Origin of the sequence: Bradyrhizobium japonicum USDA 6 (assembly GCF_000284375.1) — a bacterium.
GTDB classification, from domain to species: Bacteria; Pseudomonadota; Alphaproteobacteria; order Rhizobiales; family Xanthobacteraceae; genus Bradyrhizobium; species Bradyrhizobium japonicum.
On the sequence record NC_017249.1, the window covers coordinates 1925947 to 1980398 of the forward strand.

The window sequence follows — 54452 nt, forward strand, 5'->3', positions numbered from 1 at the left end:
GCTCGAGGTGACCGCGCCGAACGAGATGACGGCGACCGTGGTCTTCAAGGTCGGCCCGGTGAAGGCGACGTTCAGCGGCAAGGTGACGCTGTCCGATTTCGATCCGCCCAACAGTTACCGTATCTCAGGCGAGGGCTCCGGCGGCGTCGCCGGCTTCGCCAAGGGCGGCGCGGTGGTGCGGCTGGAATCCGAGAGTGCCGACGTGACGGTGTTGCATTACGAGGTCGATGCGCAGATCGGCGGCAAGCTCGCGCAGTTGGGAGCGCGGCTGATCAATTCGACCGCGACGAAGCTGGCGGGGGAGTTCTTCAAGTCATTTGCCGACGTGGTGAGCGCGAAGGCCGAGGCAAACTAGCTGCCGTAGGGTGGGCAAAGCGACTTGTCCGCCGTAGCTCGAAGAGCGAAGGCGGAAGCGTGCCCACCGTCTTCATCGCTACAACATAAGGTGGGTACGGCGCTTTGCGCCTTTGCCCCACCCTACGATAGTTGCGCAAGCCGCCATTACCCCAACGACACCCCCGCCTTGGCCCGGCTGATCCCCAGGGTCAGGATGCGTTGCAGGAGATCCGGATATTTGAGCCCGGCATGTTGGGCCGCCGTGGCGAACTCCTGGCTCTTGGCGATCTCGGGGTTGGGATTGGCTTCGATGAAATACGGCGTGCCGTCGGCGGCGAGACGAAAATCGATGCGCGCGTAGCCGTCGAGGCCGAGTGCCCGGTAGATGCGTTTCGCGGCGCGCTGGATGCGCGCGGTGACTTCCGGCGCGAGGTCCTTCGCCGGCCCGTCGACGATGCCGAGCTTCTCCTGATAGTCGGTGTCGTGCTTGGCCTTCTCCGTGGCGATGTGCCGTGATCTGCGCCCGCCCATACTGCCGAATTTCAGTTCCCAAACCGGCAGGACGCGCAGCCGGTTGTTGCCGAGCACGCCGACATAAAGCTCGCGCCCCTCGATGAACTGCTCGGCGATGGCGGCGGATTCGACCCGCTCGTGGATGAAGGCGACGCGTTCCGCGAGCTTCTCGTCGGTGTCGACGATCGAGGCCTGCGAGATGCCGAAGGACCCGTCCATGTTCAGGCTCTTGACGATCAGCGGCAGCGCAAGGCGCGTCGGGCGTTTCACCTTGCGGCGCATCGGGAAGACGGCGAAGGCCGGCGCCGCGATCCGGCGGTGATGCACCAGCGTCTTGGACAAATCCTTGCCGCGCGCCAGGATCAGGCCGCGCGGATTGCACCCGGTATAGGGGACCTTCATCAGCTCGAGGTAGCTGGCGATGTGCTGGTCGTAGGCGACGTTGTTGTGGAATTCCTCCAGCAACGTGAAGACCACGTGCGGCTTGAACTCCTCGATCGCCTCGCGCACCGGCTTGATTTCATCCTGCGCGCCGAGGGCGCGAACCTCGTGGCCGGCCGCGCGCAAGGTGCTCACCACGTCGTATTCCGTTTTCCACGCGTTGATTTCCTGCGCGGTGTATCCGTCGCTTGAGTCCGGAGGCATGAAGTCCGGATGCATCAGGACCAGAATGCGCGAGCGTCTCATAGCGCGATCCATTTGCGCCGAGACGGGCCAAACAGCGCGTGCATCGTCTTGGCGGTCACGAGGACGGTGAAATCGAGAACGAGCTTCTGTTCGGGGCCGACGGCGCGCAGGTCGAGCTCACGGCAGCGGGAGATCATGTCATCGAGCACGGCATCGAGCGTGAGCTGGTTCTCGCCCGTCCACCGCGCGACCAGTTGCCTGATCTGGGCGCGGTGGCGCCTGATCAGGGCCGAAGCCGGCTTTGAGCGGTGATGCCGTGGATCGGCTGAAAACAGCCTGGAGAGGTCGCGGTCGTAGGTCTTCGGCGGCGTGAAGGCGTAGAACTCCTGCTTCTTCTTGTAATGGTCTTCGAGCGTCTGGCTGAGCCGGCCCAGCGTATCGACACGCTCTCGGGTCGTGATCAGCGGCCGCTTTCCCGCGATCTCGCTCATCAGCTCGTCGACATATTCGAGCTTCTTCAGTGCGGGCCAGCCGGCGTATCGCGTCCGCCAGTTCGAGCGCGGCCGCAGCCACACCGCAAAGGTCTCGGCGAAATCTTCATCCGGATGGCTCTGCGCGTACCACAGCCGGAGATGCTGGACGTAGCGCCTGCTGGCAGGATTGGGCCGGTAGTAGCGCGGGTAGTGTTTCGACGACGGGCCGAACAGCTGCTGCCAGCGCCGGCGGCGCTGCAGCTGATAGCCGTGCTGCATGGCATGGCCGGCCTCGTGGCGGAGGATGGCCATGCACTCGCGCCAGGTCCCGCCCTCGACGTCGAACATCATCCTCTTCTCGAGCTTCATCAGACGGGGATGAGCGAGATAGAATGGAATGGCGATGCCCGGCACATCGCCCGGACTGAACCATTCGCTCGAGATCCATGTGTGCGGCCGCAGCCGGATGCCCCGCTCCTCGAGCTCCTCATGGAGCGTGCTGACGCAGTCCTCGAGCCAGGTGCCTTTGACCGTAACCCTCAGGCTGGAGAGGCGCTGCTTGAGCAACTCGTCATCCGACAGCTTCTCCCAGGCAAATTTCCGGCGCGGCATCAGGAATCCAGGGGGCAGAGATGGTTCGGTATCCGGATGATGTCATGGGCGGCAGCCGGCAACAACCCGTGGGGTCTGTGAGGCGTGCTGCGGCGCGTCAGGGCACAACGCCGTAGGGTGGGCAAAGCGGCTTGTCCGCCGTAGCTCGAAGAGCGAAGGCGGAAGCGTACCCACTACCTTCAATACAAGAAGAAAAGGTGGGCACGGCGCTCCGCGCCTTTGCCCACCCTACGAGACCTTCCGGGATCGAAAAGACTAGTCGAACAGGCTCGACACCGACTCTTCCGCCGCGGTGCGCGCGATGGCGTCCGAGATCAGGCTGGCGATCGGCAGCGTGCGGATGTTCGGAGCCTTGGTCACCGCGTCCGTCGGCAGGATCGAGTCGGTGATCACGAGCTCCTTCAGCTTCGAGCCCGCGATGCGGGCGGCCGCGCCGCCGGAGAGCACGCCGTGGGTGATGTAGGCGTAGACGTCCTTGGCCCCCTTGGCGATCAGCGCATCGGCCGCGTTCACCAGCGTGCCGCCGGAATCCACGATGTCGTCGATCAGGATGCAGGTGTAGCCGGCGACGTCGCCGATCACGTTCATGACCTCGGATTCGCCCGCCCTCTCGCGGCGCTTGTCGACGATCGCGAGCGGAGTGTTGATGCGCTTGGCAAGGCCACGTGCGCGCGCCACGCCGCCCACGTCGGGCGAGATCACCATCGTCTTGGAGAGGTCGAACTTGTCCTTGATGTCGCGCACCATCAGCGGTGCCGCGTAGAGGTTGTCGGTCGGGATGTCAAAGAAGCCCTGGATCTGGCCGGCATGCAGGTCGAGCGTCATGACGCGGTCGACGCCGGCCTGCGTGATCAGGTTGGCGACGAGCTTGGCCGAGATCGGCGTGCGCGAACCCGATTTGCGGTCCTGCCGGGCGTAGCCGAAATAGGGCAGCACCGCGGTGATGCGGCGTGCCGAGGAGCGGCGCAGCGCATCGGTGATGATCAGCAGTTCCATCAGATGGTCGTTGGCCGGGAACGAGGTCGACTGGATGACGAAGGCATCCGAGCCACGCACGTTCTCCTGGATCTCGACGAAGATCTCCATGTCGGCGAAGCGCCGTACCACCGCCTTGGTCAGCGGCAGGTCGAGGCCCTGCGCGATCGCCTGCGCGAGAGCCGGGTTTGAGTTGCCGGCGACAAGCTTGATGGAGCCGTTCTTGGCCGACATGGACGCTTCCTCCCGCGCTTTGCTGGATACGACGTTCAACATCAGAGAATACCCACTGGAAGCACGGTTACGACGGGCGAGGAAATATCAGGCCGGGGGCCGCAATGGCAACCCGGGATGCTACGTTTTCCCTCCGAAATCCTGAGTCGGGCCAACGGTTTGGCCGCAACTTGAGGCCGTGGTTTAGCGGGGGTTATCGCTCGGCATAGCCGAGCGCCGAGGCCGGCATCTCGGCCGCCGGAGCCTCCGGGATCACGCTGGCCACCGCCGGTCCCCGCAAGCTGGGAACAGTCCCCGGCGCGTCCGGCGTGCCGTTGATCATGTTGGAAAGTCCGCTGAATCCGGCCTGGGCGATCTTCCGCAGCACGAGGTCGTCGGCGGCGCCCCAGGGATCGCGGCCGCCCTTGGCGGCGGTCAGTTCCTCGCCGGAGAGGCGCAATGCGCGCTGCTGGTTGGCGTCGTAGACGTCCCAGACCCAGGCGATCACGGTCTTGCCGCGCACGATTTGGGCGGAGAGGTAACTGCGCACGCGATAGGCAGCCGTCCCCTCGCGGGAGACGACGGACAGGCTGCGCAGCTTGGATTCGCTGTCGAGCACGCCGACCATGCGGTCGAACACCTGCGGGGGCGGCCCGTCGATCGATTCGAAGGCCACCGTCGCCCCGGAGCCGGCGCTCGGCGCCATCGCATAGGAGTTGGCGGCACCGCCGCCGCCGGCGCAGCCGGCAAGCGCGGTCGCTACCGCCAGCAGCATGACCGCGAGCACGCGCGAACCCGCGCGGCCCAGGATGAATGACGCGTCCCTCATTATGGAGGGCAGCGATATCGTTAAAATCGATTAAGGTCTAGGGCAGGAATGCTACATCGGCCTTCTGGAGCGCATCGCGGCCGGGGCCGGTGGGCGACCCGGCCGCGATGTGCCTGCTCGCTCAGGCTGCCAGATGATGTCGCATCGCAGCCTGGATCCACACCCATTCCCGGTTTGGGCTGGCGTTTGGAGACTGCCCTCTCATGATGGCTACCAGTTCCCAATAGCGGTTCGCGCGAGCATCGTGCCGGACATATTTCGTGCGCATCCAGTTACGGAAGCCGGCGTCGGGCTTCTGGTTCATCAGGCGAGCCGAGATCTCCAGCCAATCCCGCGCCAGCTCATTGGCTTGCACGGATGACGGTTCAAGCCCCTGTTCGATGGCTTGCGTCGCCCTGAGCACGATGGCGTCGCTCGCTTCCTGACAGGCCTTCAAATCGATGACCTCGCGATCCCAGACATCACCGGCGTTGGCTCGCATATTGGCGATGAAGGAGGGATCGCTCAGGAGGGCTGCAAGCTCGATCCATGCGTCGCATTGCTCAGGCGTTGGCGCGTCGGGCAGTTCCGGGACGGTCGCTTCCACCATCTGGCGGACCCATTCCTGATCGATGTTGATGCCGTCGGACACTCTTTCAAAAAAGCGTTCAACCACGTTGCGTCGCTCCACGCGGGACAGTTGCGTCATGCTCCAAAATCTCCTCAGATCGGCCTCGGTGAGTTGCGGTGAACGCAACGCAGCCCGCAGCGCAGCGGCGACACGGCGCTGAGCGGCGATCTCCGCCTCCAGCGCTTCGAGCCGCAGCTTCAGAGCCTCGGCAAGCGACAGCTCCTGGCAGAGGACCTCCCGGATCGCATCCAGGCCAAGGCCGGCATCACGGAGACAGCGGATGAGCTCCAGTCGGACGAGTTCGCTATCCGTGAAGACGCGGTAGCCGCTCGCAGTTCGGTCTGCCGGCGGCAACAATCCCTCGTCCGAATAGAAGCGAAGCTTGCGGACCGAGATGCCGCAGAGCCGTGCCGCTTCGCCGATGCTGTAGGTACGTTGCTTCATTCCGCTTTTCTGCGGTTTCCAGCAGGTGGAGAGTCAAGGCCATTTTGAAACAAGAACGAAGCGACGGCCAGCTTACCCCTCGAGCGCGATCGCGTGAATGTGGCGGCCGTAATCCGGCTCCTTGCGATGCACCGAGCGGCGATAGCTGAAGAAGCGCTCGTCGGCGTAAGTATCCAGGCCAAGATCGTCGATCATCAGGATGCCGGCGGCTTCGAGCCGCTTCCGGATGAAGCCGGCGAGGTCGAACATCGCGTGTCCGGCGCGCACCGACGGGATGAAGAACACGGCGTTGTCCGCGTCCGCCTCGATGAAGCGCGCCACGAACTCGTTGCCGACCTCGTAGCTGTCCTGGCGGATCAAGGGGCCGATCGCGGCGATGATGCCGCCGCGCGTGGCGCCGAGCTTCTCCATCGCCGAGATCGTCTGTTCCAGCACGCCGGTCAGCGCGCCCTTCCAGCCGGCATGGGCGCCGCCGATCACGCGCGCGTTGGGATCGACGAACAGCACCGGCCCGCAATCGGCGGTGGAGACGCCGAGCGCAATGCCGGGTGTTTTCGTGACCAGCGCATCGCCCTTCGGCCGCGGTCCGCTCGGCCACGGCGCTTCGGCAACGAGGACATCGGGCGAATGGATCTGGTGCAGGCTGATGAAGCGCTCCGGGGCGACGCCGACATGCTCGGCCATGCGGCGGCGGTTCTCCGCGACATGCGCCGGATCGTCGTTGGAGCCGAGCCCGCCATTGAGCGCCGAATAAATCCCGCCCGAGACGCCGCCGTCGCGGGTGAAGAAGGCGTGGCGCAGGCCGGGCACGGCCGAGAGCAGCGACGAAGCAAGCGTCATGAGGCGCCTCCGGCTCGTTCGAGATCGCTGAGGCCGGCGATGCCGGTCAGCCGCGGTTCTGAGATGCCGAGCACCTTGAACATCGAGCCCATGCCGCTGCGCCCGGTATCGGTCAGGCGCTTGAGCGCCACCGAAATGTCGGTGGCGACGTCAGGCGTCGCCTTCTGCATCAGGGCGGCTGCGCGGGTCTCGATGCCGACGCGCTTGAGGAAATCGCCTTGCGTCACCGGGCCGTGCACACGGGCGCCGACATCCTCGGCCGCGCGCGCCAGCGCCTGGAAGTCGACGTGGGCGGTGACGTCGGCCTGGCCCGGCGCCTTCAGGGGATCGGTGAAGGTGTGGCGCGCGATCGCCTGGAAGGTGTCGCCGGCATCGCTGCGCAGATGGCCGTAGTCGATGATCAGCGCCGCGCCGTCCTGGTCGCGCACGCGCGTGGCGAGCTTCATGATCTCGCCGTCGGGCCGCCATTCGAACACGGCGCCGACGGGAGCGGCGCGCACCAGAGGCGGCAGCAGCACATCGAAGCGCGGCGTCGGGTCGGCCGCGGCGCCGAATTGAAGCTTGCCGTTGGGATCGATCTCGATCACGCGCTCGTGCCAGCCGTTCTCGCGCTTCACCATCTGGTGGATCGGCAGCACGTCGAAATATTCGTTGGCGAGGATGATGCTCGGGCCTTCCGGCACGTCGTCGATGCTGTCGTGCCAGGCGATGTTACGCACGCCCGCCAGCGTCGCACTCTGCCGCTCGCGCAGCACGGGATTGACCTCGACCATGTGGACCTGAAGCGCCTGGTACAGCGGCGGCAGCACGCGCAACGCGCGCAGCGCATCCGCCATCATGGTGCCGCGGCCGGGGCCGAGCTCGATCAGCCGCAGGAATTGCGGCGAGCCCATCTGCTTCCACACCGAGGCGGTCCACAGCCCCAGGAGCTCGCCGAACATCTGGCTGACCTCGGGCGCGGTGGTGAAGTCGCCTTCGCGCCCGAGCGGATCGCGCGAGACGTAATAGCCATAGCGCGGATGCATCAGGCACAGTTCCATGTACCGCCAGACCGGCATGGGCCCTGAGGATTTGATCAGCGCCCTGATCTCGTTGAGTAGCGGCTGTTCGGTCACGGTCTGTCTTCTCGAAAGGAATTAACTGATGGCCCCGGCGGGCTTCGGCGCGCCGCGCCTGATAGCCAATACAATAAGCATGAGGCCTACAATAAGCATCGGGATCGACAACAGCATGCCCATGGTTAATCCGCCCCAGAGGAAGCCGAGCTGGACGTCCGGCTCGCGAAAATGCTCGCCGGCGATGCGGGTCAGGCCATAGATCAGGATGAAGGCACCGAGGATCATGCCAGGCCGCTTCAGGGCGCCGAAACGGATCATCACCGCGAGCACGGTGAACAGCAGGATGCCCTCCATTCCGGCCTCATAGAGCTGGCTCGGATGGCGCGGCAGCTGCGTCGGATCGTTGGGGAAGATCATCGCCCAGGGCAGGCTGGGGTCGGTCGCGCGGCCCCACAATTCGCCATTGATGAAATTGGCAATGCGCCCGAGCAGCAGCCCGACCGGGGCGACTGCCGTGGTGATGTCGCCCAGCGACAGGATCGAGATGCGGTTGCGATAGGCAAACCACATCACCGCGACGACGCAGCCGAGGAAGCCGCCATGGAAGGACATGCCGCCCTCCCACAATTTGAAGATCGCGGCGGGGTGATCGATGAAGAAGGGCAGATTGTAGAACAGCACGTAGCCGGTGCGGCCGCCGAGAATGATGCCGAGCGTCACCCACAGGATGAAGTCGTCGATCTGCACCAGCGACATCGGCGCGGGGCCGCTCCACAGCCGCTCTTTCTTCAGCAGCGAGCGCGCATAGAGCCAGCCGAACACGATGCCGCAGATATAGGCCAGCGCATACCAGCGGATCGCGAACGGACCGATCTCGATCGCGATCGGCTTGAAGGCGGGAAAGTCGATGAGCAGAAAGGGCATCAGGCCTTCTAGACTTAAACGAGATTGCGGCGATAGAGCGCCAGCAGCCGCTCCCAATGCCGCTCGGCGGCGTCGCGGTCGTAGACCGGACGCTTGGGGAAGGCGAAGCCGTGATGCGTGCCGGGATAGATCTCGACCTCGGCTTTCGCGCCGCTCATGCCCTGCTTGACCTTCGCGATGACCTCGGCGGGCGCGTAGATGTCGGTCTCGGCGCAGGCGAAATAGAGCTCCGCCTTGGTCTTGCCGGCGGCGAGATGCGGGCTGTTGTCTTCGTCGGTCGCCAGATGCGTTCCGTAGATCGAGGCGGCGGCCTTGACGCGGTCGGCAAAGTGCGTGGCCGCGTTGACGGCGTAACGGCCGCTCATGCAGTAGCCGACGGTGCCGACGATTTTCGTATTTGCAGCCGCCTGGCCCTCGGCATAGGTGAGCAGGGCCCTGGTGTCCTCCATGATCATCGGAATGTTGAGCGAGGCCATGAGCTTGAACATGCGCTTGCGCTCGGGCGCGTTCGGATCGGCCGGCAGCGCGCCGAGCTCCATCACGCCGGAGCGGTAATAGAGGTTCGGCAGCATCACGTAATAGCCCGAGGTGGCGAGCCGGCGCGCCATGTCGCGCAGCTCCTCGCGGATCGCCGGCGCATCCATGTAGAACAGGATGACCGGAAACGGTCCGCCGCGTTCGGGATGGGTGATGAAGGTTGCGGTGTGGCCGTCCTTGGTGGGAATCGCGATCTGCTGATCGATCATCTCGTGCGCCTTCTGATTCTTGTTATGCAGGGACGTTGAATACGATTGCAAGGAAACCGGGGCATGACAAGGATACCGCCGACCGGCCCTTGAACCGTTTCGCCGGGATTGCCATTGTCTTTCCGCGCGTTCGCGCAAAGTTTATCTGAGGCCGCCAGGAGACCGACATGACCCAGACCAGTAACCGGTTTTTCGACGAGATCGGCCGCCTGATGAACGACGCCGCCGGTGCCGCCCAAGGCGTCAAGCGCGAGTTCGACACCGTGATGCGCACCCAGGCCGAGAAATTCCTGCGCGACATGGACCTGGTCAAGCGCGAGGAATTCGAGGCGGTCAAGGACATGGCCCGCCTCGCCCGCGAGGAGAACGAGGCCCTGAAGGCGCGGATTACAGCGCTGGAGGCGAAGCTGGGCGGGTAGGAGGAACCCTGCCGGGCGGGCCCATTCTCCTTGTCATTTCCGCGTCTTCCGGGTAAAAGCCCGCCACGTCCGCGGCCCCCGCACCCCTGGAGGCTTGCTGCGGCGTACACCATGGGCCGCCTTGCGGCCCATTAACTTTTGCAAAAACAAGGACTTAACGTTATGGCGACCGTCAAGGAATTGAAGGCGACCGCACGTCCGAAGAGCGGCAAGGGGGCCGCCCGGGCAGAGCGTCGCGCCGGGAGAGTGCCCGGAGTGATCTATGGCAACAACCAGCCCCCGGTAACGATCTCGATTGAAGATCGCGAACTGCGCCAGCGCATCCTTGCCGGCCGGTTCCTGACCACGCTGGTCGACATCGACCTCGAGGGCAAGAAGCACCGCGTGATTCCGCGCGACTACCACCTCGATCCGGTCAAGGATTTCCCGATCCACGTCGACTTCATGCGGCTCGGCGAAGGCGCCACCATCCGCATCAGCGTTCCCTTGCACGTCGTGAAGGCGGAATCGTCCCCGGGCGTGAAGCGCGGCGGCACCGTCAACATCGTCGCCCACGCGATCGAGCTCGAATGCGGCGTCGAGAGCATCCCGCAGTACATCGAGGCCGACGTCGGCACGCTTGAAATCGGTCACTCGCTCCATCTGTCGGACGTCAAGCTGCCGGCCGGCGTGAAGGCGCTGACCCGTGAGGACGCGACCCTCGTCACCATCGTGCCGCCGTCCGGCTACGCCGAAGAGCAGAAGGCCGCGGCTGCGGCTGCAGCTCCGGGCGCTGCTGCGGCTGCTCCGACGGCTGGCGCTGCGGCTCCGGCTGCGGGTGCTGCTGCTCCGGCTGCGGCTGCCAAGGCTCCCGCCGGCGGCGACAAGAAGAAGTAATCTCTCAAAGAGCTGGGCGCGCGGTCCTTGATCGCGCGCCGAGCGAGGGGCGCGCCGCGTCATGCGACTCTTTGTTGGGCTCGGCAATCCCGGCGCGAAATACGCACGTAACCGGCACAATATCGGCTTCATGGCCGTCGACGAGATCGCGCGGCGTCATGGTTTCTCGCCATGGCGCCGCAGGTTTCAGGGCGAGACCTCGGAAGGTGCGCTCGGCACTGAGCGCATCATCCTGCTCAAGCCGACCACCTACATGAATGACTCCGGCCGCAGCGTTCAGGAGGCGGCAAGCTTCTTCAAGATCGCGCCCGGCGACGTCACCGTGTTCCACGACGAGCTCGAACTGCCGCCGGGCAAGGTGCGGGTGAAGATCGGCGGCGGCATCGCCGGCCACAACGGCCTGCGCTCGATCTCCGCGCACATCGGCAACGACTATCGCCGGGTCCGGCTCGGCATCGGTCATCCCGGCGTCAAGGAACTGGTGCACGGCCACGTGCTGTCGGATTTCGCCAAGGCCGACAACGACTGGGTAGCGACGTTGTGCGAGGCGGTGGCCGAGCACGCGGCACTGGTTGCCAAGGGCACGGACGCGACCTTCGCCAACAGGGTGCATCTCGCCATGCAGGCGAAGGGCTTTTTGACCAAGGACGAGAACGGCAAGGAATAGGGCGCCGTTTTCTCCGTCAAGCCCGGCCATGACGAATACGGATAGAGGACGACCATGGGATTTAAATGCGGGATCGTCGGGTTGCCCAATGTCGGCAAGTCGACCTTGTTCAATGCGCTGACCGAGACGGCGGCGGCGCAGGCCGCGAACTATCCGTTCTGCACCATCGAGCCGAATGTCGGCGAAGTCGCCGTGCCCGATTCGCGGCTCGACAAGCTCTCGGCCATCGCCAAATCGGCGCAGATCATCCCGACCCGGCTGACCTTCGTCGACATCGCCGGCCTCGTGCGCGGCGCCTCCAAGGGTGAAGGCCTCGGCAACCAGTTCCTCGCCAACATCCGCGAGGTCGACGCCATCGCGCATGTCGTGCGCTGCTTCGAGGATTCCGACATCACGCATGTCGAGGGCAAGATTGCTCCGCTCGCCGACATCGAGACCATCGAGACCGAGCTGATGCTCGCCGACCTCGACAGCCTCGAGAAGCGCGTCGACAACCTCACGAAGAAGGCCAAGGGCAACGACAAGGACGCCAAGGAGCAGCTCGACCTCGTCAACCGCACGCTGGTGCTGCTGCGCGAGGGCAAGCCCGCCCGCCTCGTCGAGCGCAAGGCGGAGGAGGAGCGCGCCTTCGGGATGCTCGGCCTGCTGTCGTCCAAGCCCGTGCTCTACGTCTGCAACGTCGAGGAAGGCTCGGCCGCCACGGGCAATTCGTTCTCCAAGGCGGTGGAGGAGCAGGCGGCCAAGGAAGGCGCCGTTGCCGTCGTCATCTCCGCCAAGATCGAATCCGAGATCGCCACCATTTCGCGCGAGGAGCGCGCCGACTTCCTGGAGACGCTGGGGCTCGAAGAAGCCGGCCTCGATCGCCTGATCCGCGCCGGTTACACCCTGCTCGACCTCATCACCTATTTCACCGTGGGCCCGAAGGAAGCGCGCGCCTGGACCATCTATCGCGGCACCAAGGCCCCGGGCGCGGCCGGCGTGATCCACACCGACTTCGAAAAAGGCTTCATCCGCGCCGAGACGATTGCGTATGAGGACTACGTCGCGCTGAACGGCGAAGCCGGCGCCCGCGATGCCGGCAAGCTGCGTCTCGAAGGCAAGGAATACGTCGTCGCCGACGGCGACGTGATGCATTTTAGGTTTAATACGTAAGCACCAACATCGGTGCCGTAGGGTGGGCAAAGCGAAGCGTGCCCACCACCTCTCTCATATCGCGGAATGATCGTGGGCACGGCGCTTTGCGCCTTTGCCCACCCTACGGCACCTGCGCCGGCGTCACCGCGTCCCGCCGCCCTGGTCCCTTATCGCGCCGAGATGCTCGTTGATGCGGAAGACGATCAGGATCAGCTCCGCAGCGATGCGCGAGAACACGATGCCGACGACGATGCTCGCGATCGACGACAGCAGCACCAGGAAGCCGCCGAACGGGCTGATCGCCATCGTCGCGAGACCGGAGAAGATTCCGGAGAGGCCGAACAGGCAGATCAGCGCGATCACCAGCCAGTAGAAGGTCTTGATGATCGTCGGCGTGATGAAGCGGTCCCATTGAAACAGATCGCTGAATGAAAACATTGCTCCCCCCAGGACAAATCGAGCCTTCAAATCGGGCCTTGCACGTGGAGCCTGGCCCTCGGTTGATCCGACTCAAGACCAACGCCGGCGCCTCGAATGTAGCACGAGCCATGCGGGCCGGCGGGTTGAGATTGCCGCAAAGTGCGGCCACAATCTGTCATTCCCTCGAAGCTTTCCCAAGATGACCCTGACCTTCGAAGATTTCCCGCCCGGCCGGTTCGGAACATTCGGCCCGCGCCATGTCACCCGCGACGAGATTTTGGCTTTTGCAGCCGAGTTCGATCCGCAACCGATGCACCTCGATGAGGAGGCCGCGGCCAGGAGCATGCTGCGCGGCCTGTCCGGCTCGGGCTGGCATCTCTGCTCGCTGATGATGCGGATGATGGCCGATGGCTTCATCACACGCGCCGCTTCGCTCGGCTCGCCCGGCGTCGACGAGGTGCGCTGGCTGTCCCCCTTGCGGCCCGGCGACGATCTCATGCTCGACGTCGACGTGCTGGAGGCGCGCACCTCGAAGAGCCGGTCGGAGCTCGGCATCGTCAAGTTCAAATGCACGGTGCGCAACGCCAGGGGCGAAGCGCTGTGCGAGATGACCTCGCCGATCCTGATCAAGCGCCGCGAGGGAGCAGTCTGATGCCCTTCTTCGAGGAGATCGAGATCGGCCACCGCCGCGAGATCGGCGCCTATACGTTCACCGCGGAGTCCATCAAGACTTTCGCCGCAAAGTTCGATCCGCAGCGCTTCCACCTCGACGAGGAGGAAGGCAAGAACTCGCTGTTCGGCGGCCTTGCGGCCTCGGGCTGGCATGTCGGCTCGGCCTGCATGAGCCTGCTTGTCGCCGACGGCCAGCGTCTGGCGCGTGAGGCCGCTTCGCGCGGCGAGGAGGTCGCGGTGTGGGGGCCGTCGCCGGGCTTTCGCGACCTGCGCTGGATCAGGCCGGTGCTCGCCGGCGACACCGTCGCCTACGCCAACGAAGTCATCGACAAGCGCAGCTCCGCCTCGCGCCCCGGCTGGGGCATTCTGACGGCCCGCACCACCGGCACCAACCAGCGCGGCGAGGAGGTCTATTCCATCACCGCCAGCGCCTTCGTGCCGATGCGGAAAAGCGGTTAGACCTGTTCCAAGATGAACGGTCCAAATGTGTGCGCGAGTGTTGCCTCCGCGCTATGGACGCGATTCCGGGCGGCTGCCATAAGCCTGCTCAACGTGATGACCCGCGAAGCAGTTGGCGGAACCATCGAGTTGCTAACCAATTATGAACCTGTCGCTGTCTAATTGAAACGAATTGGGCAGAGAACAGGGGACGAGGACCATGGCAGACCGCGGCGCACTCAAGCTGGTGGGATTTATCTTTGCGACCGCGACGCTGGCAGTGATGCTGGTCGCCGGCATGGTGGTGAAGGGCTACGCCGATGGCGCCTACACCCTGGAAGCCTCGGCGATCGACGCGAGCCGTTAAGGGCTTGTTAACTCTTCGGGGCCGGACGCCCGGCCTCCGCCGTCAGCGGCTATAGACGAACGCCAGCACCGCGATCGCCACCGCCAGCAATCCGACGAAGCGCAGCATGATCGTGCCGAACTGGTTCGGCGCGGGCCGCAGCGGGATAGGGTCCGTATTGTCGGGCCGAATGCTTTCCATCTGAAATGTCCCCAGGCCCGGCCTCAAGGCTGCGGGCGCTTGGCATTGGTCGGCGCTGGGGCGCGGAGGGTTCAAAGGGGATGTTGTCGCCCGCGCGGCGCTCACCAAACCCCCGTTGTCATGCCCCGCCTAGTGCGCAATTGCGCACGGGGGGCGGGGCATCCAGTACGCCGCGGCTTCTCGGCTCAATCACGGTCGTCTCTGGAATACCGGATCGACCGCTTTCGCGGGCGATGACACCTGTACAGGAGAGACGGAGTACCGCTTCACGCCCACGAATCAAAACCGCCGCGCCCCTTGCGGAACGCGGCGGCCGGTAGATGCGAGACGTGAGTGATCAGCTGTTGCGCAGGCCGTCGGCGGCGCGCTTCCACTGCGCGACGTTGTCGGCGATCATGCGGGTCGACTTCATCGCGGCTTGGCTGAGCTGGGCATAGCCGGAGATCTCGCGCTGGACGCGCTGGCCTTCGGCATGGAGCAGGTCGCGCAGGCTCTCGAGTTCGGAGATCAGGTTCTCGATCTCGGCGAGCGAGGTGCCGGCGACGCGCTGGATCAGCGAGTTGACGTTGGTGACGGTGGCCTCCGCGCTCGGATCGAGCGGCGGCGTGTCGGTGGTTCCCGATGCCGGCCGGCGCAGATAGGCGATATCGTTGCGAACGAAGTCGCGGATGCCGGCTTCGACTTCCGTCACTGCGGCGAGGTTGGTGTCGACCGTCTCGGTCTCGGTGGATTCGGTCTTTTCCGGACGCATGGCGTTCATCGTTATTCCCCTGTTCGCGTTGAGCGCAGCGCGAGGGTCCCCCGCACGACGAGTTCGGTCACCCGACTAGGGCGCCGGATTTTGACCGCAACTTGGCCGAGATACGGCAAGGGCGGACGATTCGGGGGCTTTGCCGTGGCGTATGGTTACGAGAGTCTGAATGGCTGGGGATAACGAAGTTCCATCCGTCTCATGGTTCGAGACGCGCGTTCCGAGTTCCTCAGGATGAGGGGAGAGAGTGGAGGGCTTAAACTACCAGCTCTTCTTGAAGCCCGCCGTCAGGCTCTTGTTGATCGCGCCCTGCGAAGTCTCGCCGACCGAGCCGGAGACGGTCACGTTGTCGAACAGCTTTTGCTCGGCGCCGACCTTGCGCAGCCATTTGTCGTCGGTGGTCGAAAGCGACTGGCCGGCGGTGATGCTGGTGCCGGTGTCGGTGAGGGTGACCTTGGCGGTCTGATCGGTCTCGTAGTTGCGCGTGACGTGCCCGCCGATGCCGGGCACCGCGGTGGTGCCCTGCTGGTTGACGCTGTAGCCGTTCTGGAGCGTCAGCGACGTGTCGCTCGAGAGCGGCACCGACTTGGTCAGCGACGCTCCGATCTTGCTCTGCTCGGCGCCGGGATCGACGCGGGCTTCCACCGCGGTCTTGTCCCAGATCGAGCCGGCGCCCGGCGCGGTCGCCGCCGCCCAGGCGCTGCCGGAGGATTGCGGCAGGCTGCCGCCATTGGTGGCTTTCTGCCCCAGCAGCTCGGACATCGTCCGCGGCTCGCTCGTCACCGTCATGTCGGCGCCGACCCGCGTATCCCAGAACTCAAAGACTGACTGTTTCACCGCCACCGCGGAGGAGCCGTTGGCATTCGCGTTCGACGACCAGTTCAGGCCGTCCTTGGCGGCGGCCTGGGCGCGCTTCTTGGCGGCCATGACGTCGTTGCCGGTGCCGGCATCGACCGCGAGCTGGCTCCAGTCGAGCTTGTCGACGTCGATGCCCTTGAGCACGTCGGGATCGTTGACGTCAGGCGTCGCCTCGGCGGTCTCTGCCGCCTCGGCCTCATCGTCGGGCACTGCTGCGGGTGGGGAGAAGGGCGGAATGATCTGCGCCGAGACCGTCAGAACCGAGCCCAAAATGAACGCGGCCGCCAGCACCGGCAGCCTGGTCCAGCCAAAACCTGTCGAGAATTCCATCGTCCTGCCCGCGAGCCCAGCGCATGCTTGCCGCCACTATAATGCGGCCTTCGGTGATGACCATGCGCCATTCGGTCCGCTCAACACATGGTGATCTATCGTTGCGGAATTGTGGCGGCTCGCCTCGGCCAGAGCATGATCCGGACCGGAAGCGCCGCGCCAGCGCAAAGTGTGCAGCGGTTTTCCCTCGCGACAAACGCGGAACGCGTTGGCGCGGAGATCATGCTCAAACCACTGGAATGGCGAACCAACGGGCCGCGCGAAAGGCGCGCGCCCGATGACGAGCTTCGCCACGACGGCATCCGGCGGGGCTGGAGGCCAGGACGCGGGTCGGGCGAGCATCAATCATCGGTCCCGGCAAGCGGGGCCCGTTGGCGTCCCCCTCAGCCGGCCCGGGTCATCTTCGGCAGATGAATGGCGCGGCCGAGTGCCTGTTCAACCAGATCGAAGGTGTCGACCAGCACGCGCATGCTGATCAGCTTGCCCGCCCTGAACTGGGCGAACTGCGCGACCCGCAAGCTGATCGGCTTGTCGGAGTCGAGCGCAGTCAGCGAATAGCGCAGCATCGAGGCCGCGGAATCCACGCCGAGCATGATGCTCTCGCGGTCGAAGCGGCGGACGCGGAAATTGTCGGCGAGCTGGCCGATGACGTCGAGCACGGCGTCCCGGCCCTGGCGCGCGCCGAGGAACGGAAACATGTCGATCGGACCGTAGATCGCCCACTCGACGTCCTCGTCGATCAGGGACTCGATGTCACTGAAATCCCGGTCGTTCACCGCGCGGTGCAACGCGCGCGAGAAACGCCAGAGGCTGTGCTCTGTCATTTGGGGGCGTCCTGAAGCTGGCTTGCAGAAAAAACGGAAAACAGCCCCATGCACAGAAAAGGTGCCGGGGACCCGCTAACTCATTCGTATACAAATAAAATAGGTCATTTCGGCCAAAACGCAATTCACGTTTTCGCAATGCACAATTGATGCGGCTTTGTGAGATTTGCAACAGAACCCCGTAATCTCCCGGTCGATGCTTCACCTCTGCCCATGAGATCGGGGCGAGGGAGAAGGGTCATCCCCCGTCGGCCCGCGCGCCTATGATCAGCGGCCCGATCTCCCGCTCCAGCACCTGCTGCACCAGATCGTAGGAATCGATGATCTCGCGGATCTGCGCCACCAGTCCGCCGCGGAAGCTGTAGAACACCGCCATGTCGAACTGCACGACGCGATCGTTGCTGCGCTTCTTGAAGTAGGCGTGCATGTAGGTCGCGACCTCGTCGCCCTCGGCGAGGATGTGCGGCGCCTTGTAGCGGATTTCGGAATAGCGCGACCACACCGTCTGCCACAGCTCGCGCAGCTCCTGCTTGCCGTGACGCGGCACCATGTGCGGCAGCACGTCGATCGGCGCGTGGGTGAGAAAGTCGACGTCGTCGGTGCAGCACGCCAGCGCGGCCTCGATATCGCCGCGCGCAAAACTGTCCAGCAGATGCAGCACGCGTTGCCTGTTCAGCGATCCAACCGTCATGCCGCTCCCGCCCTCGTGGGGTGTCGATTGCAAACACCAATGCGCGCTCTGCGGGTCCATCAGTCCGCAAAAACAAAGGTGTCCGGATCATATGACGCGCCGGCACAAGGCCGGGTTCATGAACTGCAATTACCGATTGCATTTGTGTCCGCCTGCACGAATTCAAGTAGATTTTCCTGACCCGTGATGACGCCGCATGCAAACCGCTGGGCGCGTCCCGCCATGCACGGCGCACGGGAACCCGCGCCCGTCGGTGCTCGTTGAGACACCGAAACCGATTCGGAGACATCGATCATGAAATCCCCGCTTCTCGCCGTCGCCGCGGTACTTCTGATGCTGGGCGCGACCTCCGCCGCCGACGCCAAGGGCTGCATCAAGGGCGCCATCGTCGGCGGCGTCGCCGGCCACTATGCCGGCCATCACGGCGTGCTGGGCGCCGCCGCCGGCTGCCTCTACGGCAGGCATCACGCCAAGGAGCAGGAAAAGCAGCAGCAACAGCAGGGTCAGGTGAGCGGGCAGGGGAAGCTGTAGGCGCGAACGGCACTACATACCCCTACGTCATTCCGGGGCGCGCGAAGCACGAGCCCGGAATCCAAAACCACGACAAGTGCGGACGATACTCCGTCGTCTACCTCTTCTTCCACCCACCCCGTCGCCCCGGCTGCCCGCCCGTCGACTTCGGCGCGGGCCCGAACTCCGGTCCCGACTGCCGTGAGTCCGTCGGCTGGATGATCCGGCTCGTGCTGCCGAACGGTTTTGACGGCAGGCTCGGGTTTTCGCGGTAGGGCAACGACTCCGGCCCGTGCATCTCGTCGAGATGCGGCTTGTGCACCTTCGAGCCGCTGCCGCCGCCGCTGGCTTTCAGCGCGGAGCTCACGGTTTTCTTCTTCATGGCGCTGACGGGCAAATTCGCGGCGTCGCCGTACTTCTTGGTGCCGGCGTAGGCGCCGGCCTTGACTTGCACGGTGCGTTGCTTGGCGGTGGGGTCGTCGACCACCGCGAGCTCCGTGGCGCGCAGGCGCTTGACTTCGTCGCGGAGGCGGGCGGCTTCCTCGAAGTTCAGATCGGCGGCGGCCTCGCGCATACGGGTTTCGAGATCGGCGAGCACGGCTTCGAAATTGTGACCGATCGAAATGACGTCGTCGGTCATGTCGTGGCCGCCGACCTCGACCAGCACGTGGTCGCGCTCGTAGACGGAGTTGAGGATGTCGCCGATCTGCTTCTTCACACTCTCCGGCGTGATGCCGTTGGCGGTGTTGTACTCGACCTGCTTTTCGCGGCGCCGGTTGGTTTCCGCGATGGCGCGCTCCATCGAGCCCGTCATCTGGTCGGCGTAGAGGATCACCTGGCCGTCGACGTTGCGCGCGGCACGGCCGATGGTCTGAATCAAGGACGTTTCACTGCGCAAAAAACCTTCCTTGTCGGCGTCCAGAATCGCGACCAGCGCGCATTCGGGAATGTCGAGGCCTTCGCGCAAGAGGTTGATGCCGACCAGCGCGTCGAACGCGCCGAGGCGGAGATCCCGGATGATCTCGATGCGCTCGATGGTGTCGATATCGGAGTGCATGTAGCGGACGCGAATCCCCTGCTCATGCAGATATTCGGTGAGGTCCTCCGCCATGCGCTTGGTGAGCACGGTGATCAGCGAGCGGTAGCCGGCCTGGGCGGTGGCACGGACCTCGCCGACGAGATCGTCGACCTGGGTGCGGGCGGGGCGGATGTTGACGGGAGGATCAATGAGCCCCGTCGGTCTGATCACCTGTTCGACGAACACGCCACCGCTCTCGTTCAGCTCCCAGCCGCCCGGCGTTGCCGACACCGCAACCGTCTGCGGCCGCATCATGTCCCACTCCTCGAAGCGGAGCGGGCGGTTGTCCATGCAGGAGGGCAAACGGAAGCCGTATTCGGCCAGCGTCGCCTTGCGGCGGAAGTCGCCGCGGAACATGCCGCCGATCTGCGGCACGGTGACGTGGCTCTCGTCGGCGAACACCAGCGCGTTGTCGGGGACGTATTCGAACAGCGTCGGCGGCGGCTCGCCGGGCAGGCGCCCGGTGAGATAGCGCGAATAGTTCTCGATGCCGGCGCAGCTTCCCGTCGCCTCCATCATCTCGAGATCGAAGGTGGTGCGCTGCTCCAGCCGCTGCGCTTCCAGAAGACGGCCCTGGTCGTGCAGTTGGTCGAGCCGCTGCTTCAGCTCCGATTTGATCGACTTGATCGCCTGCACCAGCGTCGGGCGCGGCGTCACGTAGTGCGAGTTGGCATACATCTTGATGAATTCGAGCTCATCCTGCTTGTGGCCGGTGAGCGGATCGAACTCCTCGATGGTCTCGATGGTGTCGCCGAACAGGTTCACGCGCCAGGCCCGGTCCTCATAGTGCGCCGGGAAGATGTCGATGACGTCGCCGCGCACGCGAAACGTGCCGCGGGTAAAATCGGCCTGGGTGCGCTTGTACTGGAGGGCGACGAGGTCGGCGATGAGCTGGCGCTGGTCGATGCGCTCGCCCTTTTTCAGCGCGAAGGTCATCGCGGTGTAGGTCTCGACCGAGCCGATACCGTAGATGCAGGACACCGACGCCACGATGATGACGTCGTCGCGTTCGAGCAGCGCGCGCGTCGCCGAGTGGCGCATGCGGTCGATCTGCTCGTTGATCGAAGAATCCTTTTCGATGTAGGTGTCGGTGCGTGGAACGTAGGCTTCCGGCTGGTAGTAGTCGTAATAGCTGACGAAATACTCGACCGCGTTGTCGGGGAAAAAGCTCTTGAACTCGCCATAGAGCTGGGCGGCGAGCGTCTTGTTCGGCGCCAGGATGATGGCGGGCCGCTGCGTCGCCTCGATCACCTTGGCCATGGTGTAGGTCTTGCCGCTTCCGGTGACGCCGAGCAGCACTTGGCTGCGGTCGTTACGCTGGATGCCTTCGACGAGTTCGGCGATCGCGGTCGGCTGGTCGCCGCGCGGCTGGTAGGGCGATTTGATCTCGAAGCGCACGCCGCCTTCGGACTTCTCCGGGCGCGGCGGCCGGTGCGGGGTCCACACCTTGGTGGAGCCGTCGTCCTTGCGGAATTCCGGCCGGCCCTCGCGGATCAGCGATTCCAGCGCGTCCGCGGTGGCCTTGACGCCGAGCGCCTCCATCTTGGTGCGCGGTGGCCGCGCCAGCGCCTCGGCATCGTCCTCTTCGGTGGGAAGTCCGAGCTGCCGCGCCAGTTCCGGGTCGAGCGTCGGGATCGTGGCGGCGGTGCCGTAATTGGCCTGCGGCGCCTCGTCGAAACCGCCGCTCTCCGAAGCGCGCGCCCCGGGCGGCTGCGGATTGGGACGAAGCGGCATCGGTCGCGTCGTATCCTGCGGAAACTCCTTCGGCGTCGAGGCGCGTGCGCGATGGGCGGCAGCCTCGCCCCCGGCGCGGCGGTCGCGCGAATTGTCCGGCGGCGGCTGCAGCCCGGTGCCTGATCCCAGTCCGGCATCGCCGCGATTGATCGCGGGATTGAGCAACTCGGCCAGCGCCGGCCCGATCGGCTGCACGTCAGGGCGGTGCGCCTTGGAGTTCGGGGCTTTGGATTTGGGGGATTTCGGGGGAGCAGGTTTCTTCGCCATGCCCCGAATATGGGACGAGTCAGCCCTTCAGAAAAGAGCGAAGGTACGTCCGTGCTCGGGCTGCTGACAGCAGGTTGGCAGCAGCCTCTTTAAGCCGCAGGCGGCGGGGCCTCGTCGTTGTTGCTCGCCCGATACGGTTCGAGGATGTCGAGATGGATCCCGCCGCAATCGGTGCAGCGCATGGTCCAGTACTCACATCCGGCGCGGCCGCCGATCACGCGGAGCACCGCGAGATCGCCGTCGCATTCGGGGCATTTCGACAGCACATTGCGGGCGTAGATCCTCGGCCGCGGCGTGTCTTCGAATTCGATGACTGACATGACCGGTTCCCCCTTTATGCTGCGCCGTCCCCTGGTTCGCTTGGAGTCCCGCGCTTATTCGTCGTCGTGGTCGTCGGCCCGCCGGCGGAAGCGGTCGATGTGGTGCTTGGCATCGGCGATCGCCGCCATCTGATCGGGCCAGGCGAAACCGACTTCCATTGCCGGAAACAGCACGCCGTCGATGGCGAGGGGGCTGAGATCGGCGCGGCGGATGCGGGCGTGCCAGAGGCCCTTGCCAGCCTCGAAGGATTCGATGTCAAAACCGTCGTAGAGAGTTGTCATTGCAGTCCCCAATGTTCCGTAAGTGTCTTGTTGAAGGGTCAGGGGACCACGTTTGGCGGGTTCAGTATGTGAAGACATTCACAAGCGGTCGGCTTTTTTGCCCAGGGCCTCGTTGAACGGACGTCAGTTCCGTGGTGCGGTGCGGCCGATCCGCCTGGCGGGGCGCGCGGCCGGCTCCGAGGCCGCCCGCATGATCCAGCGCCGGAACGCGGCGAAGTCGCGCTGCTCGGTCTGAAAACTGCGATACAACAGGTACCAGCGCATGCCCTTGGGAACCGAGAGATCGAATGGCGCGACCAGCCGGCCGGCGGCGAGATCGTCATCGATATAGGGCCGGATGCCCATGGCGATACCGAGGCCGTCGGCGGCGGCCTGCAGCGCCTGGCCGTAGAACTGGAATTCCGGTCCGCGCGCGTTGATGCGGGTGAGGTTCGCGGCCTTGAGCCAGATCGGCCAATCCTCCGGCGAATGCGTGACGCGGATCAGGCTTGGCCCTTTAAGGTCGGCGGGCCGCTTCAGGCCGGTGGCGAGGCGAGGCACGCAGACCGGCGTGAGGTCGCCGGCGAATAGCGGCTCGGCGACCAGGCCGGGCCAGTCGCCGGTGCCGAGCTTGATACCGCAGCTCCAGTCCTCGCCGAATGGGACCTCGGCACCGCCGGTGGTGAAGCGCACCTCGATGTCGGGCTCCTCGCTGCGAAACTCCGACAGGCGCGGGATCAGCCAGCGCATCGCAAAGGTGTGGCCGACGCCGATGGTGAGCACGCGGACGCTGGAGGGCGCCGTCACCTGCGCGGTGAGGCTTGCCAGCGCGTCGAAGATCGGCGTCAGCCCGCTTTGATAGGCGCGGCCTGCCTGCGTCAGCGCGAGCTTGTTGGCCTTGCGCTCGAACAGCGCGACGCCGAGACGTTCCTCCAGCAGATGCACCATGCGGCTGACGGCCGCCGCCGACACGCTGAGCTCGAGCCCTGCCGCGGCAAAGCTGCCGGTCCGCGCCGCCGCCTCGAATGCCTTGATGCCGTTGAGAAACAGCAGCCGCCGCAAATGACCGACCCTCAGGAAAGCTGATGCAAGGCCAAGATAACTCAGTTTGCGAAGCCGGGGCAAGCGAGGCACAAGAATGAGAGTCATTCCAAGTTGTGTTGTTGAAGCGAGGGCGGTGCCTTCGCCTCTCCCCGCCTGCGGGGAGAGGCCGGAATTTGCGACAGCAAATTCCGGGTGAGGGGGACTCTCCGCGAGTCCCTCTGCCACCTTCCTTGCGGAGACTCCCCCTCACCCCACCCTCTCCCCGCAAGCGGGGCGAGGGAGTGATGCAGCCTTCGTCCGTTACGCGCTTGCAGGAGAATCTCTCGTGACGCCCATCATGATCGCGGCCCTTGGATTGCTGATGGTCGCCACCGCGTTCCTGTCGGGGCTGTTCGGCATGGCGGGCGGGCTGATCCTGATCGGCGTGCTGCTGGCGCTGATGCCGCTGCCGACCGCGATGGTGCTGCATGCGATCACGCAGATGGCCTCGAACGGCTGGCGCGCGTTCCTGTGGCGGGCGCATATCCGCTGGCGGCCGGTCGCGAACTACATGGTCGGCGCTGCCATCGCGCTCGCGGCCTGGTCGCTCACCCGCTATGTGCCGGACAAGCCGATGGCGCTGCTGCTGCTCGGCGTCACCCCGTTCATGGCGCGACTGCTGCCGTCGAACATCAAGCCGGATCCCGACCGTCTCTGGCAGGGCACCGTCTATGGCACGATCTGCATGGGCTTGATGCTGATGACCGGCGTGTCGGGACCGTTGCTCGACACCTTCTTCCTCGGCGGCGATTTCGGCCGGCGCGAGAAGGTGGCGACGAAGGCGATGTGCCAGCTCGTCAGCCATTTCACCAAGCTCGTCTATTTCGGCGGCATCATCGACCAGGCCGCGAGCCTCGATCCCGTGCTCGCCGGCGTCGCGATTCTCGCCTCGATGCTCGGCACCACGCTGGCGCGGCGCATCCTCGAAGCCATGACCGACCAGCAATTCGTGGCCTGGTCGAACAAGCTGATCACCACCATCGCCTGCTACTATATGGCCTATGGCGGCTGGCTCCTGGTTCGCACGCCGGTGCTGGCGGCCTTCGACAAGGGAGGTTTGCAATGAGCGAGATTGCCGATCCGCTGGTGCTGGACTTCGTCGAATGGGTCGCCCGCGAGCCGCGCGCCTATGCCGAGGTGATCGCGACCTGGAAGACCTCGTGTCCGCGCCTCACCATCTGGGAAGACGCCGCCGAGCGGGGCTACGTCACCCGCGAAACACTGCCTGGCATCGGGCTGATCATCGCGGTGACGACGGACGGCGAGAAGTTGCTGCGCACCAACGGGCGGTAGTTTCTTCGCCTCTCCCCGCGCCCTCACGGTCATCATCCGCGAAGGCGGATGATCCAGTATACACCAGCCGTCATGTGTCTCACGACCGCCGCGGTGTACTGGATGCCCCGCCAGCGCGGGGCATGACAGCGAAATTTGTAGTGCGCATCTCTCACCACATCGTCATTGCGAGCGCCGGCGAAGCAATCCAGAATGTCTCCGCGGCGGTAGTCTGGATTGCTCCGCTGCGCTCGCAAGAATGGAACACCAGCCATGTCGCTCAAGCTCTTCGAACTCGTCGGTACCGATGCCGCGCGCCCGTTCAGCCCGTATTGCTGGCGCACGCGAATGGCGCTGGCGCACAAGGGCCTGTCGGTGGAATCGCTGCCCTGGCGCTTCACCGAGAAGAGCGCGATTTCGCCGCACGGCTCGGAGAAGGTCCCGGTGCTCCTGCATCATGACAAGCCCGTGATCGATTCCTGGGCGATCGCGAACTATCTCGAAGACAATTTTCCGGACCAGCCGTCGCTGTTCGGCGGCGAGGGCGGCCGCGCCATGGCGCGCATGCTCAATGCCTGGGGCGACATCGCCATCGTCGGCGGCATCTTTCCGCTGATCATCGCCGACATCCCCAAGAACCTCGCGGAGGTCGATGCCACCTATTTCCGCCAGTCCCGCGAGGCGCGTTTCGGCGGCAAAACGCTGGAAGACGTGATGGCGAGCCGCGGCACCGGCGTGGTCGCGTTCCGCAAATCGCTCGAGGTGATGCGGCGGGCCCTGAAGAGGCAGCCCTTCATCGGCGGCAGCGCGCCGAACTACGCCGACTACATCGTGTTCGGCGGCTTTCAGTGGGCCCGCGTGACGAGCCCGTTCAAGCTGCTGGAGAGCGATGATCCCGTCTACGCGTGGCGCGAGAACCTGCTCGACGCGTTCGACGGCATGGCGCGTAAGTCGCCGGGGCATCCAGTCTAGCTTCGTAGCCCGGATGGAGTGCAGCGCTATCCGGGGCCGGCGCCTGCGGAACGAATTCCGGATTACGCTTGCGCTCCATCCGGGCTACGCGCCTCCGCTGCCAGTTGCCGCAAACACTCCCGGCACAAACAATCCTCGCCCTTGACCGGCATCGGCAGCCGCGCCGTTTCCTCCGCGCACCAGCAGTTTCCCGAGAGATCGCAGCCGAATTCGGTGCCGCAACGTGAGCAGGCGAGGCGGCGCGGTTCCGGCAAGGGAAATTCGAAGGGAAATTCTTTCGGATTTGTCATGGTTTGCCCAAAGGCTTCGCCGTCATTTTCATGCCGGGTTCATCTCCCGCCACGGTATATTAGGCGCTGCGCTCAGACTCGGAAAGCGGTTGGCAACGCGCGAAGGACACATCGATGGCCCGCGATTCGCAAGCTGCCCTCGTCGCGCTCAACCGCTTCGGTTTCGGAGCGCGCGGCGGGGCGTCCGGCGATCTCATCAACGCGGCATCCGATCCGCGCGGCTTCGTGAAGGCGGAACTCGCGCGCCCCAACGGCGTGCTGCTGGAGGCGCCGGGGCTGCAATCGACGCCGCAACTCGGGCAGGCCGTGTTCGCCTATCAGGACCAGGTCAAGCAGGCGCGCGAGGCCGCGAAGGCCGCTGCGCCCGCTGAAGGAGCGCAGCAGGCACCGGCCGATCAGAAGCCGGGGCTGCGCCGCAATCTCTCGCTGAACGCGGTCGCGACCGAGATCGCCGGCCAGATGGCCGAGACCAAGCCCGTCGATAATTCGGCGAAGCCGGATACGATGCAGCCCAACGCTGCCGCGCCTCCGGCCGCCAAGCCCGCGCCGCAGCCGCTCAACGTGATCCAGAAAACCTTTCGCGCCGAGGCGCTGGCGCGCTTGCAACGCGCGACGCTGGTCGAGTGCGGCTTCACCGAGCGGCTCGTGGTGTTCTGGTCCAACCATTTCTGCATCTCAGCCAGCAAGGGCGAACTGGCGCGGATCTGGGCCGGCGCCTTCGAGCGCGAGGCGATCCGGCCGCATGTGCTCGGGCGTTTCGCCGACATGCTGAGGGCGGTCGAGCAGCATCCGGCGATGCTGTTCTTCCTCGACAACCAGCAATCGCTCGGGCCGGACTCGCGCGCCGGGCAAAACCGCAAGCGCGGGCTGAACGAAAATCTCGCGCGCGAGATCATGGAGCTGCATACGCTCGGCGTCGGCGGCGGCTACACGCAGGACGACGTCACCTCGCTCGCGCGCATCATCACCGGCTGGACCTTTGCCGGACGGCAGGGACAGCTGGGAACGCCCGGCTCCTTCGTGTTCAACGCCAATGCGCATCAGCCCGGGCCGCAGATGCTGCTCGGCAAGTCCTACGGGCCGACCGGCCTTGCGCAGGGCGAGGCCGCACTCGCCGACATCGCGCGGCATCCCTCGACCGCCAATTTCATCGCCACCAAATTCGTCCGCCATTTCGTTGCCGACGATCCGCCGCCGGCGCTTGTGGCACGGTTGCGCGACATCTTCGTCAAGACCGACGGCGATCTCAAGGCGATGGCTGTTGCGCTGGTCGATTCCGACGAAGCTTGGAAGGCGCCATTGACCAAGATGCGCTCGCCCTACGACTTCGTGGTCGCGAGTGGCCGGCTGCTCGCGCGCGTGCCAGAGGATCCCGGCGGCTATCTCAACAATCTGAACCTGCTCGGCCAGCCGCTGTGGTCGCCGGCCGGGCCGAACGGTTTTCCGGATACCAGCGCGGCCTGGGCGGCACCCGAAGGCATCAAGCTCCGGCTCGACATCGCGGCGCAAATGGGCGCCCGGCTCGGCAACAACATCGATCCGCTCGACCTGCTGGAGTTCGCGGCTGCGGATGCGGCCTCGATCGAGACGCGTAAAACCATCGAGCGCGCGGAGTCTCGGCAGCAGGCGCTTGCGCTGCTGCTGATGTCGCCGGAAATGCAGAGGAGATGATGATGATCGACTGCGTCGAGAACCGGCTCCTCACCTCGCGCCGCGGCCTCCTGCTCGGCGGCGCGTCCTTCGCGGCCTGGGCCTATTTGCCGAAGTTCGCGCGCGCGGCCGGCAGGCGCGATCCGCGATTGATCGTGGTGATCCTGCGCGGCGCGCTCGACGGGCTCTCGACCGTCGCGCCGCTCGGTGACCCCGATTATGCCGGCCTGCACGGCTCGATCGCGCTTGCCTCCGACGGCGCGCATCCGGCCATCATGCTCGATACTTTCTTCGCGCTGCATCCGGCGATGCCGGAATTCGCGCGCATGTATCGCGACATGCATGCCGCGGTGATCCATGCCGTTGCAACGCCCTATCGCGACCGCTCGCATTTCGATGGCCAGGACGTGCTCGAAAGCGGCTATGCCGGCCCCGGCCGCGTGCAATCCGGCTGGCTCAATCGCGCGCTCGAAGCGCTGCCGCGCGGCGAGCGTGTGTCGAGCGGGCTCGCGGTCGGTCCGACCACGCCGCTGGTCTTGCGCGGCAATGCGCCAACCGTCGGCTGGGCGCCGGTGGCGCTGCCGCAGGCCGATGACGATACCGCGATGCGGCTGGTCGATCTCTATCGCCACCGCGATCCCGCGCTGGCCTCCGCGCTGTCGCAAGGTCTCCAGCTCGACAAGGTCGCGAGCGGCGACGACATGAAGCCGAAGGGTGGCAATCAGGTTGCGCAGATGCGCCAGGTCGCGCGCGGCGCCGCAAAGCTGATGGCGGCCGACGACGGCCCGCGCATCGCCGCGCTCGCTTTCGACGGCTGGGATACGCATGCCAATGAAGGCGGTCCGGTCGGGCGTCTGGCCTTCCTGCTCGGCGGCCTCGATGGCGCGCTCGCCGAGTTCGAAAGCGGCCTCGGCGAGCGCTGGCGCGACACCGCGATCGTCGTCGCCACCGAGTTCGGCCGCACCGCGCGCATCAACGGCACCGACGGCACCGATCACGGCACGGGAACGATCGCGCTGCTCGCCGGTGGCGCGGTGAAAGGCGGTCGCGTCATCTCCGACTGGCCCGGCCTCAAGCTCGCGAATCTCCACGAAGGCCGCGACCTCAAGCCGACCACGGACCTTCGCTCGGTCATCAAGGGCGTGCTGCAGGGACAGTTCGGCCTGTCCGATCGCGTGCTGGCGGAGACGGTGTTCCCGGACAGCGCCGCAGCGCGGCCATTGAAGGGGCTGATAGCATAACAAACCACGCCGTCATTCCGGGGCGCGCCTCTTGGCGCGAGCCCGGAATCCATGCTCCCGATCGGGGTTATGGATTCCGGGCCTGCGCCTTGCGGCGCGCCCCGGAATGACGACATGATGAGCCGAGCATCAGGAGATCACCCGCATGTACATCGCCATGAACCGCTTCCGCGTCGCCAAGGGCTCCGAGGCCGCCTTCGAACAGGTCTGGCTGAAGCGCGACACGTTTCTCGACGGGGTGCCCGGCTTTGTCGAGTTTCATCTGCTGCGCGGCCCCGAGCTCGAGGACCACACGCTCTATGCCTCGCACACGATCTGGGCGAACCACGCCGCGTTCGAGGCGTGGACCAAGTCGGAGGCGTTTCGCGCGGCGCATCAGCGCGCCGGCGATAACAAGCCGCTCTATCTCGGCCATCCCCAGTTCGAAGGCTTCGAGGTGATGCAGACGGTGGGACGCGGCGCGAAGTAACGCGCCGCGCCAGCTTATTGTTTGAGCATGATCTTTCCGGAAAACCGCTTCACACTTTTCCGGACCATGCTCTAGTCTTGGGTGATCTTGTCGATCTCCGTCGTCTCATCGGCGCTGAGCTTCCACGCGATCGCCTTGACATTCTGCTCGATCTGCTCGACGCGGGTGGCGCCCGCGATGACGCTCGAGACCTGCGGCCGGCCGGCGAGCCAGGAGAAAGCGAGCTCGAGCATCGAGTGTCCGCGCGCTTGCGCAAAGGCCTGCAGCTTCTCGACGATCGCCTCGTTGCGCGGGGTGACGTAGCGGTCGCGCAGTCGCGGAGTTTGGCCAAAGCGGGTGTCGCCGGGCGCGGCCTCACCCTTTTTGTATTTACCGGTCAGAAGTCCGCTTGCGAGCGGGAAGAACGGCAACAGGCCGAGCTTGTATTCCTGCGCTGCCGGCAACAGGTCCTTCTCGATGTCGCGCACGACCAGGGAATATTCGTCCTGGCAGGAGACGAAGCGGCTGACATTCATCGCGCGTGCGACATACTCCGCTTCAGCGATCCGCCACGCCGGAAAGTTCGAATTGCCGATGTAGCGGACCTTGCCCTGGCGGACGAGATCGTCGAGCGCGCGAAGACTCTCCTCGATCGGTGTCAGCGGGTCGTAATCGTGCTGCTGGTAGAGATCGATGTAATCGGTCTTCAGCCGCTTCAGGCTCGCGTCCACGGCCTCCATGATGTAGCGGCGCGAGGCGCCCTGCTTGGTTCCGTCCTCCGCCATCGGCTTGGAGTATTTCGTTGCCAGCACGATGTCCTTGCGGCGATCGCCCAGCACGGCGCCGAGCACGTTTTCCGAGCCGCCCATGTTCGAATAGATGTCGGCGGTGTCGAACAGCGTGATGCCGAGATCGAGCGCGCGATGGATCACCTTGCGCGAGGCCTCGAGGTCGATGCGCTGGCCGAAATTGTTGCAGCCGAGCCCAACCGCGGACACGCGCAGGCCGGAGGCGCCAAGATTACGAATTTCCATGGGAATTCCTGTCAGGAGAGAGCAGCTCATTGTGACCGCGGCGCGCGCTAGCGGCAAGAAGCCCGCCTGCGGTGCAGCCATGCTGTCGGGAGCTGAGCGCAAAAAAATGCGGCCCCTGTCAGACGCGGCGACTGACGGGGACCGCTTTGGGGCGCTTGATCGGTGACGGGGGGCCTGATCAGACGCAGGCGCAGCGTAGTCCCGCTATGTTACGCGCGGGTGACAGGCAGAGTTATCCACAGGGGCGCTGAGGCCGCCGCGATCAGAAGATCTTGCGATAGACGATGAAGCCGGAGCGCTCGGCGACCTTGTCGTACAGGCTCTGCGCCGTGACGTTGGTCTCGTGCGTCTGCCAGTAGACCCGCGGGGACCCTGCGAGCTTTGCGCGCTCGTAGACGCCGTAGATCAGCGCTGAGGCGACGCCCTTGCCGCGCGAGGCCTCCAGCGTGAACAGGTCCTGCAGATAGCAGGACGGCTCGATCGCCGTGGTGCTGCGGTGAAACAGATAGTTCGTCATGCCGAGCAGCTTGCCGTCGCTCTCGGCGACCAGCCCATGCACCGGCTCATAGCCATCGAAGAAGCGCTGCCACGTCATCCGCGTGATTTCGGGCGCCAGCGCGGTCGGGCCGGAGCGGCCGTAGAAAGCGTTATAGCCATCCCACAACGGCAGCCATTGATCGTAGTCCTGTTTCGTTACGGAGCGAATGGTGAGCGACATGTGGGTTTCCGCGATCTCGGAGGACGCAAGGCGGTGAAGCGTCCTTCATACGTGATGATCGCACTGCCGATCAATCGCGCCGTCGCATCACTCCGCGACGCGCAAGTACCGCATCAGCCTGCGGCCCGCGGGATCGCGTAGCGAGCGGTAGTACTCGGCGCGCGCGGGCGGGTCGGTGTGGCGCACGAGGTCGGTCACGGGCGTGTAGCTCAGCATGCGCCCGCCATCGGGCAGGACGGCGCAGACGAAGCGCAGTACCTCGCCATTGCGCAAGGCGATGTTGATCGGCGTGGCGTCGCCGATCCGCACCATTTCCATCCGCTGCGCGATGAAGGTGCCGAGCTCGTCCTCGGGCAGCTCGAACGCGCCGGTGTCGCGGCCGTGATACATCAGCGCAATGAAGGGCGGCTTGCCGTCGGCCACTTCGTCCGGCAGCGCAAAATAGTCGCGAAATGCGCGGTTGATGAATTCGGCACGCGTCTCGGCGTCGAGCAGCACGATGCCGATATCGAACTGGTCGAGCGCGGCCGACAGCCGCGCGGCGGTGGCGTGGCTCTGGCGCTCGGCGGCGAATGTGCCGAGCAGCCGCTCGCGCATCAGGCCGGTGATTGCGGCCGTGCCGGCAGTCGTCACGGCGAGGAGGCCGAGCCGGACCAGATCCGCCGCCGCATAGCCCGGCTGGGCCCGATGGGCCAGAAAGAACAACGCCGCGCCGATCACCGCGACGGCAGCGCTGGTCATGGCGGAAGCGAGACCCGACAGCGAGCCGGCGAGCGCCACGATGCAGACGAACAGCGGCGCAGGCGAGGGAACATGGATATGGCGATCGAGCAGGATCGCCAGCAGCGCAATTGCCGCTGTCAGCGTCGGACCGGAGATCGCACGCCATCCGAACCGCATGGGCCAGTCTCGCTCCTCCCGAACGAGGTAAGACCGCAACACTGGCCGATCGTTGCGCCCATACGATGCGATTTCATGCGATGCGCTTAAGGAGCACTTGCCGGCAAGGGCAAAGCTTTCGGATGATTTTAGGCCAAATGCGCGTGCCTGAGGCGCTGCTGCTGCGCCGGCGCATTCAGTGTCGATGTCCCGGAGCTCTTGCGCATGCCGGTGAAAATCAACAGCGATGCCGCGACCAGGATGGCCGCGGTCAGGGTGATTGCAACGACTACCACAGGCGATTTCATCGGTGTCCTGTCGCGATGCCGGTCGGCGCGGGCCGCGTGGCACCTTGAAGGCGGGTCCGGGATGAAACGGGGATCAGACCGGCAGGCCCATCGCCATGGTCGCCTTGGTCGACAGCACAGTCAGGGTGACGATCAGGCACAGCGAGAGCGCGGCGACGGCGAGCGAGGCCACGACCGCGTTGGTCAGCCGGGAAGACGAAACGGTAACGGTTGGGCCTCGAAAGCCTGCCGTGCCGGACGCCCGAATCATGGTCTAAATCCTTCAACGTGCGAGCGAATCACCCGCGACTCGAACAATTTCCCTGTTTCAACCGGCAATATTGGGGCGGCGATAGCGTCGAAAATGGCGAGAATGTGGCATGGGTTAACGATATGCCCGCTATTTCTTAACGATTTGAGGGTTGTGGATCAGTCGAGCCGCGAACTCGGTGCACCTCTCCCGCTTGGGGGGGGAGGCGCAGGCCGCCTTCGGCGGCCGTCTCTTAAGAGACGCCGAGGCGAAGCCTCGGCTATGGCAAAGCGCCGGGTGGGGGTTCTCTCCGCACGGGGAGTGTCCCAATGCGGAAAAACCCTCTCCCCAACCCTCTCCCGCAAGCGGGAGAGGGAGGGCACCTTCTCAGGCGCCCGCCGCGATGCTGGCGGGGTCGTCGACGTCGGTCGGCCGCCAGTCCATCGCCACGAAGCCGGGTGCAGCCTCCACGCGCTTCAGCCAGTCCCGGATCGCCGGGAAGGTCGAGAGGTCGAAGTCGCAGCGCTCGGCGAGGTGGGTATAGCCGTACAGCGCGATGTCGGCGACCGTGAGCTGGCGGGCGGCGAAATAGGAATTGGTCTTGAGATGGTTCTCCATCACCTGGAGCGCGCCATAGCCGCGCTCCATCCAGTCTTCCAGGGAGTGGGTCTGGAGATCGCGGCCGCCCTTGACCAGCGACAGCCAGAAATAGGCAGCGCCGATGTTCGGCTCGAGCGCGTGCTGTTCGAAGAACATCCATTGCAGCGCCTCGGCGCGGTCGATGCGGTTCTCGGGCGCAAGCGGCGTGCCGACCGCGACGTACCAGAGGATGGCGTTGGACTCGGCGAGATAGCGGTCGTCGCCGACCTCGAGCAGCGGCACCTGCCCCGACGGGTTCTTGGTCAGAAAGTCCGGCGTGCGACTCTCGCCGCGCAGAATGTCCACCTCGACCGCTTCGTAAGGCACGTTCAACAGGGCCAGCGCAAGGCGGACCTTGTAGCTGTTGCCGGAGCGTTGCATCGAATAGAGCTTGTACATTCTGGAGTTCGTTCCGAGGACGGGAAGGCGCGATGTTCGTTGTCCCGCATCGCGGCTAAACAATGATGCCGTTGCGAATCCGCCGCAAGACCCGCGCCATAGAAAAACTCGAAAACCCTACCGCACTGCAATGCCGCGAAAGATCATTTTCGTGCGACGCTGCAAATCAGATCACGCTTGCGTTAGCGCGCGGCCGCGCGTTCGTGCGGGACGGTTGAACGATCGTGATCGCCTCGGCCGCTGACGGGCCAAAATCTTTCAAAGCAAGTCGCTCAAAGGTTGTCTCAAATGTCCTGTCGAGCGTCAGACTGCCGTCAGCTTCATGGCGGCACGCAAAGCGCAAAATTGCTCCGAGGACAGGCCTTGCCGGATATGAGGGATTCCGGCGGGAAAGTTACGGAAAATTGCGGGAAAACGCGCCTGGAAGCGCTCCAGATCCGTAAACTTTTTCGAGATCGGGCCGAAGTTTCTTGCGGCGCAGCGGCGCACGTTTTAGGGTGGCTTATTCCCACAATCGGAGTCGTGAGGCCAAAGGGCTCACGACGCTTGTCAGGAGATGACGATGTCCTTCCTTGCCGCTGCGCTCGACCGTGTGAAGCCGTCCGCGACCATCGCGGTCACGGATAAAGCACGTGCGCTGAAAGCGGCGGGCCGCAACGTCATCGGCCTCGGTGCCGGCGAGCCCGACTTCGACACGCCCGCCAACATCAAGCTGGCTGCGATCCATGCCATCGAAGCCGGCAAGACCAAGTACACCGCCGTCGACGGCATTCCCGAGCTGAAGGAAGCCATCATCGGCAAGTTTCAGCGCGAGAACGGCGTGACCTACAAGCCGAACCAGATCATCGTCGGCACCGGCGGCAAGCAGGTGCTGTACAACGCGCTGATGGCGACCATCAATCCGGGCGACGAGGTGATCATCCCCGCGCCGTACTGGGTCAGCTATCCCGAGATGGTGGCGCTCGCCGGCGGCGAGCCGGTGCCGGTGGTCTGCACCGCCGCGACCGGCTTCAAGCTCCAGGCTGAGGCGCTCGAGCGTGCGATCACGCCGAAGACCAAATGGGTGATCCTGTGCTCGCCGTCGAACCCGACCGGTGCGGCCTACACCAGGACCGAGCTGAAGGCGCTCACCGACGTGCTGGTCAGGCATCCGCATGTCTGGGTGATGACCGACGACATGTACGAGCACCTCGTCTATGACGACTTCCAGTTCACCACGGTCGCGCAGGTCGAGCCGAAACTCTACGACCGCACGCTCACCGTGAACGGCGTGTCGAAAGCCTATTGCATGACCGGCTGGCGCATCGGCTACGCCGGCGGTCCGGCGCAGCTCATCAAGGCGATGTCGACGATCCAGTCGCAGTCGACCTCGAACCCGTCGTCGATTGCACAATGGGCCGCGGTGGAAGCGCTGAACGGTCCGCAGGACTTCATCCCCGCCAACAACAAGGTGTTCAAGGAGCGCCGCGATCTCGTGGTCTCCATGCTCAACCAGGCCAAGGGCATCGAGTGCCCGCGTCCGGAAGGCGCGTTCTACGTCTATCCCTCCTGCGCCGGCACCATCGGCAAGACCGCGCCGTCGGGCAAGGTGATCGACAATGACGAGACCTTCGTGACCGAGTTGCTGGAGACCGAAGGCGTCGCCGTGGTGCAGGGTTCGGCCTTCGGCCTCGGCCCGGCGTTCCGCATCTCCTACGCGACCAAGACCTCGGACCTCGAAGACGCCTGCAAGCGCATCCAGCGCTTCTGCGGCAATCTCCGCTGAGCCTGTCGCAAATACCTAACGAAAAGGCCCGCCTCCGGCGGGCCTTTTAGTGTTTGCACGCTTATCGTCACGCGTGATCTGGCACCACCACGGCTGTTGTGGCATAGAACGTCGCGCCTCGCTTGCAGGCGCGCCTCTCTGCTCGCATCACATTCATCGCCGGAGACTTTCATGCGCCGTTCGTTCATCCTCGCCGGGCTCGCCGCGGCCAGCCTCGTTGCCTCCGTTGCAAACAGCGGTGCTCAGCAGCAGCGGATGGTTCGGGTCGGCGTGCTCGAATGCCGCGGCGGCGCCAGCGTCGGCTTCATCGTGGGATCGGTGACCAATCTCGGCTGTGTCCTGCGTGCCGACGGTTTGCCGGAGGATCGCTACGTCGCGACCATCCGCAAAGTGGGCCTCGACATCGGCATCACCCAGGAGACCACGCTTGCCTGGGGCGTGTTCGCGCCGGTCGATCGGCTCGGCCCCGGCGATCTCTCCGGCAATTATGCCGGCGCGCAGGGCAGTGCCTCGGTCGGGGTCGGTGTCGGCGGCAACGCGCTGGTCGGTGGCTCCAACAATTCGATCGCGCTCCAGCCGCTCAGCGTGCAGGGCCAGGTCGGCCTCAACGTCGCCGCCGGCCTCGAGAGCCTGGAACTCCGTCCGGGTCGTTGACAATTTCGCGTGTGCAGATCGCGTCGGTCCGACGCGATTTCGGCAACGACGCACCGCAGCGATTTTTGATGCTTGCCAAATCTCGGGGACGGGCAGAGCATCGGCGTTTGCCGACCCAATCATGGGCCGAGCTCCACACCAAGGAGGCGGCGAATGGGACAAGACGTCAGAAGTCCCCGAGGTCCACGGTGCATCGCGCTGGTGGGCCCATTCCAAAGCGGTAAAACCACACTTCTCGAAGCAATACTGGCGCGAACGGGCGCAATCCCCCGTGCCGGCAGCGTTGACGCCGGAACATCCGTCGGCGACGCCTCTGCGGAGGCCCGTCATCACAAGATGACCGTCGGCCTGACTGCCGCCACCACGAGTTTCATGGGCGACAGCTACACCTTCCTCGATTGTCCCGGTTCCGTTGAGTTCGCCCACGACATGCGCGCAGCGCTTCCCGCTGTCGACGCCGCGGTCGTGGTCTGCGAGGCCGACGAGAAGAAGCTGCCGCAGCTTCAGATCATCCTGCGCGAGCTGGAGGAGCTGAAGATCCCGCGTTTCCTGTTCCTCAACAAGATCGACCGCGCCAACAAGCGCATCCGCGAGACGCTGGCGACACTGCAGCCCGCCTCGCGCGTGCCGTTGGTGCTGCGCCAGATCCCGATCTGGAAGGGCGAGCTGATCGAGGGCTTCGTCGATCTCGCGCTGGAACGTGCGTTCATCTACCGCGAGCACAAGGCCTCCGAGGTGGTCGCGCTCGAAGGCGGAGATCTCGATCGCGAGAAGGAGGCCCGCTTCTCGATGCTGGAGAAGCTCGCCGATCACGACGACGCGCTGATGGAGCAACTGCTCGAGGACATCCAGCCGCCGCGCGATGCGGTGTTCGACGATCTCGCCCGCGAATTGCGCGAGGGGCAGATCTGCCCCGTGCTGCTGGGTGCCGCCGCGCGCGAAAACGGCGTGCTGCGCCTGATGAAGGCCCTGCGCCACGAGGCGCCCGGCATCGAGGAGACTGCAAGGCGTCTCGGCGTGCCGGCCGGCAAGGAGGCGCTCGGCTACGTCTTCAAGACGCTGCATTCGCAGCATGGTGGAAAGCTGTCGCTGACGCGATTGCTCGCCGGCCATCTCGACGACGGAGCCACGCTGCAATCCGCCTCCGGCGGGAGCGGCCGCATCTCAGGCATCCTCGCCGTCAACGGCGCCTACGATACCAAGCGTGCCGCGGCCGATGCCGGCGACACGGTTGCGCTCGCCAAGGTCGACCCGATCAAGACGGGCGACACGGTCTCGAGCGGCAAGTCCCCGCCGGCCGCGCTGTTCGCCCCGGAGCCGACGCCGCCGGTGCTCGCGATCTCGGTCGCCGCCACCGACCGCAAGGACGACGTCAAGCTCGGCCAGGCCCTTGCCCGGCTGCACGAGGAGGATCCTTCGCTCGGCATTGTGATGAACGCCCAGACCCACGACACCGTGCTGTGGGGGCAGGGCGAGATGCATCTGCGCGTTGCGAGCGAGCGGCTGCGCGACCGCTTCGGCGTCAAGATCACCTCGCATCCACCCGCGATCGGCTACCAGGAGACCATCCGCAAGCCGATCGTCCAGCGCGGCCGGCACAAGAAGCAGTCCGGTGGCCACGGGCAGTTCGGCGACGTCGTGCTCGACATCAAGCCGCTGCCGCGCGGCGAGGGGTTCAAGTTCGCCGAAAAGGTCGTGGGCGGCGCGGTGCCGCGCAACTATATCGGCGCGGTGGAAGAGGGCGTCGTCGACGGACTGACGCGCGGCCCGCTCGGTTTCCCCGTCACCGATGTGCAGGTGACGCTCACCGACGGCTCCTATCACAGCGTCGACTCCTCCGACCTCGCCTTCCGCACGGCGGCGCGGGTCGGACTTAATGAAGGCCTGCCGCAATGCCAGTCGGTCCTGCTGGAGCCGATTCACGTGGTCGAGATCGTCTGCCCGACCGACGCCACCGCCAAGATCAACGCGATCCTGTCGGCACGGCGCGGCCAGATCCTCGGCTTCGACACCCGGGACGGCTGGAGCGGATGGGACTGCGTCCGCGCCATGATGCCGGAGGCGGAGATCGGCGAGCTCATCGTCGAGCTGCGTTCGGCCACGGCTGGAGCCGGCAGCTTCACCCGTCAGTTCGACCACATGGCCGAGGTGACCGGCCGCGCCGCCGACCAGATCATCGCCGCGCATCAGCACGCGGCGTGATCGGGTTCGTGCGGTAAGGAGTGCACTGCTTTCTCCTCTCCTCGCCCTTGCGGGAGAGGAGAAGCAAGGCCGCGCTCTTTCCACGCGTCATTGCGAGCGTAGCGAAGCAATCCAGAGTCTTTCCGCGGAGGGATTCTGGATTGCTTCGCTGCGCTCGCAATGACGGAGGAGGCGCTTGCGTTTGCTTGGAGATGATGTATTTTACATCATTGTGCATGCTCCAGATATCACTTATAAGATCTGATACGTGAGGCCACGGTGATCACGTCGTTCCAGATGCGGGCAGCCCGCGCGCTGCTTGGCATTGACCAGAAAGCCCTGGCCGAGCTCGCCGGCGTTTCGCTGCCGACCATCCAGCGGATGGAGGCCAGCACCGGCAATGTGCGCGGCGTGGTCGAGACCTTGATCAAGGTGGTCGAGGCGTTCGACCGGGCCGGCGTCGAGCTGATCGGCGAGCAGGCCCGCAGCGACAGCGGCGGGCGGGGCGTTCGCCTGAAGGAGCCGGGACCGCCGCGCCGCGTGGGAGCATGATCGCGTTGATCGTGCTCGGGATGAGCTAGCGCATCGTCGCACGCGCGCACTGCACGATGCACCGGAGCATTGTGGGCAGCGGAGCACTCTGCGGAAATGAGCATCACAGGCGAACACGCAGGCAAGCTGCATCAGCTGCGTCGACCGACCTTTGCCGAACTCTACCTCCCCAAGCTCGTCACCGTCTGGCGCGAAGGCTACGGCCTCGCGGATGTCCGCGCCGATGTGTTCGCGGGCCTGACGGTTGCCATCGTCGCGCTGCCGCTGTCGATGGCGATCGCAATCGCCTCGGGCGTGACGCCGGACCGCGGGCTCTACACCGCCGTCGTCGGCGGCTTCATCGTGTCGCTGCTCGGCGGCAGTCGCTTCCAGATCGGCGGGCCCGCCGGCGCCTTCATCGTGCTGGTCGCGGTCACCGCGGAGCGGCACGGCGTCGAGGGAGTCATCCTCGCCACCCTGATGGCGGGCATGGTCCTGATCGCCGCGGGCCTGTTGCGGATCGGCACCTACATCAAGTTCATTCCCTACCCCGTCACGGTCGGCTTCACCGCGGGCATCGCCGTGATCATCTTCGCCAGCCAGCTCCGCGATCTCGGTGGGATCGCGCTGGCCGGGAAAGAGCCCAGCGAATTCGTGCCGAAACTCGTTGCGCTCGCCGCAGGCTTGCACACGATCAATCCCTCTGCCGTCGCGGTCGCGATCGTCAGCATTGCCGTCATCGCCGGCCTGCGGCGCTGGCAGCCGTCCTGGCCCGGCATCCTGATCGCAGTCGTGCTCGCCGCGGTGGCGACTGCCGTGCTGTCGCTGCCGATCGAAACCATCGGCAGCCGGTTCGGCGGCATTCCGCGCGAATTGCCGTCGCCGGTGCTGCCTGCGTTCTCGCTTGCGAAGGCGACGGCCGTGCTGCCGGATGCGATCTCGTTCGCGCTGCTGGCCGCGATCGAATCGCTGCTGTCGGCGGTGGTGGCCGACGGCATGACCGGTCGCCGTCACCGCTCCAATTGCGAGCTGGTGGCGCAAGGCGCGGCCAACATCGGTTCGGCGCTGTTCGGCGGCATCTGCGTCACCGGCCTGATCGCGCGCACCGCCACCAACATCCGCGCCGGCGCGCGCGGGCCGCTCGCGGGCATGCTGCACTCGGTCTTCCTGCTGCTGTTCATGCTGATCGCGGCGCCGCTCGCGAGCTACATCCCGCTGGCCGCGCTCGCCGCCGTGCTCGTCGTCGTCGCCTGGACCATGGCGGAGAAGCACGAATTCGCGACGCTCTTGCGCTCGTCCTGGGGCGATGCCGTCGTGCTGCTCGCCACCTTCGGGCTCACCATCTTCCGCGACCTGACCGAAGGCATCCTGGTCGGCTTTGCGCTCGGCGCGGTGCTGTTCATCCACCGCATGGCGGAGATGACGGGCATCGAGGAGCGCTCCCCGCTGGTGGCCGCCGATCGTCCCGATGACGGCAATGGCGAGCGCGTGCCTTACGATCCCGCGCTCGCCATCGATCGCGACGTGCTGGTCTATCGCATCACCGGCGCGTTCTTCTTCGGTGCCGCCTCGGCCATCGGAAACGTGCTCGACGGCATCGCCGAGCAACGCAAGGGTCTTGTCGTCGATTTCGCCGCGGTGCCGTTCCTGGATTCGACGGCCGCCAACGTGCTCGGCCGCCTCGCCGCCAAGGCGCACCGCCAGGGCATCCGGCTGTTCATCACGGGGGCGTCGCCCGCGGTTCGCCGCGCGCTGCTCACCCACGGCGTGACGCCGCCCCGCGCGCGCTATCGCACGACGATCGAGCGCGCGGTCGCCGACATCAAGGGCGGCGCGGCTCTGTCCGTGGCCGATGACACGGCCGCGATCTGACGGCAGCGCACTTCTCAAGCCGGCTGATTTGATCGACACTGCCATGTCACGGCGGTGGTGCAGGGAATGCTGGATTCGCGTCGCAATATCGCGCTGGCCTGCGCGCTCAGCATGCTGGCGGGCTATGTCGACGGCATCGGCTTCCTGCATCTCGGCGGCCTGTTCGTCTCGTTCATGAGCGGCAACTCCACGCGTCTCGGCGTCAGCCTTGCGGAAGCGCAATGGTGGCAGGTCGCCAGCGCCCTCGGCCTGATCGCGCTGTTCGTGGCCGGTGCCGCGGCCGGCAGCCTCGTCGTGCTCGGCGGCGGGGCCGAGCGGCAGCCCTGGCTGCTTCTCATTGAAACCGGGCTGCTTGCGGGGGCCGGACTTTGCCATGCCTACGGCCTGTCGAACCTCGCGATCGCGGCCATCGTGCTCGCGATGGGCCTGGAGAACGCCGTGTTCCAGATCGATGGTGGCGCGGGCCTCGGCCTCACCTATGTCACGGGCGCGCTGGTCAAGGTCGGCCAGTTCCTCGCGGTGAGCCTCACCGGCGGGCCGCGTTGGAATTGGGCGCCGAACCTGCTGTTGTGGGCGGCGCTCGTTGCGGGTTCGGCGGGCGGGGCGCTCGGCTATGCCCGGATCAACCTCGCCGCGATCTGGCTCGCCGCTGCCGCGGCGCTGGCTTTGGCTGCGATCGTGGCTGCGGCGATGCGACGGCCGCGCGCTTGACAGAGCCGGCGGGACGCGAAATGGATCGCCTCGAACACGACCCGAGGGAAAGATGACCGCGTCCAGGACTCCCGCAGCCTGTTTGATCGGATGGCCGGCTGCGCATTCGCGCTCGCCGCTGATCCATCGCTACTGGCTGCGCACGCTCGGGATCGAGGGAGGTTACGTCATCGAGGCGGTCCCGCCCGAGGATCTGCGCGACTTCGTGCTGCGGCTGTCGCTGCGCGGCTTCGTCGGCGCCAACGTCACCATCCCGCACAAGGAAGACGTGCTGGCACTGTCCACGCCCGATGCGCGCGCCAGGGCCGTCGGCGCTGCGAACACGCTGTGGTTTGCCGACGGCGAGCTGCGCTCGACCAATACCGATGTCGAAGGCTTCATCGGCAATCTCGATGCCGAAGCGGCCGGTTGGGACAGGGCGGAAGAGGCATTGGTGCTCGGAGCCGGCGGTTCCTCGCGTGCGGTCGTGTTCGGCCTGCTCGAACGCGGCATCAAGCGCATCCACCTCGCCAACCGCACGGTCGCGCGCGCCGAGGCGCTGGCAAGGCAGTTCGGGCCGAACGTGCATCCGCTTCCCTGGGACGGCATCAACGACGTGCTGCCGCGCGCGAGACTTCTCGTCAACACGACCTCGCTCGGCATGCATGGCCAGCCTTCACTCGATGTCGACGTGGCGCGCCTGCCGGACGGAGCGGTCGTCGCCGACCTCGTCTACGTTCCCCTGGTGACGCCGCTGCTGGCGGCTGCGATAGCGCGCGGCCTGAACACCGCCGACGGTCTCGGCATGCTGCTGCACCAGGCGGTGCGTGGCTTCGAGCTGTGGTTCGGCCAAAGGCCTGAGGTCACGGCCGAGCTGCGTGCGCTGGTCGAGGCCGATCTCACAAAGACTTGAAAGAGTAACGGCGAATAGCACCCCATCTCCGGAGTTCTATCCCCGTGGGGACAATCCGGAGACCGTCATGCCTCTTCAACGTGCAACTTTCACACGTCCGCTTATCGCCGTTGCGATGGTGGCCGCTTCCACCCTCTATGCCGTCGCGCAGAGGGCGCCGGTGCCGACGCGCGTGCGCGGCACGATCGAGAGCGTCAATGGCGACACCATGCAGGTCAAATCGCGCAACGGCGAGGACGTCAAGCTTCGCATCGCCCCTGACGTGAACGTGTCGGGCGTTACCAAAATTTCACTCGCCGACATCAAGGTCGGCTCGTTCGTCGGCGCCACCACGGTGCCGGGTCCGGACGGCGGCCAGAACGCGGTCGAGGTCCACGTGTTTCCGGAGAGCATGCGCGGCACCGGCGAGGGCTCGCGGCCCTATGACCTCAAGCCGAACTCCACCATGACCAATGCCACGGTGTCGGAGAGCGTGGTCGGCAATGACGGCCATACGCTGCTGGTAAAGTACAAGGACGGCGAGAAGAAGGTGTTCGTCGCCGACAACACGCCGGTCGTGACCTTCGTGCCCGGCGACAAATCCGAGCTGAAGACCGGCGCAAAAGTCGTCGCCTTCATGAAGCAGCTGCCGGATGGCTCGTTCGAAACCAACCGCGTCAGTGTCGGCCGCGACGGCCTGACGCCGCCGATGTAATGGGGAATCGCAACATGTCGAAATCAAGCTGGATGCCACGTCTGTTCGTGGCCGCGTTCGCCGTCACCTCCATGTTCTCCGCCTCGGCGCAGCAGTCGCCGACGGTCCGCATCCGCGGCACCATCGAGAGCGTCGACGGCAACGCGCTCGACATCAAGACGCGCGAAGGCAGTGACGTGAAGGTCCGCATGACCGACAACGTCGCGGTCTTCGCCGTGGTGAAGACCTCACTGTCGGAGATCAAGGACGGCTCCTATATCGGCGTCACCGGCATGCCCGAGCCCGACGGCACGCAGAAAGCGATCGCCGTCCACATCTTCCCGGAAAACCAGCGCGGCGCGGCCGAAGGTTTTCGTCCCTGGGATGCGCGCGCCAACTCGACCATGACCAATGCGACCGTGGCCCAGACGGTCAAAGGCACCGACGGCCAGAACATCACCGTCAAGTACAAGGACGGCGAGAAGAAGGTGGTGGTGCCGCCGGATACGCCGATCGTCACCTTCGTCGCCAGCGACAAATCCGAGATCAAGCCCGGCGCCAAGCTGATCATCTTCGGCGCGGCGAAGAAGGAGGACGGCTCGCTGGAAGCCAACCGGGTGAACGTCGGCAGGGATGGGATCACGCCGCCGATGTGAGGGACTGGCGCTGAACTCGTAGGGTGGGCAAAGGCGCACTTGCGCCGTGCCCACCACTTTCCCGCGTTTCGCGAAATTGGTGGGCACGCTTCGCTTTGCCCACCCTACGGCGCCGCCGCTTTGCTCACACCGCAATGATGTGATCGTCGATCTCGTCGATCCTGTTGACGCCGCACAGGCCCATGGTCGTGAGCAGCTCTTTCTGGATGATGTCGATCGCCTTGGCGACGCCGGCCTGGCCGCCGGCACCGAGGCCATGGGCGTAAGCGCGGCCGATCATGCAGGACTTTGCGCCGAGCGCGAGCGCGCGCATCACGTCCTGGCCGGAGCGGACGCCGCCGTCGAACATGATCTCCATCTGCGAGCCGACCGCGTCGACGATCTCCGGCAGCGCCTCGATCGAGGACGGCGCGCCGTCGAGCTGCCGGCCGCCATGGTTGGAGACGACCAGCGCCTGGGCGCCCGTCTTCGCGGCGAGCTCGGCGTCCTCGACGTCGAGGATGCCCTTCAGGATCAGCTTGCCCGGCCAGATGCTGCGGATCCACTCGATGTCGTTCCAGTTCAGCGAGGTGTCGAACTGCGAGTTGATCCAGGTCGACAGCGACGTGATGTCGTCGCTGACCTTCAGATGACCGGCGAGATTGCCGAAGGTGCGGCGCTTGCCCTGTAGCACGCCCGACACCCAGGCCGGCTTGGTGGCGAAATCGATCAGCTTCGACAGCGACCATTCCGGCGGCACCGTCATGCCGTTCTTGATGTCCTGGTGGCGCTGGCCGATCACCTGGAGATCGACGGTCAGCACGAGCGCGCTGCATTTCGCCGCCATCGCGCGCTGGATCAATTCCTTGATGAAGCCACGGTCCTTCATCACGTAGAGCTGGAACCAGAACGGCTTCTCGACATTGGCGGCGATGTCCTCGATCGAGCAGATCGACATCGTCGACTGCGTGAACGGGATGCCGGCGGCCTGCGCGGCGCGGCAGGCGTGAATCTCGCCGTCGCCATGCTGCATGCCCAGGAGGCCGACGGGCGCCAAGATCAACGGCATGGTCGAGGACTCGCCGAGGATCATGGTCGAGGTGTCGCGCCTGGAGACGTCGACCAGGACGCGCTGGCGGAACTTGATCGCCTGCATGTCCTCGCGGTTGGCGCGCAGCGTTTCCTCGGCATAGGAGCCGCGGTCGCAATAGTCGAAGAACGCCTTCGGCACGCGGCGCTGATGCAGCGTGCGAAGATCGTCGATACAGGTGATGTGCTTCATGAACGTTTCCCCGGCCCGTCTTGCATCAGAAGTCTTGCTTCAGAGTCTTGCATCGGAAGATCGAGGGGTCATCTAGCATGGTTGGATGCACAGCCAAATCGTTTGCGAGGAGGGCGCCATGAGCAAACCGCACGGCCAGCCGACACCGGAAGAGATCAAGGAGAAGCAGGATCTCGACGACGCGCTGGAGGAGGGCCTGAAAGAGACCTTCCCGGGGTCCGATCCCGTCAACGTCACCCAGCCGGCGCCGAGCCGCCAGGACGGCCATGTGAAGCGTTCCGACTAGGGGCGGGTTCCACCCCGTTCCGCCCTGTCGGCCGGAAATATAGTGCTAACAATAAGTTACCGGGGCGCCTTGGGCCCTGTCCCGTAATGATTAATCACATTTTTTGAAGCCAAGTTAGCCGCGAAGGCATTATAACGTCTCAGCAAATCAGGGGTGCGGGTCCCTTTCGGGCATCCCGTAGTTGTAGAGGGGTTCCTGGTTGTTGCGTGGGGGACGATATGAGCCGCAAATATTTCGGGACGGACGGGATTCGGGGCCGCGCCAACGGACTGATCACGCCGGAGCTCGCGCTCAAGGTCGGCCAGGCCGCAGGCCTCGCGTTTCAGCGCGGTGACCATCGCCACCGGGTCGTGATCGGCAAGGACACGCGTCTGTCCGGCTACATGATCGAATATGCGATGGTCGCGGGCTTCACCTCGGTCGGCATGGACGTGCTGCTGGTCGGCCCGATGCCGACGCCGGCGGTGGCGATGCTGACCAAGTCGATGCGCGCCGATCTCGGCGTGATGATCTCGGCCTCGCACAATCTGTTCGAGGACAACGGCATCAAGCTGTTCGGCCCGCAGGGCTTCAAGCTGTCCGACGACGTCGAGAGGCAGATCGAGCAGCTGCTCGACGAATCCCTCGACAAGCGGCTCGCACAGAGCGCGAGCCTCGGCCGCGCCCGCCGTATCGACGGCGTGCACGACCGCTACATCGAATTCGCCAAGCGCACGCTGCCGCGCGATCTCTCGCTCGACGGCCTGCGCGTCGTGGTCGATTGCGCCAACGGCGCCGCCTACAAGGTGGTCCCTGAGGCGCTGTGGGAGTTGGGCGCCGACGTCGTGCCGATCGGCGTCGAGCCCGACGGTTTCAACATCAACAAGGAATGCGGCTCGACCTCGCCGGAAACGCTGTCGAAGAAGGTGCGCGAGATGCGCGCCGACATCGGCATCGCGCTCGACGGCGACGCCGATCGCGTCATCCTGGTCGACGAGCGCGGCCACACCGTCGACGGCGACCAGCTGCTCGCGGTGATCGCGCAGAGCTGGAAGGAAGACGGCCGGCTGTCGCGGCCGGGCATCGTCGCCACCGTGATGTCCAATCTCGGCCTCGAACGCTTCCTCAAGGGGCACGGGCTCGATCTCGTGCGCACGCCGGTCGGCGATCGCTACGTGCTCGAGCAGATGCTGAACGGCGGCTACAATCTCGGCGGCGAGCAGTCCGGCCACATCATCCTGTCCGACTATGCCACCACCGGCGACGGCTTCGTTGCGGCGCTCCAGGTGCTGGCCGTGGTGCAGAAGCTGCGCCGGCCGGTGTCGGAGGTCTGCCACCGCTTCGACCCGTTGCCGCAGATCCTGAAGAACGTCCGCTACAAGAGCGGCAAGCCGCTCGAGGATTCCGACGTCAAATCCGCGATCTCCGACGGCGAGAAGCGGCTCAACGGCCACGGCCGCCTTCTGATCCGCTCGTCCGGCACCGAGCCCGTGATCCGCGTCATGGGCGAGGGCGAGGACCGCCTGCTGGTCGAGGACGTCGTCGACACCATCGTCTCCGCGCTCGGGCAGGCCGCGGCGTAAACGCGCATCGCAGAGTTGTAGTTGGACACGGTGCGGCTTTTCACCCTCCCCCTCCAGGGGAGGGTGAAGCGCTCCTGACCGGCCGAAGACACACGCATTCCAGCCATTTGCGATTGGCGGTGGTTCCACCTTCGCTTGCATCGTAATGAGCGAGTGCGGCGGTTCGCCGCGTCGGGATGCTCCATTGAACAAGCCTGTCGTCGTCTCCGAGGAAACGCTGACCGAGCCGGTCGTCGTCAGCGACGTGGCGCCCGCCGCCCGGGCTGCCGCGGGGCCGGCCTATGTCGTGCTTGTCGGCATCAGCTTCTCGCACTTCCTCAACGACACCATGCAGTCGCTGATCGCCTCGGTGTATCCGATCCTGAAGGACACCTACGCGCTCGACTTCGCGCAGATCGGCATGATCACGCTGGCCTTCCAGTTCACGGCCTCGCTGCTCCAGCCGGTGGTCGGGCATTACACCGACAAGAAGGCGCAGCCCTATTCGCTCGCGATCGGCATGGCCTCGACCTTCTTCGGCCTGCTGCTGCTCAGCGCCGCGCACCAATATCTCGTCATCCTCGTCGCCGCCGCGCTGGTCGGCCTCGGCTCGGCGGTGTTTCACCCTGAATCCGCGCGTATCGCGCGGCTCGCCTCCGGCGGCCGCTATGGTTTCGCGCAATCGGTGTTCCAGCTCGGCGGCAGCTTCGGCACGTCGATGGGGCCGGTGCTGGCGGCGCTGATCGTGGTGCCGTTCGGGCAGGGCAGCATCGCCTGGTTCTCCTCGATCGCGTTCCTCGCGATCCTCATCCTCTGGCGCATCGGTCGCTGGTACGAGCCGCAGATCAAGGCGAAGAAGACGGCGACGGTTCAGGCCCATCCCGACGCGCCGAGCTCGCGCCGTGTCGCGGTCGCGCTCGCCGTGCTGGTGGCGCTGTTGTTCTCGAAGCAGCTTTACGTCTCGAGCCTGTCGAGCTTCTACATCTTCTACCTGATCGATCGCTTCGGCGTGTCGACGCAGGCGGCGCAGATCTATCTCTTCATCTTCCTTGCCGCGAATGCGGTCGGCGCGTTCTTCGGCGGTCCGCTGGGCGATCGCTTCGGCCGCAAGATCGTGATCTGGATCTCGATCCTCGGCGCGCTGCCGTTCACGCTGGCGCTGCCCTATGCCGGGCTCTATGCGAGCGCGGTGCTGTCGGTGATCATCGGCCTGATCATCTCCTCCACGACGTCGTCGATCATCGTGTTCGCGCAGGAGCTGGTACCGCACCGCTTCGGCATGATCTCGGGCGTGTTCTTCGGCGTTGCTTTCGGCATCGGGGGCCTGGGTGCCGCCGTGCTCGGCAAGCTCGCCGATCACACTTCGATCGAGTTCGTCTACCAGGTCTGTGCCTGGCTGCCGGCGATCGGCCTGCTTGCGGTGTTCCTGCCCAAGCTGCCGCGGAACCTGCGTTAACAAATCCTGCCTCGCTGCATTGCGGCTTCATCAATCGTTAGCAATTGGGGTGCGGGGGACGCCGCATTTTTGCAACGCTTCCGCTGCATGCGCGCGAGTGGTGAGAAAAAATCAACCTTAAAAATTAGGGTTAAGTGGCGCTTAAACATTTGATGCCATCGTCCGGGTCGTGAGTTTCCAGAACGTGGGGCGTCTGCATTTTGCCTCACCGGCCATAAGGACGAACCCAATGCGTAGCGTTAAGTCTCTCCTTGCCGCGGGTGCGGCAACCCTGATCTCGTCGATGGCGTTTGCCGCCGATATGCCGATCGCGGCGCCCCCTCCCATGTACGCGCCGCCGGCTCCGCCCGCCGACTTCGGCGGCTGGTATCTCCGTGGCGACATCGGCATGACCAACCAACGCGCCAAGAGCATCGAGGGCACTGTCGCGCCTGGATTTACGAAGACGACGGAGGGACTCGGCTTCGACTCGTCCCCGCTGTTCGACCTCGGTGTCGGCTATCGCTTCAACAACTGGTTTCGTGCGGACGTGATCGGCCAGTACCGGGGCAAGGCTAACCTGCATGGTGCAGACAACGTCATTGGGCCCGGCTTCGTCGGTTCCGACAACTACAGCGGCAGCAAGTCCGAGTGGGTCGTCATGGCCAACGCCTATGTCGATCTCGGCACCTGGTGGTGCATCACCCCGTTCATCGGTGCCGGTGTCGGTGGCTCCTACAACAAGATCAGCGGCTTCCGCGACGACGGCATTGCATATCTCGCCGCGCTGACCCCGACCCCGAGCGCCAGCGTCGCCTACTTCGGCGACAACGGAAAGTGGAACTTCGCCTGGGCCGCTCACGCTGGTCTCGCCTACAAGGTCAACCCCGGCTTCACGGTCGAACTGGCGTACAGCTACATGAACCTCGGCGACGCCGCGCCCGGCAACTACCGCCTGTTCGACAACAGTGCCTCCGGCCCGAGCTCGATCAAGATCAAGGAGCTCACCTCGCACGACCTGAAGCTCGGCGTGCGCTGGGATCTCAACAGCCCGCCGGCCTACATGCCGCCGCCGCTCGTCACCAAGGGCTGATCGTCAGCTCCATCGCTTAACGTCTCTTAACGGCGCGGGATCATCCCGCGCCGTTTTGCTTTGCATATTTTTCATGGCCAGTGGCGACGAAAACGTCAGACGCAACCATTGGTTAAGGTTAACAGGCGATGATCATCGCAACAGTTCGAGTCCGATGGAGCGTTGTGATGCGTAGGCTGATGTTGGCGGCGGCGATGTTGGGGACGGTGTCTGCCGCGCATGCGGCCGACATGCCGGATCTGCCCGTGCTGCGCGGCGGCTTCACCGACGGCCTGTCGAAGACGACGCGCAACTGGGACGGCTTCTATGCCGGCGGCAGCTTCGGCTACTCCTCGGCGTCAACCGACTTCAGCCAAAGCGTCGTCGGCCTCACCAATTTCATCTTCCGCGACAGCGTGCTGCAAGGGCCGACATCGTCGTGGTCGCTCCTCAACAAGACCACGACGCAAGGCGCGAATTTCGGCGGCTTCGTCGGCCGCAACTGGCAATGGTACGATGCCGTTCTCGGTCTCGAGGGCACCTACACCTATTTCAACAAGATTGCCTCGCAGTCGTCCGGCTCCAATTCGCTCGATATCGTCAACCCGCCTGGTGACGTCCAGCCCGTCGGCGTGACCAACCACTATCTCACGACATTGACCGGCACCGCCGCGGCGACGGTCAAGGACATGGTCACGCTCCGCGGGCGCGTGGGTTGGGACGGAGGCGATTTCATGCCTTACGCGTTCGCCGGCGCGGCCGTCGGCCGCATGGACGTCTCCCGCACCGTGACGAGCGATGTGCAGCTGCGTCAGGATGCGACCGTGCAGGACCCATTCGGTAACGTCATCACCATCATCGGAACGCCGCAGCCGGTTCCGGCGCAGTCGCAGACGCAGACCCAGCACAGGACCAACAATTTCGTGGTCGGCTGGGTCGCCGGCCTCGGACTGGAATACTGCCTGTGGGAAGGATTGTTCGCACGGGTGGAATATGAATACGTGAAGTTCTCTCCCGTCATGAACACGTCGGTGACGCTGAACAATGCGCGCGTCGGGCTCGGTTACAAGTTCTGACCCTGCTTCGCCGAGCCGCGGTTGACAGGTTCCCTCCGTCCTGATGCTCTGTCGCTCCAAAATGGGGCGACGGCGATGAAGATCTACGGCGACACGAATTCCGGCAATTGTCTCAAGGTGAAGTGGGTCTGCGACAAGCTCGCGCTGCCTTACCAATGGATCGAGATCGACACCCGCAAGGGCGAGACGCGCACGCCGCAATTCCTGAAGATGAACGGCGCCGGCCAGGTGCCCACCGTCGCCTTCGACGACGGCCGCACGCTGGCGCAGTCCAATGCCATCATCCGCTATCTCGCCCGCGACAGCGCGCTCGTTCCGCGCGATGCCTTCACTGCGGCCAAGATGGACGAATGGCTGTTCTGGGAACAGTACAGCCACGAGCCCTATGTCGCGGTGTGCCGCTTCCAGCTGGTGTATCTCGGCAAGGAGGCGTCCGAGCTCGACCCTGACAAGGTCAAGCGCGGCTATGCGGCGCTCGACCGCATGGAGCAGCATCTTGCGGCAAGCCGCTTCTTCGCCGGCGAGGAAGTTTCGCTCGCCGACGTCTCACTGCTCGCCTACACCCGCCTCGCGCATGAAGGTGGCTTCGATCTCGGCCGCCATGCCGCCATCCGTCGCTGGATCGGCGAGGCCGAAGCCTGGCTCGGCCTTCCACCGGCGCGCTGAGAGCCACGCTGATTCTTGGAGTTTCCCGCATGAACGAGAAGTCCGTCTCCATCCGTCCCGCGCGCCGCGAGGACGTTGCGGCGATCGTCGCCATGCTTGCGGACGATCATCTCGGGCGCGCCCGCGAGCGCGTGGAGGATCCGCTGCCTGCGTCCTATTACCAGGCGTTCGAGCGGGTCGAGCGCGATCAAAATCTCACGCTCGTGGTCGCAGAGAGCGAGGGCAGGGTGGTCGGCTGCCTGCAACTCGCGATCTTGCCGGGCATCAGCACGCAAGGCGGCATCCGCGGTCTGCTCGAAGATGTCCGCGTTGCTTCCGATTGTCGCAGCCGCGGCATCGGCGAGCAGCTGGTGCAATGGGCGGTCGCGGAAGCGAAAGCGCGCGGCTGCAATCTGGTCGAACTGCTGACGCATCAGACGCGAACAGATGCGCAGCGCTTCTACAAACGGCTCGGCTTCGCTGCGAGTCACGTCGGCATGACTGTCCGCTTTTGACGCAGCTTGCCGCGAGCGTTGCGCGAGCAGCAAATTCGGATCGCGCATTCGTTCATATTAAGAGCCGGTAAACTACCCAGCCGTCGTTCACGTTGAGCCGGGAACGAACGGTGCTACGGCAGCGTCAGACACCGGGCTCGGTCGGTTCGGGGATTTCGATGACAAGCTATTCCATGATCAAGGTCGGCAACGACTACGTTGTGCAGGCCAACGACAAATGCATTTTGAAAGTCGGCAGCCGCCGTCGTGCCGCGCAATTGATCAGCGATGCCACGGACTTGCTGAACGCGCTTGCCGTGGTCGAATCCCCCAAGATTGCGCCGGAAGCGCCTTCACTCCAGCGTGAGACGCCGGAACTTCCTTGACGACTCTTCCCGTTTCCCGTATCAGCCGCGGCGGGACACCTCCCCCCAACGGGAGGCTTACTATCTGGAAGGGTAGATCATGACTGTAGCGAAGCCCGCTTCGCGGCCGAACGTGCCGCATTTCTCCTCCGGCCCCTGCGCCAAGCGCCCCGGCTGGAACGCCCAAAATCTCAAGGACGCAGCGCTCGGCCGTTCGCATCGTGCGAAGGTCGGCAAGACCAAGCTCAAGCTCGCGATCGATCTGACGCGCGAAGTGCTTGAAGTGCCCGCCGATTATCGCATCGGCATCGTGCCGGCGTCCGACACCGGCGCGGTCGAGATGGCGCTGTGGTCGCTGCTTGGTGCGCGGCCGGTCACCACGCTCGCCTGGGAATCCTTCGGCGAGGGCTGGGTCAGCGACATCGTCAAGGAATTGAAGCTCAAGGACGTCACCAAGCTCAACGCTGCCTACGGTGAAATCCCCGATCTCTCGAAGGTCGATCCCAAGAGCGACGTCGTCTTCACCTGGAACGGCACCACGTCAGGCGTACGCGTGCCGAACGCCGACTGGATCAGCGCGACCCGCGAAGGCCTGACCATCTGCGACGCGACCTCTGCCGCGTTCGCGCAGCCGCTCGACTGGGCCAAGCTCGACGTCGTCACCTTCTCCTGGCAGAAGGCGCTCGGCGGTGAAGCCGCGCACGGCATGCTGATCCTGTCGCCCCGCGCGGTGGAGCGGCTCGAGACTTACAAGCCGGCCTGGCCGCTGCCGAAGATCTTCCGCATGACCAAGGGCGGCAAGATCAACGAAGGCATCTTCGTCGGCGAGACCATCAACACGCCGTCGATGCTGTGCGTCGAGGATTATCTCGATGCGCTGAACTGGGCCAAGTCGATCGGCGGCCTGAAGGCGCTGATCGCGCGCGCCGACGCCAACACCAAGGTGCTGGCCGACTGGAAGGCGAAAACCCCCTGGATCGACTTCCTGGCCAAGGACGCCGCGATCCGCTCCAACACCTCGGTGTGCCTGAAGTTCACCGATCCCGCGATCACCTCGCTCTCCGAGGACGCGCAGGCCGACTTCTCCAAGAAGCTGGTCGCGCTGGTCGAGAAGGAAGGCGCGGGCTACGACTTCGCCTACTACCGCGATGCGCCGGCCGGCCTGCGCATCTGGTGCGGCGCCACCGTTGAGGCGAAGGACGTCGAGCTGCTCACGCAGTGGATCGACTGGGCGTTTGCCGAGACCAAGGCGCAGCTCGCCAAGGCAGCGTAAGTTTTCGTTCTTCGCCTCTCCCCGTTCTTACGGGGAGAGGCCGGGTCGCGCAGCGATCCGGGTGAGGGGCTCTCTCCACGAGCACTTCGCCTGTGGCTGCCCCTCACCCCAACCCTCTCCCCGTAAGAACGGGGAGAGGGAGAGCAAAAAGCTTCTGAGTCACTCACGCATTTCCGGCCTTCGGGCCGATCCTCCCTTAGGGACGGTGAAGGACAAATCCCATGACCAAACCCAAAGTTCTCATTTCCGACGCGCTCTCTCCCGCTGCCGTGCAGATCTTCAAAGATCGCGGCGTCGAGGTCGACTTCCAGCCCAACCTCGGCAAGGACAAGGACAAGCTTGCCGAGATCATCGGCAATTACGACGGTCTCGCGATCCGCTCCGCGACGAAAGCGACCGCAAAAATCCTCGAGAAGGCGACCAACCTCAAGGTGATCGGCCGCGCCGGCATCGGCGTCGACAATGTCGAGATTCCCGCCGCCACGGCCAAGGGCATCATCGTGATGAACACGCCGTTCGGCAATTCGATCACGACCGCCGAGCATGCCATCACGCTGATGCTGGCCTTGGCCCGCGAGATCCCGCAGGCCGACGCTTCGACCCAGGCCGGCAAGTGGGAGAAGAACCGCTTCATGGGCGTCGAGATCACCGGCAAGGTGCTCGGCGTCGTCGGCTGCGGCAACATCGGCTCGATCGTCGCCGACCGCGCGCTCGGCCTGCGCATGAAGGTCGTCGCCTTCGATCCGTTCCTGTCGCCGGAGCGCGCCAAGGACATCGGTGTCGAGAAGGTCGAGCTCGACGACCTCCTGAAGCGCGCCGATTTCATCACGCTGCACACCCCGCTGACCGAGAAGACCAAGAACATCATCGACGCATCCGCGATCGCCAAGATGAAGAAGGGCGTGCGCCTGATCAACTGCGCCCGCGGCGGCCTGGTCGACGAGCAGGCGGTGGTCGACGCGCTGAATTCCAAGCACATCGCCGGCGCCGCCTTCGACGTCTTCGTCGAGGAGCCGGCGAACGCGAACGTGCTGTTCGGCCATCCCAACGTGATCTGCACGCCGCATCTCGGCGCCTCCACCACGGAAGCGCAGGAGAACGTCGCGCTCCAGGTCGCCGAGCAGATGTCGGATTACCTGCTCACCGGTGCGATCTCGAACGCCGTCAACTTCCCCTCGATCACGGCGGAAGAGGCGCCGAAGCTGAAGCCGTTCATCTCGCTCGCAGAGAAGCTCGGCTCGTTCGCCGGCCAGCTCACCGAATCCGGTATCCTCAAGGTGCAGATCACCTATGAGGGCCACGTTGCCGAGATGAAGATCAAGGCGATCACCTCGGCCGTGCTGTCGGGCCTGCTGCGGCCGATGCTGGGCGAGGTCAACGTGGTGTCCGCTCCCGTCGTCGCCAAGGAGCGCGGCATGGTGGTGGACGAGATCGTGCGCGCCGCCCAGAGCGACTATGAGAGCCTGATTACCGTCACGGTGGCGACGGAGCGCCAGGAGCGCTCGGTCTCCGGCACCGTGTATCATGACGGCAAGCCGCGCCTCGTCGACGTCAAGGGCATCCGCGTCGACGCCGAGTTCGGCAAGTCGATGATCTACGTGACCAACGAGGACAAGCCGGGCTTCATCGGCAAGTTCGCGAGCCTCCTGGGTGACGCCAAGATCAACATCGCGACCTTCCATCTCGGCCGCGTCGCGCCCGGCTCCGATGCCATCGCGCTGATCGAGGTCGACGGCGTCGTGCCGCCCGAACTGCTCGCCAAGGTGCAGGCCCTGCCGCAGGTCAGGCAGGTCAAGGCACTGACGTTCTGAGGCGCTCGCGCGCCACGGAATGATGGCCGTCATATATTCCGACCTGCGGAACAATCACGCCGCCCTCCCGAGAGGGCGGCGTTTTTGTTGATGCTGCGG

General features: G+C 65.2%; 62 protein-coding genes (1 of these 62 running past the window's edge). 34 read left to right on the top strand and 28 right to left on the bottom strand.

The genetic code is table 11. The features are described from left to right. Window positions 1-355, top strand: the 3' portion of a protein-coding gene (locus tag BJ6T_RS09010; protein WP_014492000.1) for an SRPBCC family protein. It extends 104 nt beyond the left edge of the window; 355 of the gene's 459 nt are visible here — the last part of the coding sequence; its start codon lies beyond the left edge, outside the window; the stop codon is at window positions 353-355. A 146-nt stretch (window positions 356-501) separates the two neighbouring features. Here the strand turns inward: BJ6T_RS09010 and BJ6T_RS09015 are convergent, their stop codons facing one another. From BJ6T_RS09015 to BJ6T_RS09055, 9 genes are all read right to left on the bottom strand, one after another. Next, window positions 502-1536, bottom strand: coding sequence for a D-alanine--D-alanine ligase family protein (locus tag BJ6T_RS09015; protein WP_014492001.1), 1035 nt, complete (start codon window positions 1534-1536; stop codon window positions 502-504). Then, window positions 1533-2561: a putative zinc-binding metallopeptidase gene (locus BJ6T_RS09020; protein ID WP_014492002.1), complete on the bottom strand. Its 1029-nt coding sequence runs from the start codon at window positions 2559-2561 to the stop codon at window positions 1533-1535. Before BJ6T_RS09020 ends, BJ6T_RS09015 begins: the two co-directional genes overlap by 4 nt. Before the next feature lie 255 nt (window positions 2562-2816). Beyond that, window positions 2817-3770 (bottom strand): ribose-phosphate pyrophosphokinase, encoded by a 954-nt coding sequence (locus tag BJ6T_RS09025; RefSeq protein WP_014492003.1) that lies wholly within the window; start codon window positions 3768-3770, stop codon window positions 2817-2819. Window positions 3771-3963: 193 nt separating this feature from the next. Then, on the bottom strand, window positions 3964-4578 hold the full coding sequence (locus tag BJ6T_RS09030; RefSeq protein ID WP_014492004.1) for a hypothetical protein: 615 nt from the start codon (window positions 4576-4578) through the stop codon (window positions 3964-3966). Window positions 4579-4699: 121 nt separating this feature from the next. Beyond that, window positions 4700-5632: a MerR family transcriptional regulator gene (locus BJ6T_RS09035; RefSeq protein WP_014492005.1), complete on the bottom strand. Its 933-nt coding sequence runs from the start codon at window positions 5630-5632 to the stop codon at window positions 4700-4702. Window positions 5633-5704: 72 nt separating this feature from the next. Beyond that, entirely contained in the window at window positions 5705-6472 is a 768-nt protein-coding gene (gene pgeF / locus BJ6T_RS09040) for a peptidoglycan editing factor PgeF (protein WP_014492006.1), read from the bottom strand. After that, the gene (locus tag BJ6T_RS09045; RefSeq protein WP_014492007.1) at window positions 6469-7587 is read right to left on the bottom strand and encodes a class I SAM-dependent methyltransferase; all 1119 of its coding nucleotides are present in this window, start codon (window positions 7585-7587) and stop codon (window positions 6469-6471) included. The genes pgeF and BJ6T_RS09045 overlap by 4 nt, the downstream gene beginning before the upstream one ends. Window positions 7588-7608: 21 nt before the next feature. After that, window positions 7609-8454 carry a prolipoprotein diacylglyceryl transferase gene (gene lgt, locus BJ6T_RS09050; protein ID WP_014492008.1) on the bottom strand — a complete coding sequence of 282 codons (846 nt, stop codon included), beginning with the start codon at window positions 8452-8454 and terminating at the stop codon, window positions 7609-7611. Window positions 8455-8468: 14 nt separating this feature from the next. Beyond that, a complete protein-coding gene (locus tag BJ6T_RS09055; protein ID WP_014492009.1) occupies window positions 8469-9200 on the bottom strand; it encodes a dienelactone hydrolase family protein in 732 nt (243 codons plus the stop codon). Window positions 9201-9367: 167 nt separating this feature from the next. Here BJ6T_RS09055 and BJ6T_RS09060 point away from each other — a divergent pair, with 167 nt between their 5' ends. The 4 genes from BJ6T_RS09060 to ychF all read left to right on the top strand — a co-directional run bounded on the left by BJ6T_RS09060 (window position 9368) and on the right by ychF (window position 12314). Further along, complete coding sequence (locus BJ6T_RS09060; protein WP_014492010.1) at window positions 9368-9619, top strand: accessory factor UbiK family protein; 252 nt, start codon at window positions 9368-9370, stop codon at window positions 9617-9619. Window positions 9620-9781: 162 nt separating this feature from the next. Then, a complete protein-coding gene (locus BJ6T_RS09065) occupies window positions 9782-10495 on the top strand; it encodes a 50S ribosomal protein L25/general stress protein Ctc (protein ID WP_014492011.1) in 714 nt (237 codons plus the stop codon). A 61-nt stretch (window positions 10496-10556) separates the two neighbouring features. Next, on the top strand, window positions 10557-11162 hold the full coding sequence (gene pth / locus BJ6T_RS09070; RefSeq protein ID WP_014492012.1) for an aminoacyl-tRNA hydrolase: 606 nt from the start codon (window positions 10557-10559) through the stop codon (window positions 11160-11162). A gap of 54 nt (window positions 11163-11216) precedes the next feature. Continuing rightward, window positions 11217-12314 (top strand): redox-regulated ATPase YchF, encoded by a 1098-nt coding sequence (ychF, locus tag BJ6T_RS09075; RefSeq protein WP_014492013.1) that lies wholly within the window; start codon window positions 11217-11219, stop codon window positions 12312-12314. 123 nt (window positions 12315-12437) lie between these two features. Here ychF and BJ6T_RS09080 read toward each other — a convergent pair whose 3' ends face one another. Then, complete coding sequence (locus BJ6T_RS09080) at window positions 12438-12734, bottom strand: DUF4282 domain-containing protein (protein ID WP_014492014.1); 297 nt, start codon at window positions 12732-12734, stop codon at window positions 12438-12440. Window positions 12735-12915: 181 nt separating this feature from the next. On the opposite strand from BJ6T_RS09080, the gene BJ6T_RS09085 reads away from it, so the two are divergent. From BJ6T_RS09085 to BJ6T_RS47020, 3 genes are all read left to right on the top strand, one after another. Next, window positions 12916-13368: a MaoC family dehydratase gene (locus BJ6T_RS09085; RefSeq protein ID WP_014492015.1), complete on the top strand. Its 453-nt coding sequence runs from the start codon at window positions 12916-12918 to the stop codon at window positions 13366-13368. After that, window positions 13368-13847, top strand: coding sequence for a MaoC family dehydratase (locus tag BJ6T_RS09090; RefSeq protein ID WP_014492016.1), 480 nt, complete (start codon window positions 13368-13370; stop codon window positions 13845-13847). Before BJ6T_RS09085 ends, BJ6T_RS09090 begins: the two co-directional genes overlap by 1 nt. Before the next feature lie 199 nt (window positions 13848-14046). After that, entirely contained in the window at window positions 14047-14193 is a 147-nt protein-coding gene (locus BJ6T_RS47020; protein ID WP_014492017.1) for a hypothetical protein, read from the top strand. A gap of 42 nt (window positions 14194-14235) precedes the next feature. Here BJ6T_RS47020 and BJ6T_RS47025 read toward each other — a convergent pair whose 3' ends face one another. The 6 genes from BJ6T_RS47025 to BJ6T_RS09115 all read right to left on the bottom strand — a co-directional run bounded on the left by BJ6T_RS47025 (window position 14236) and on the right by BJ6T_RS09115 (window position 17827). Beyond that, window positions 14236-14373 carry a hypothetical protein gene (locus BJ6T_RS47025; RefSeq protein ID WP_014492018.1) on the bottom strand — a complete coding sequence of 46 codons (138 nt, stop codon included), beginning with the start codon at window positions 14371-14373 and terminating at the stop codon, window positions 14236-14238. Window positions 14374-14710: 337 nt separating this feature from the next. After that, on the bottom strand, window positions 14711-15133 hold the full coding sequence (locus BJ6T_RS09100) for a hypothetical protein (RefSeq protein WP_014492019.1): 423 nt from the start codon (window positions 15131-15133) through the stop codon (window positions 14711-14713). Between the two features lie 252 nt (window positions 15134-15385). Continuing rightward, complete coding sequence (locus BJ6T_RS09105; RefSeq protein WP_014492020.1) at window positions 15386-16312, bottom strand: hypothetical protein; 927 nt, start codon at window positions 16310-16312, stop codon at window positions 15386-15388. A 36-nt stretch (window positions 16313-16348) separates the two neighbouring features. After that, window positions 16349-16606, bottom strand: coding sequence for a hypothetical protein (locus tag BJ6T_RS45335; protein WP_141379244.1), 258 nt, complete (start codon window positions 16604-16606; stop codon window positions 16349-16351). An 89-nt stretch (window positions 16607-16695) separates the two neighbouring features. Further along, a complete protein-coding gene (locus BJ6T_RS09110; RefSeq protein WP_014492021.1) occupies window positions 16696-17136 on the bottom strand; it encodes a nuclear transport factor 2 family protein in 441 nt (146 codons plus the stop codon). A 238-nt stretch (window positions 17137-17374) separates the two neighbouring features. Continuing rightward, the gene (locus BJ6T_RS09115) at window positions 17375-17827 is read right to left on the bottom strand and encodes a nuclear transport factor 2 family protein (protein ID WP_014492022.1); all 453 of its coding nucleotides are present in this window, start codon (window positions 17825-17827) and stop codon (window positions 17375-17377) included. A 294-nt stretch (window positions 17828-18121) separates the two neighbouring features. On the opposite strand from BJ6T_RS09115, the gene BJ6T_RS09120 reads away from it, so the two are divergent. Next, entirely contained in the window at window positions 18122-18358 is a 237-nt protein-coding gene (locus tag BJ6T_RS09120; protein ID WP_014492023.1) for a hypothetical protein, read from the top strand. A 97-nt stretch (window positions 18359-18455) separates the two neighbouring features. Here the strand turns inward: BJ6T_RS09120 and uvrB are convergent, their stop codons facing one another. The 4 genes from uvrB to BJ6T_RS09140 all read right to left on the bottom strand — a co-directional run bounded on the left by uvrB (window position 18456) and on the right by BJ6T_RS09140 (window position 23059). Next, entirely contained in the window at window positions 18456-21416 is a 2961-nt protein-coding gene (gene uvrB / locus BJ6T_RS09125; protein WP_080593835.1) for an excinuclease ABC subunit UvrB, read from the bottom strand. 89 nt (window positions 21417-21505) lie between these two features. Continuing rightward, complete coding sequence (locus tag BJ6T_RS09130; RefSeq protein ID WP_014492025.1) at window positions 21506-21736, bottom strand: hypothetical protein; 231 nt, start codon at window positions 21734-21736, stop codon at window positions 21506-21508. A gap of 54 nt (window positions 21737-21790) precedes the next feature. Next, window positions 21791-22018 carry a hypothetical protein gene (locus BJ6T_RS09135; RefSeq protein ID WP_014492026.1) on the bottom strand — a complete coding sequence of 76 codons (228 nt, stop codon included), beginning with the start codon at window positions 22016-22018 and terminating at the stop codon, window positions 21791-21793. A 123-nt stretch (window positions 22019-22141) separates the two neighbouring features. After that, window positions 22142-23059, bottom strand: a complete 918-nt coding sequence (locus tag BJ6T_RS09140; protein WP_014492027.1) for a LysR substrate-binding domain-containing protein — start codon at window positions 23057-23059, stop codon at window positions 22142-22144. Window positions 23060-23366: 307 nt separating this feature from the next. Between BJ6T_RS09140 and BJ6T_RS09145 the strand changes: the two genes are divergently transcribed. The 3 genes from BJ6T_RS09145 to BJ6T_RS09155 all read left to right on the top strand — a co-directional run bounded on the left by BJ6T_RS09145 (window position 23367) and on the right by BJ6T_RS09155 (window position 25324). Continuing rightward, on the top strand, window positions 23367-24146 hold the full coding sequence (locus BJ6T_RS09145; RefSeq protein ID WP_014492028.1) for a sulfite exporter TauE/SafE family protein: 780 nt from the start codon (window positions 23367-23369) through the stop codon (window positions 24144-24146). Then, on the top strand, window positions 24143-24373 hold the full coding sequence (locus tag BJ6T_RS09150) for a hypothetical protein (RefSeq protein ID WP_014492029.1): 231 nt from the start codon (window positions 24143-24145) through the stop codon (window positions 24371-24373). Before BJ6T_RS09145 ends, BJ6T_RS09150 begins: the two co-directional genes overlap by 4 nt. Window positions 24374-24625: 252 nt before the next feature. After that, window positions 24626-25324: a glutathione S-transferase family protein gene (locus BJ6T_RS09155; protein ID WP_014492030.1), complete on the top strand. Its 699-nt coding sequence runs from the start codon at window positions 24626-24628 to the stop codon at window positions 25322-25324. Between the two features lie 62 nt (window positions 25325-25386). On the opposite strand, the gene BJ6T_RS48150 is transcribed toward BJ6T_RS09155, so the two are convergent. Next, entirely contained in the window at window positions 25387-25614 is a 228-nt protein-coding gene (locus tag BJ6T_RS48150; protein WP_014492031.1) for a cysteine-rich CWC family protein, read from the bottom strand. A gap of 114 nt (window positions 25615-25728) precedes the next feature. On the opposite strand from BJ6T_RS48150, the gene BJ6T_RS09160 reads away from it, so the two are divergent. The 3 genes from BJ6T_RS09160 (at window position 25729) to hmuQ (ending at window position 28974) form a co-directional block, all read left to right on the top strand. After that, window positions 25729-27285: a DUF1800 domain-containing protein gene (locus BJ6T_RS09160; RefSeq protein ID WP_014492032.1), complete on the top strand. Its 1557-nt coding sequence runs from the start codon at window positions 25729-25731 to the stop codon at window positions 27283-27285. A gap of 2 nt (window positions 27286-27287) precedes the next feature. Continuing rightward, window positions 27288-28505, top strand: a complete 1218-nt coding sequence (locus tag BJ6T_RS09165) for a DUF1501 domain-containing protein (protein WP_014492033.1) — start codon at window positions 27288-27290, stop codon at window positions 28503-28505. Window positions 28506-28650: 145 nt separating this feature from the next. Then, a complete protein-coding gene (hmuQ, locus tag BJ6T_RS09170) occupies window positions 28651-28974 on the top strand; it encodes a heme-degrading protein HmuQ (RefSeq protein ID WP_014492034.1) in 324 nt (107 codons plus the stop codon). A gap of 71 nt (window positions 28975-29045) precedes the next feature. Here hmuQ and BJ6T_RS09175 read toward each other — a convergent pair whose 3' ends face one another. From BJ6T_RS09175 to BJ6T_RS09190, 6 genes are all read right to left on the bottom strand, one after another. Then, entirely contained in the window at window positions 29046-29987 is a 942-nt protein-coding gene (locus tag BJ6T_RS09175) for an aldo/keto reductase (RefSeq protein WP_014492035.1), read from the bottom strand. 262 nt (window positions 29988-30249) lie between these two features. Next, window positions 30250-30705 (bottom strand): GNAT family N-acetyltransferase, encoded by a 456-nt coding sequence (locus tag BJ6T_RS09180; RefSeq protein WP_014492036.1) that lies wholly within the window; start codon window positions 30703-30705, stop codon window positions 30250-30252. Window positions 30706-30792: 87 nt separating this feature from the next. Next, entirely contained in the window at window positions 30793-31605 is an 813-nt protein-coding gene (locus BJ6T_RS09185; RefSeq protein WP_014492037.1) for a PAS-domain containing protein, read from the bottom strand. Window positions 31606-31733: 128 nt separating this feature from the next. Then, entirely contained in the window at window positions 31734-31892 is a 159-nt protein-coding gene (locus BJ6T_RS45340) for a hypothetical protein (protein WP_014492038.1), read from the bottom strand. Window positions 31893-31965: 73 nt separating this feature from the next. Continuing rightward, the gene (locus BJ6T_RS47030; RefSeq protein WP_014492039.1) at window positions 31966-32142 is read right to left on the bottom strand and encodes a hypothetical protein; all 177 of its coding nucleotides are present in this window, start codon (window positions 32140-32142) and stop codon (window positions 31966-31968) included. Between the two features lie 366 nt (window positions 32143-32508). After that, window positions 32509-33159: a glutathione S-transferase family protein gene (locus BJ6T_RS09190; protein ID WP_014492040.1), complete on the bottom strand. Its 651-nt coding sequence runs from the start codon at window positions 33157-33159 to the stop codon at window positions 32509-32511. Window positions 33160-33721: 562 nt separating this feature from the next. On the opposite strand from BJ6T_RS09190, the gene BJ6T_RS09195 reads away from it, so the two are divergent. From BJ6T_RS09195 to BJ6T_RS09235, 9 genes are all read left to right on the top strand, one after another. After that, window positions 33722-34924 carry a pyridoxal phosphate-dependent aminotransferase gene (locus BJ6T_RS09195; RefSeq protein ID WP_014492041.1) on the top strand — a complete coding sequence of 401 codons (1203 nt, stop codon included), beginning with the start codon at window positions 33722-33724 and terminating at the stop codon, window positions 34922-34924. 171 nt (window positions 34925-35095) lie between these two features. Further along, window positions 35096-35578: a DUF992 domain-containing protein gene (locus tag BJ6T_RS09200; protein ID WP_014492042.1), complete on the top strand. Its 483-nt coding sequence runs from the start codon at window positions 35096-35098 to the stop codon at window positions 35576-35578. 153 nt (window positions 35579-35731) lie between these two features. Further along, window positions 35732-37780 carry an elongation factor G gene (locus tag BJ6T_RS09205; RefSeq protein WP_014492043.1) on the top strand — a complete coding sequence of 683 codons (2049 nt, stop codon included), beginning with the start codon at window positions 35732-35734 and terminating at the stop codon, window positions 37778-37780. A gap of 258 nt (window positions 37781-38038) precedes the next feature. Beyond that, a complete protein-coding gene (locus BJ6T_RS09210) occupies window positions 38039-38311 on the top strand; it encodes a helix-turn-helix domain-containing protein (protein ID WP_014492044.1) in 273 nt (90 codons plus the stop codon). A 96-nt stretch (window positions 38312-38407) separates the two neighbouring features. Next, entirely contained in the window at window positions 38408-40162 is a 1755-nt protein-coding gene (locus tag BJ6T_RS09215) for a SulP family inorganic anion transporter (RefSeq protein WP_028169837.1), read from the top strand. Window positions 40163-40228: 66 nt separating this feature from the next. Then, complete coding sequence (locus tag BJ6T_RS09220; RefSeq protein ID WP_014492046.1) at window positions 40229-40873, top strand: YoaK family protein; 645 nt, start codon at window positions 40229-40231, stop codon at window positions 40871-40873. Window positions 40874-40925: 52 nt separating this feature from the next. After that, window positions 40926-41765, top strand: coding sequence for a shikimate dehydrogenase (locus BJ6T_RS09225; RefSeq protein WP_028169838.1), 840 nt, complete (start codon window positions 40926-40928; stop codon window positions 41763-41765). 67 nt (window positions 41766-41832) lie between these two features. Further along, entirely contained in the window at window positions 41833-42459 is a 627-nt protein-coding gene (locus BJ6T_RS09230; RefSeq protein WP_014492048.1) for a hypothetical protein, read from the top strand. A gap of 14 nt (window positions 42460-42473) precedes the next feature. Beyond that, a complete protein-coding gene (locus tag BJ6T_RS09235; protein ID WP_028169839.1) occupies window positions 42474-43094 on the top strand; it encodes a single stranded DNA-binding domain-containing protein in 621 nt (206 codons plus the stop codon). 124 nt (window positions 43095-43218) lie between these two features. On the opposite strand, the gene BJ6T_RS09240 is transcribed toward BJ6T_RS09235, so the two are convergent. Continuing rightward, window positions 43219-44355 (bottom strand): alpha-hydroxy acid oxidase, encoded by a 1137-nt coding sequence (locus tag BJ6T_RS09240; RefSeq protein ID WP_014492050.1) that lies wholly within the window; start codon window positions 44353-44355, stop codon window positions 43219-43221. 118 nt (window positions 44356-44473) lie between these two features. Here BJ6T_RS09240 and BJ6T_RS47035 point away from each other — a divergent pair, with 118 nt between their 5' ends. The 10 genes from BJ6T_RS47035 (at window position 44474) to serA (ending at window position 54353) form a co-directional block, all read left to right on the top strand. After that, a complete protein-coding gene (locus BJ6T_RS47035) occupies window positions 44474-44641 on the top strand; it encodes a hypothetical protein (RefSeq protein ID WP_167541693.1) in 168 nt (55 codons plus the stop codon). Between the two features lie 218 nt (window positions 44642-44859). Next, the gene (gene glmM, locus BJ6T_RS09250; RefSeq protein WP_014492052.1) at window positions 44860-46203 is read left to right on the top strand and encodes a phosphoglucosamine mutase; all 1344 of its coding nucleotides are present in this window, start codon (window positions 44860-44862) and stop codon (window positions 46201-46203) included. A 184-nt stretch (window positions 46204-46387) separates the two neighbouring features. Beyond that, on the top strand, window positions 46388-47638 hold the full coding sequence (locus BJ6T_RS09255; protein ID WP_014492053.1) for an MFS transporter: 1251 nt from the start codon (window positions 46388-46390) through the stop codon (window positions 47636-47638). 229 nt (window positions 47639-47867) lie between these two features. Then, the gene (locus BJ6T_RS09260) at window positions 47868-48710 is read left to right on the top strand and encodes an outer membrane protein (RefSeq protein ID WP_014492054.1); all 843 of its coding nucleotides are present in this window, start codon (window positions 47868-47870) and stop codon (window positions 48708-48710) included. Window positions 48711-48877: 167 nt separating this feature from the next. Further along, on the top strand, window positions 48878-49765 hold the full coding sequence (locus tag BJ6T_RS09265; protein ID WP_014492055.1) for an outer membrane protein: 888 nt from the start codon (window positions 48878-48880) through the stop codon (window positions 49763-49765). 75 nt (window positions 49766-49840) lie between these two features. Further along, complete coding sequence (locus BJ6T_RS09270) at window positions 49841-50431, top strand: glutathione S-transferase family protein (RefSeq protein ID WP_014492056.1); 591 nt, start codon at window positions 49841-49843, stop codon at window positions 50429-50431. Between the two features lie 29 nt (window positions 50432-50460). Further along, window positions 50461-50925: a GNAT family N-acetyltransferase gene (locus BJ6T_RS09275; protein WP_014492057.1), complete on the top strand. Its 465-nt coding sequence runs from the start codon at window positions 50461-50463 to the stop codon at window positions 50923-50925. 173 nt (window positions 50926-51098) lie between these two features. Further along, entirely contained in the window at window positions 51099-51290 is a 192-nt protein-coding gene (locus BJ6T_RS09280) for a hypothetical protein (RefSeq protein ID WP_014492058.1), read from the top strand. 79 nt (window positions 51291-51369) lie between these two features. Continuing rightward, complete coding sequence (locus BJ6T_RS09285) at window positions 51370-52542, top strand: phosphoserine transaminase (protein WP_014492059.1); 1173 nt, start codon at window positions 51370-51372, stop codon at window positions 52540-52542. A gap of 221 nt (window positions 52543-52763) precedes the next feature. Then, complete coding sequence (serA, locus tag BJ6T_RS09290; RefSeq protein WP_014492060.1) at window positions 52764-54353, top strand: phosphoglycerate dehydrogenase; 1590 nt, start codon at window positions 52764-52766, stop codon at window positions 54351-54353. Window positions 54354-54452: the final 99 nt, after the last annotated feature.

Coding starts and splice junctions, on each gene's coding strand:
- BJ6T_RS09015 (WP_014492001.1), bottom strand. CDS start 1,536: ATGAGACGCTCGCGCATTCTGGTCCTGATGCATCCGGACTTCATGCCT.
- BJ6T_RS09020 (WP_014492002.1), bottom strand. CDS start 2,561: ATGCCGCGCCGGAAATTTGCCTGGGAGAAGCTGTCGGATGACGAGTTG.
- BJ6T_RS09025 (WP_014492003.1), bottom strand. CDS start 3,770: ATGTCGGCCAAGAACGGCTCCATCAAGCTTGTCGCCGGCAACTCAAAC.
- BJ6T_RS09030 (WP_014492004.1), bottom strand. CDS start 4,578: ATGAGGGACGCGTCATTCATCCTGGGCCGCGCGGGTTCGCGCGTGCTC.
- BJ6T_RS09035 (WP_014492005.1), bottom strand. CDS start 5,632: ATGAAGCAACGTACCTACAGCATCGGCGAAGCGGCACGGCTCTGCGGC.
- pgeF (WP_014492006.1), bottom strand. CDS start 6,472: ATGACGCTTGCTTCGTCGCTGCTCTCGGCCGTGCCCGGCCTGCGCCAC.
- lgt (WP_014492008.1), bottom strand. CDS start 8,454: ATGCCCTTTCTGCTCATCGACTTTCCCGCCTTCAAGCCGATCGCGATC.
- BJ6T_RS09055 (WP_014492009.1), bottom strand. CDS start 9,200: ATGATCGATCAGCAGATCGCGATTCCCACCAAGGACGGCCACACCGCA.
- BJ6T_RS09060 (WP_014492010.1), top strand. CDS start 9,368: ATGACCCAGACCAGTAACCGGTTTTTCGACGAGATCGGCCGCCTGATG.
- BJ6T_RS09065 (WP_014492011.1), top strand. CDS start 9,782: ATGGCGACCGTCAAGGAATTGAAGGCGACCGCACGTCCGAAGAGCGGC.
- pth (WP_014492012.1), top strand. CDS start 10,557: ATGCGACTCTTTGTTGGGCTCGGCAATCCCGGCGCGAAATACGCACGT.
- ychF (WP_014492013.1), top strand. CDS start 11,217: ATGGGATTTAAATGCGGGATCGTCGGGTTGCCCAATGTCGGCAAGTCG.
- BJ6T_RS09080 (WP_014492014.1), bottom strand. CDS start 12,734: ATGTTTTCATTCAGCGATCTGTTTCAATGGGACCGCTTCATCACGCCG.
- BJ6T_RS09085 (WP_014492015.1), top strand. CDS start 12,916: ATGACCCTGACCTTCGAAGATTTCCCGCCCGGCCGGTTCGGAACATTC.
- BJ6T_RS09090 (WP_014492016.1), top strand. CDS start 13,368: ATGCCCTTCTTCGAGGAGATCGAGATCGGCCACCGCCGCGAGATCGGC.
- BJ6T_RS47020 (WP_014492017.1), top strand. CDS start 14,047: ATGGCAGACCGCGGCGCACTCAAGCTGGTGGGATTTATCTTTGCGACC.
- BJ6T_RS47025 (WP_014492018.1), bottom strand. CDS start 14,373: ATGGAAAGCATTCGGCCCGACAATACGGACCCTATCCCGCTGCGGCCC.
- BJ6T_RS09100 (WP_014492019.1), bottom strand. CDS start 15,133: ATGAACGCCATGCGTCCGGAAAAGACCGAATCCACCGAGACCGAGACG.
- BJ6T_RS09105 (WP_014492020.1), bottom strand. CDS start 16,312: ATGGAATTCTCGACAGGTTTTGGCTGGACCAGGCTGCCGGTGCTGGCG.
- BJ6T_RS09110 (WP_014492021.1), bottom strand. CDS start 17,136: ATGACAGAGCACAGCCTCTGGCGTTTCTCGCGCGCGTTGCACCGCGCG.
- BJ6T_RS09115 (WP_014492022.1), bottom strand. CDS start 17,827: ATGACGGTTGGATCGCTGAACAGGCAACGCGTGCTGCATCTGCTGGAC.
- BJ6T_RS09120 (WP_014492023.1), top strand. CDS start 18,122: ATGAAATCCCCGCTTCTCGCCGTCGCCGCGGTACTTCTGATGCTGGGC.
- uvrB (WP_080593835.1), bottom strand. CDS start 21,416: ATGGCGAAGAAACCTGCTCCCCCGAAATCCCCCAAATCCAAAGCCCCG.
- BJ6T_RS09130 (WP_014492025.1), bottom strand. CDS start 21,736: ATGTCAGTCATCGAATTCGAAGACACGCCGCGGCCGAGGATCTACGCC.
- BJ6T_RS09135 (WP_014492026.1), bottom strand. CDS start 22,018: ATGACAACTCTCTACGACGGTTTTGACATCGAATCCTTCGAGGCTGGC.
- BJ6T_RS09150 (WP_014492029.1), top strand. CDS start 24,143: ATGAGCGAGATTGCCGATCCGCTGGTGCTGGACTTCGTCGAATGGGTC.
- BJ6T_RS09155 (WP_014492030.1), top strand. CDS start 24,626: ATGTCGCTCAAGCTCTTCGAACTCGTCGGTACCGATGCCGCGCGCCCG.
- BJ6T_RS48150 (WP_014492031.1), bottom strand. CDS start 25,614: ATGACAAATCCGAAAGAATTTCCCTTCGAATTTCCCTTGCCGGAACCG.
- BJ6T_RS09160 (WP_014492032.1), top strand. CDS start 25,729: ATGGCCCGCGATTCGCAAGCTGCCCTCGTCGCGCTCAACCGCTTCGGT.
- BJ6T_RS09165 (WP_014492033.1), top strand. CDS start 27,288: ATGATCGACTGCGTCGAGAACCGGCTCCTCACCTCGCGCCGCGGCCTC.
- hmuQ (WP_014492034.1), top strand. CDS start 28,651: ATGTACATCGCCATGAACCGCTTCCGCGTCGCCAAGGGCTCCGAGGCC.
- BJ6T_RS09175 (WP_014492035.1), bottom strand. CDS start 29,987: ATGGAAATTCGTAATCTTGGCGCCTCCGGCCTGCGCGTGTCCGCGGTT.
- BJ6T_RS09180 (WP_014492036.1), bottom strand. CDS start 30,705: ATGTCGCTCACCATTCGCTCCGTAACGAAACAGGACTACGATCAATGG.
- BJ6T_RS09185 (WP_014492037.1), bottom strand. CDS start 31,605: ATGCGGTTCGGATGGCGTGCGATCTCCGGTCCGACGCTGACAGCGGCA.
- BJ6T_RS45340 (WP_014492038.1), bottom strand. CDS start 31,892: ATGAAATCGCCTGTGGTAGTCGTTGCAATCACCCTGACCGCGGCCATC.
- BJ6T_RS47030 (WP_014492039.1), bottom strand. CDS start 32,142: ATGATTCGGGCGTCCGGCACGGCAGGCTTTCGAGGCCCAACCGTTACC.
- BJ6T_RS09190 (WP_014492040.1), bottom strand. CDS start 33,159: ATGTACAAGCTCTATTCGATGCAACGCTCCGGCAACAGCTACAAGGTC.
- BJ6T_RS09195 (WP_014492041.1), top strand. CDS start 33,722: ATGTCCTTCCTTGCCGCTGCGCTCGACCGTGTGAAGCCGTCCGCGACC.
- BJ6T_RS09200 (WP_014492042.1), top strand. CDS start 35,096: ATGCGCCGTTCGTTCATCCTCGCCGGGCTCGCCGCGGCCAGCCTCGTT.
- BJ6T_RS09205 (WP_014492043.1), top strand. CDS start 35,732: ATGGGACAAGACGTCAGAAGTCCCCGAGGTCCACGGTGCATCGCGCTG.
- BJ6T_RS09215 (WP_028169837.1), top strand. CDS start 38,408: ATGAGCATCACAGGCGAACACGCAGGCAAGCTGCATCAGCTGCGTCGA.
- BJ6T_RS09220 (WP_014492046.1), top strand. CDS start 40,229: ATGCTGGATTCGCGTCGCAATATCGCGCTGGCCTGCGCGCTCAGCATG.
- BJ6T_RS09225 (WP_028169838.1), top strand. CDS start 40,926: ATGACCGCGTCCAGGACTCCCGCAGCCTGTTTGATCGGATGGCCGGCT.
- BJ6T_RS09230 (WP_014492048.1), top strand. CDS start 41,833: ATGCCTCTTCAACGTGCAACTTTCACACGTCCGCTTATCGCCGTTGCG.
- BJ6T_RS09235 (WP_028169839.1), top strand. CDS start 42,474: ATGTCGAAATCAAGCTGGATGCCACGTCTGTTCGTGGCCGCGTTCGCC.
- BJ6T_RS09240 (WP_014492050.1), bottom strand. CDS start 44,355: ATGAAGCACATCACCTGTATCGACGATCTTCGCACGCTGCATCAGCGC.
- BJ6T_RS47035 (WP_167541693.1), top strand. CDS start 44,474: ATGAGCAAACCGCACGGCCAGCCGACACCGGAAGAGATCAAGGAGAAG.
- glmM (WP_014492052.1), top strand. CDS start 44,860: ATGAGCCGCAAATATTTCGGGACGGACGGGATTCGGGGCCGCGCCAAC.
- BJ6T_RS09260 (WP_014492054.1), top strand. CDS start 47,868: ATGCGTAGCGTTAAGTCTCTCCTTGCCGCGGGTGCGGCAACCCTGATC.
- BJ6T_RS09265 (WP_014492055.1), top strand. CDS start 48,878: ATGCGTAGGCTGATGTTGGCGGCGGCGATGTTGGGGACGGTGTCTGCC.
- BJ6T_RS09270 (WP_014492056.1), top strand. CDS start 49,841: ATGAAGATCTACGGCGACACGAATTCCGGCAATTGTCTCAAGGTGAAG.
- BJ6T_RS09275 (WP_014492057.1), top strand. CDS start 50,461: ATGAACGAGAAGTCCGTCTCCATCCGTCCCGCGCGCCGCGAGGACGTT.
- BJ6T_RS09280 (WP_014492058.1), top strand. CDS start 51,099: ATGATCAAGGTCGGCAACGACTACGTTGTGCAGGCCAACGACAAATGC.
- BJ6T_RS09285 (WP_014492059.1), top strand. CDS start 51,370: ATGACTGTAGCGAAGCCCGCTTCGCGGCCGAACGTGCCGCATTTCTCC.
- serA (WP_014492060.1), top strand. CDS start 52,764: ATGACCAAACCCAAAGTTCTCATTTCCGACGCGCTCTCTCCCGCTGCC.